We start from the raw sequence: 57,467 nt of genomic DNA, 5'->3' as shown, positions 1-57,467 counted from the left end.
CCGGCAAGATTGCCGATCTGGAGCGCTGATAGCGCACGCAAGTTAAGCCTATAAGGCACATTGGGGCTGCTGTGCAGCCCATCGCAGGCAAGCCAGCTCCCACAGGTACCGCGCAGATCTCAGGCTTTGCGCAGTCCCTGTGGGAGCTGGCTTGCCTGCGATGGGCCGCACAGCGGCCTCAAATGGCTTAACTGACTGGCATTACCCCACGGGCCTTTTTTGTTTTTCTGCAGGCAAAAAAAAGGGGCGGTTTGACCCGCCCACATTTTTTCCGTAGTCCCTGCTTGTCCCAAACATCATCCTGATGAAATCGCTTCTTGCGATGTCCCTGGCCTTCGTCCTGAAAGCCTGTGCATGTCCCTGTGCACAGTTCGAATACTAGCGGCTCGAGCCGGGCGGGCAACCAGCAAATCTCTCAAGGTGTTACGGGGGACACATTTCCTCACAGCCAAATAAGCCATGATTTTCAATGAGTTGAGAAAACTCAGGATCTGCAAACGACAATGATTTACCAAGACTTACGTAGATAGCTTACAAAACAAGTAAGCAAAGGCTTACACGCGATGTTACTGGGGTAGCGCGGTACATAATTCAACATCTGCTTTGCCTGGCAGATTTCTGGGGCTGCTTTGCACCCCTTTCGCGACACAAGGCCGCTCCCACAGGAGGTATGCGCCCCCCTGTGGGAGCGGCCTTGTGTCGCGAAAGGGGCGCACAGCGCCCCCAGCAATCTCGAATGAAACATACAAAAACGCCCCGAGGTCATCGAGGCGTTTGGCGCTACAGGCCTTCGCTACTGGAACAACGACTCACTGGACAGGCCGTTCTTCTCGAGGATCTCACGCAGGCGCTTGAGCCCCTCCACCTGAATCTGCCGCACCCGCTCACGGGTCAGGCCGATTTCCAGGCCAACATCTTCCAGGGTGCTGCTTTCATGCCCACGCAGGCCAAAGCGACGCACCACCACTTCACGCTGCTTGTCGGTCAACTCACCCAGCCATTGGTCGATGCTCTGCGACAGGTCGTCATCCTGCAACAGTTCGCACGGGTCGGTCGGGCGGTCGTCGGTCAGGGTATCGAGCAGGGTCTTGTCCGAGTCCGGGCCAAGCGACACATCCACCGAAGACACCCGCTCGTTCAGGCCCAGCATGCGCTTGACCTCGGCGACCGGCTTCTCCAGCAATGTGGCGATTTCCTCTGGCGAGGGTTCGTGGTCGAGCTTCTGGGTCAGCTCGCGCGCGGCGCGCAGGTAGACGTTCAGTTCCTTGACCACGTGGATCGGCAGGCGAATGGTGCGGGTCTGGTTCATGATCGCCCGTTCGATGGTCTGGCGAATCCACCAGGTCGCATAGGTCGAAAAACGGAAACCACGCTCCGGGTCGAACTTCTCGACCGCACGGATCAGCCCCAGGTTGCCCTCCTCGATCAGGTCGAGCAGCGACAGGCCACGGTTCACGTAACGACGGGCAATTTTTACAACCAGGCGCAGGTTGCTTTCGATCATGCGCTTGCGGCCGGCAGGGTCGCCCTTTTGCGACAGGCGCGCAAAGTGCACTTCCTCTTCCGGCGAAAGCAGCGGCGAGAATCCGATCTCGTTGAGATACAGCTGGGTGGCATCGAGCGCCCGGCTGTAATCGATGTACTTGTGTTGCTTGAGCGAAGAGCCCGACTTGGCCCTCGTCCGAACCGAAGATACAGCAGGTTCGTCTGACACCACATCCGTTTCCAAAACGATACCCGTCTCCATCAGGAGGACGTCATCGTCGATGTCAAACTCCGGCACTTCTTTACTGAGAGCCATTGTTATAGTCCTTTGCTGAGTTCGAACTCAGACTCGAGCGTCACCTTTATCCCTGGCAGCGCTTGAGCCTGTCCCCTCTACATCACAGGAACAGGCCGGGTACAACGGTCAACGACGTGGCAGGAACTGGAGCGGATCGACGGGTTTACCCTGGCGGCGAATCTCGAAATGCAGCTTCACCCGATCTGTGCCCGTGGACCCCATTTCAGCAATCGACTGCCCTGCCTTGACCTGCTGCCCCTCCCGAACCAACAGCCTGCGGTTGTGGCCGTAGGCACTGACGTAGGTATCGCTGTGCTTGATGATGATCAGCTCGCCGTAGCCCCTCAAGCCACTCCCGGCGTAGACCACTGCACCATCAGACGCAGCAAAAACAGGCTGTCCCAAATCACCGGCGATATCAATGCCTTTATTCAAACTACCGTTTGAAGCGAATTTTCCAATCAACACGCCGTTGGCAGGCCAGGTCCAGCCGCCTGCCGCGCGCTCCGCGGCGGGCACGGTGGCGGCTACCGGGGCCTTGGTGGAGGGCGCCGGCGTGGCCGGTTTGCTGGTGCTGGCAGGCACTGGAGGGGGGCTGCCCACAGGGCGCCGGGTGACCGTGGTGCGGCTCGACGAGGACGGGCTGGACACCACCGTGGTACTCCCCGTGGCGCCGCTGCTGAAACGAATCGCTTGCCCCGGGCGGATGGTATAGGGCGGCACGATGCCGTTGCGTGCGGCCAGCTCCTTGTAGTCCCAACCGTAGCGGAAGGCGATGGAGAACAGCGTGTCTCCCGGCTTGACGATGTATTGCCCGGCGGTCACCGTCGGGCGCTTGGGCACGGCGTTGTTGCGGTCGACCACCCGCGCGCCGGTGCTGGTGCTACTGCTCGAGCAACCCATCAGTAGCGTGCCCATGGCCAGTGCAATCACCAGAAGCTTGAAACCCGACCCGTCCTTGCGCTGCCGAATGACTGTGTGACCCACCCGCGCTCCCCTCATGGTGCCGAAAAACGATATGAAGACAAGAAATGCAATATTGTTGCAATTATAACCAAGCCCGCCCGCATTGGCAGGGCCGATGCAAAGGCCTGGCGCGAAGCCCAGACGCACTGTGCGCGGCTGCGTCATCTCGCCAGATAGACAGGGCGATGCTGCAAGAATTCGCCACTGGCGCAAAAATACCCGTGGGGCTCAGGCCAGCGGGCCATTGAGCAGCGGCACGAAGCGCACGGCCCCCAGCACACGGCGAGAGAACCCATGCTCCTCGCGCACGATCAGCATCAGTTGCTGCACTTCGCCGGCCGGCCCTACCGGAATCACCATGCGGCCACCGGGTGCCAGCTGGTCGAGCAGTGCCTGCGGCACCTCCGGCGCCACGGCAGTGACGATGATGCCGTTGTACGGCGCCAGCGCCGGCCAGCCCTCGCAACCGTCGCCCCAGCGGAACACCACGTTGCGCAGGTTCAGCTCCACCAGGCGCTCCTTGGCCCGGTCCTGCAGCACCTTGATGCGCTCCACCGAGAATACCCGCTCCACCAATTGGGCCAGGATCGCCGTCTGGTAACCTGAGCCGGTGCCGATTTCCAGCACCTTGTCCAGTGGCCCGGCCTCGAGCAGCAGCTCGCTCATGTGGGCAACCATGAACGGTTGCGAAATGGTCTGGTTGTGGCCGATCGGCAGGGCGGTGTCTTCGTAGGCACGATGTGCCAGCGCCTCGTCGACGAACAGGTGGCGCGGCGTACGGCGAATCACGTCGAGCACCTTGGTGTTGGAAACACCCTCTTCGCACAGGCGCTGGATCAGCCGCTCCCGGGTACGCTGGGAGGTCATGCCGATGCCGCGCCGCAGCATATCGTCCTCGCGCATCAGAACAGGCCCTCCAGCCAACCGTCGAGCTGCTCGAAGGCATCACTGAAGGTGCGGTCGAGTTGCAGCGGGGTAATCGATACGTAGCCTTGCATCACCGCGTGGAAGTCGGTGCCCGGGCCGCCGTCCTCGGCATCCCCGGCCACGGCGATCCAGTAGCCTTCCTTGCCGCGCGGGTTGACCACCTTGGTCGGCGCCGCCGCCCGCGCCCGGTGACCGAGGCGGGTGAGCTGGATGCCGCGGATGTGCTCCAGCGGCAGGTTGGGGATGTTGACGTTGAGTACGGTACGTGGCGGCAGTGCCAGGCGCGATTGTGCCTCGACCAGGCGGCGGGCGATATGGGCCGCGGTCGGCAGGTTGTCCGGCTGGCGCGACAACAGCGAAAACGCCAGCGAGGTACCGCCGAGGAACCGGCCTTCCAGCGCCGCGGCGACCGTGCCCGAATACAGCACGTCGTCGCCCAGGTTGGCCCCCAGGTTGATCCCCGACACGACCATGTCCGGCGTGTGCGGCAACAGCCCATTGAGCCCCAGGTGCACGCAGTCGGTCGGCGTGCCGTTGAGGCTGATGAAGCCGTTGGCCAGGGTCTGCGGGTGCAGTGGCCGGTCCAGCGTCAGCGAACTGCTGGCGCCGCTCTTGTCTTGCTCCGGGGCGATCACCACGCACTCGGCGTAATCCACCAGCGCAGCGTGCAGCGCGGCGATGCCGGGTGCGGTAACACCGTCGTCGTTAGAAATCAGAATACGCATGGGCTGTCCGTCTGCCCTGCCGACACCAGATCCACGACTTCACGCACCACCACGGTGGCGAAGCATCCAGCCGGCAGGACGAATTCCAGTTGCAGGATATCAGGCTCGGGATAATGCCACGTCAGGCCGCCAATAGGGAGCCGCAGAATGCGCCGTTCGTGATCCATTCTCGCCTGGGCCAACCACTGGCAAAGTGCCGGCTGCCGTGCGCCGACAGCGTTCTCCAGGTGCGCGGTGGCAGCTGCGGCAGGCGAATCGCCCTCCCCCCACAGCGGGCCGGTCGGGTGCAGGTCGAGAATCGCCAGGCGCGGATCGCCGCATTCCGCCTCACCCGCAGGAAAGAAGCTGCGGCTGTCGGTGAAGGCCAGCAGGTCGCCCACCTGGGCACGTGCCCAACTGCCCTCGGCAACCCGGGCGGCCAACACCTGGTTGAACAGGTAGCTACGCCCGGCCGAGAGCAGCCGCGAACGCACGTTGCGCTGTTCGGGCAGGGCCTTGCGCGCGGCCCAGTCGAGGGCGTCGTGGACGTTGCCGCCAGCGTGGCCGAAGCGCTGGGTGCCGAAATAGTTGGGCACACCTTGTTGCTTGAGCTGTTCCAGGCGCGCATCCACCGCCTGATGATCAGCGGCCAGGGCGGTCAGGCGCAGGGTGAAGCCGTTGGCCGAATGCGCACCGCGCTGCAGCTTGCGCTGGTGGCGCACCTGCTTGAGCACGCGCAGGCTGGCATCTTCGGCACGCGACAGGTCCGGGTCGGCCTTGCCCGGCAGGTGCAGGCTGAACCACTGGCGGGTCAGCGCCTGGCGGTCCTTGAGCCCGGCGTAGCTGATGCTGCGTACCGGCACGCCGGCGGCGCGGGCCAGGCGGCGGGCAGCTTCTTCGGTGTTCAGGTCGCGCTTCTCGACCCATAGCCACAAGTGCTCGCCCTGGCCGGACAGCGGGATATCCAGCACTTCGTCGACCTGGAAGTCTTCGGCCACCGCCTTGAGTACGGCGGTGCCCAGTGGTTCACCCGCTGCGCGCGGGCCCAGCAATTCCAGTTCGGTCATGCTGGCAGCAGCAGGGCCACCGAATGCACGGCGATACCCTCCTCGCGGCCGGTGAAGCCCAGCTTCTCGGTGGTGGTGGCCTTGACGTTGACCTGGTCGAGCGCGACTTGCAGGTCTTCGGCGATCAGCTGGCGCATGGTCTCGATGTGCGGGGCCATCTTCGGCGCCTGGGCGACGATGGTGGCGTCGACGTTGCCGACCTTCCAACCCTTGGCCTGGACGATACCGAGCACATGGCGCAGCAGCACGCGGCTGTCGGCGCCCTTGAACTGCGGGTCGGTATCGGGGAAGTGCTTGCCGATGTCGCCCAGCGCTGCCGCGCCAAGCAAGGCATCGCTCAAGGCGTGCAGCAGCACGTCGCCGTCGGAATGGGCCAGCAGGCCGTACTTGTGGGGGATACGCACCCCGCCCAGGGTAATGAAATCACCGTCGCAGAAACGGTGCACATCGTAGCCGTGGCCAATACGCATAAGAAAACGCCCTGAATGAGTCAGGGCGTGATTCTACCTGCTTTAGACGCCATTGGGGCTGCTTCGCAGCCCATCGCCGGCAAGCCAGCTCCCACAGGATCACCACAGCCCATCAGGCCTGTGCAGTACCTGTGGGAGCTGGCTTGCCGGCGATGAGGCAAACACCGCAGCTATGCCTTACACCCGCCCCAGCGCCACCGCATGGTGGCGCAGGTGCTCTTCGATGAAGCTGGCGATGAAGTAATAGCTGTGGTCATACCCCGGCTGCAGACGCAGGGTCAGTTCATGCCCCCCTTTGCGCGCAGCCTGCTCCAGCGCCTCGGGCTTGAGCTGCTTCTCGAGGAAGTCGTCACGGTCGCCCTGGTCCACCAGCAACGGCGGGCACTCGCCGCTCGGGGTCTCGGCCAGCAGTACGCTGGCATCCCACTCCCGCCAACGCGCACGGTCTTCACCCAGGTAGCGGCCGAAGGCCTTCTCGCCCCACGGGCAGTCCATCGGGTTGCTGATCGGCGAGAACGCCGACACCGAGCGGTAGCGCCCCGGGTTGCGCAAGGCGCACACCAGCGCGCCATGGCCACCCATGGAATGGCCGCTGATGCTGCGCTCGGCCGACGCCGGGAAGTGCGCCTCGATCAGCGCCGGCAACTCCTCCACCACATAATCGTGCATGCGGTAGTGCTGGGCCCAGGGCTGCTGGGTGGCGTTGAGGTAGAAGCCGGCTCCCAGGCCGAAGTCCCAGGCGCCGTCAGGGTCGCCCGGCACCTGCTCGCCACGCGGGCTGGTGTCCGGGGCGACGATGATCAACCCAAGCTCCGCGGCCAGGCGCTGGGCGCCGGCCTTCTGCATGAAGTTCTCGTCGGTGCAGGTGAGGCCGCTTAGCCAGTACAGCACCGGCAGCTTCTCGCCCTGTTCGGCCTGCGGCGGCAGGTAGACGGCGAACACCATGTCGCAGCCCAGCACCTTGGAGTGATGCCGGTAACGCTTGTGCCAGCCGCCGAAGCTCTTCTGGCAGGAGATGTTATCCAGGCTCATGGCTGACCTCAGAAGTGGATCACGCTGCGGATGCTCTTGCCTTCATGCATCAGGTCGAAGGCCTTGTTGATGTCCTCCAGGCCCATGGTGTGGGTGATGAAGGTATCCAGCGGGATCTCGCCCTTCTCGGACATTTCCACGTAGCTTGGCAGCTCGCTGCGGCCGCGCACGCCGCCGAACGCCGAACCACGCCATACCCGGCCGGTGACCAGCTGGAACGGACGGGTGGAGATTTCCTGGCCGGCACCGGCCACGCCGATGATCACCGACTCACCCCAGCCCTTGTGGCAGCATTCCAGGGCCGCACGCATCAGCTGGACGTTGCCGATGCACTCGAAGGAGAAATCCACGCCGCCATCGGTAAGGTCGACGATCACTTCCTGGATCGGGCGGTCGTAGTCTTTCGGGTTGATGCAGTCGGTGGCACCCAGTTGGCGGGCGATTTCGAACTTGGCCGGGTTGATGTCGATGGCGATGATGCGCGAGGCCTTGGCCTTCACTGCACCGATCACTGCCGACAGGCCGATGCCGCCGAGGCCGAAGATGGCCACGGTGTCACCCGCCTTGACCTTGGCGGTGTTGAGCACCGCACCGATACCGGTGGTGACGCCGCAACCCAGCAGGCAGACCTTTTCCAGTGGCGCTTCTTTCTGGATCTTGGCCACGGAAATTTCCGGCAGCACGGTGTACTCGGAGAAGGTCGAGGTGCCCATGTAGTGGAACAGTGGCTGGCCTTTGTAGGAGAAGCGCGTGGTGCCGTCCGGCATCAGGCCCTTGCCCTGGGTGGCGCGGATGGCCTGGCACAGGTTGGTCTTGCCGGAGCGGCAGAATTTGCACTGGCCGCATTCGGGGGTGTACAGCGGGATGACGTGGTCACCGACGGCGACCGAGGTCACGCCCTCGCCTACCGCTTCGACGATCGCGCCGCCTTCGTGGCCGAGGATCGACGGGAAGATACCCTCCGGGTCGGCACCGGACAGGGTGTAGGCGTCGGTGTGGCAGACACCGCTGGCGACCACGCGCAGCAGCACTTCACCCGCCTTGGGCATGGCCACGTCGACTTCGACGATTTCCAACGGTTTCTTGGCTTCGAAGGCTACGGCAGCACGGGACTTGATCATCAAAGGTCTCCAGACAGAGGATCGATTCGGTCTGGCAAGTGTAATTCACTGCCTTTTGATGAATAATCCAGCCAAAGACAAAACATTATTGCCACACAGGGATAATCCATGAGCAGCCGCTGGGAAGGCATCGACGAGTTCGTCGCCGTGGCCGAGTCGGGCCAGTTCACTGCGGCCGCCGAACGCCTGGGCGTGTCCTCATCGCACATCAGCCGGCAAATCGCCCGGCTGGAGGAGCGCCTGCAGACACGCCTGCTATACCGCAGTACCCGCCGGGTAACCCTGAGCGAGGCCGGGCAGACCTTTCTGCAGCACTGCCAGCGCCTGCAGGATGGCCGCGAGGAAGCCTTGCGCGCCATGGGCGACCTGGCCAGCGAACCCAAGGGGTTACTGCGCATGACCTGTGCGGTGGCCTATGGCGAGCGCTTCATCGTGCCGCTGGTGACACGGTTCATGGCGCTGTACCCGCAGTTGCGGGTGGACGTGGAACTGAGCAACCACACCCTGGACCTGCTGCATGAAGGCATGGACCTGGCCATCCGCCTGGGCCGCCTGGCTGACTCCCGCTTGGTGGCCACCCGCCTGGCGCCTCGGCGCATGTACCTGTGCGCCTCGCCGGCTTACCTGGAGCGTTATGGTCGGCCGCATAGCCTGTCGGAGCTGGCCCGCCACAATTGCCTGGTGGGCAGTTCGGATATGTGGGCACTGCTGCAGGACGGCCGCGAGATCAGCCAGCGGGTGCAGGGCAACTGGCGCTGCAACAGTGGCCAGGCAGTGCTGGATGCGGCGTTGCAGGGGATGGGCTTGTGCCAGCTGCCGGACTATTACGTGCTGGAACATCTGCACAGCGGTGCGCTGGTGTCGTTGCTGGAGGCGCACCAGCCGCCGAACACGGCGGTTTGGGCGTTGTATCCGCAGCAACGGCATTTGTCGCCTAAGGTGCGGCGGTTGGTGGATTACCTGAAGGAGGGGTTGGCGGGGTTGCCGGAGTATCGTTTCAACTGAAGGGATGTGTTGTCTGTACCGGCCTCTTCGCGGGCTTGCCCGCTCCCACAGGAACAGCGCAAACCTGAAGAGGTGTGCGGTCCCTGTGGGAGCGGGCAAGCCCGCGAAGAGGCCGGTACAGGAATACGAAATTCAGCGGCGTCCAGCCCAACGCTGGCGCAACCACTCCAGGTCTTCCGGCCGGGTCACCTTGATGTTGTCGCTGCGCCCTTCGACCAGCCGCGGCGCCTGGCCGGACCATTCGATGGCCGAGGCTTCATCGGTCACCACTATATCCGACACCAGGCACTCGGCCAGCGCCCGGTGCAAGGCACCCAGGCGGAACATCTGCGGTGTGTACGCCTGCCAGATGGTACTGCGGTCCACCGTGGCGCTCACCCGGCCATTGCCATCGGCACGCTTGAGGGTATCGCGCGCCGGCACTGCCAGCAGGCCGCCCACCGGGTCGTGCGCCAGCTCCGACAACAACTTGTCCAGGTCGCTGCGCGCCAGGTTCGGCCGCGCGGCATCGTGCACCAGCACCCAATCGCCGTCCGCTGCCCCTTGGGCATGCAGCAGCAGCAAGGCATTGAGCACCGAATCAGCGCGCTCACGCCCGCCCGCCGCGCGCTGGATGCGCGGGTCGCTGGCGCAGCGCAGGCCAGGCCAGTACGGGTCGTCTTCGGCGATACTGACCACCACGCCCTTGAGCGCCGGGTGGCCAAGAAAACAGTCGAGGCTGTGCTCGAGAAGGGTCTGCCCGGCCAGTTCCAGGTATTGCTTGGGACGGTCGGCAGCCATGCGGGCACCAACGCCCGCAGCAGGAATCACGGCCCAGAAGGCCGGCAAGGTATCGATCATTTCTGTGGCAACTGGAAGAGGGTTTCGCCCTCTTTGACCATCCCCAATTCATGGCGAGCCCGCTCTTCAACGGTCTCCATGCCTTTTTTCAGCTCCAGCACTTCGGCATCGAGCACGCGGTTACGCTCGAGCAAGCGCTCGTTCTCGGCATGCTGTTCGGCTATCTGCTGCTTGAGCTCGGTCACTTGCGCCAGGCTGCCGCTGCCCACCCACAGGCGGTACTGCAGGCCACCCAACAGCAGGAGCAGAACGAGGAACACCCAATAGGGACTGCGCATCACGTTATCCAGGTTAAAAAGGCTGCCGCGTACTTGTTACTTCGGGGCCTCGAATAGCACGAAGCCTGGCCGAGGCCAGGCTTCGTCGACAGAAACCCGTTGGAACACAGGAACATTCAGTACGAACGTCCCTGCAGCTCCGGCTGCTGTCTTTTTACCATCTCTTGCTTAGCCGCGAAACTCGGCACGACCACGGTAAACCGCTTTGGCGCCCAGTTGCTCTTCGATGCGCAGCAGCTGGTTGTACTTGGAAACGCGGTCGGAGCGGCACAGCGAACCGGTCTTGATCTGGCCCGCGGCAGTACCCACGGCCAGGTCGGCAATGGTCGAGTCTTCGGTTTCACCGGAACGGTGCGAGATCACCGCGGTGTAGCCGGCAGCCTTGGCCATCTGGATGGCTTCCAGGGTTTCGGTCAGCGAGCCGATCTGGTTGAACTTGATCAGGATCGAGTTACCGATGCCCTTCTCGATGCCTTCCTTGAGGATCTTGGTGTTGGTCACGAACAGGTCGTCACCCACCAACTGGACTTTTTCACCAATCTTGTCGGTGAGGATTTTCCAGCCAGCCCAGTCGGACTCGTCCAGGCCGTCTTCGATCGAGATGATCGGGAAGCGCTCGGTCAGGCCCTTCAGGTAGTCGGCGAAGCCTTCGGCGTCGAACGACTTGCCTTCGCCGGACAGGTTGTACTTGCCGTCTTCGTAGAATTCGGAAGCAGCGCAGTCCAGGGCCAGGGTCACGTCGGTACCCAGCTTGTAGCCGGCTTTCTCGACCGCTTCGGCGATGGCACCCAGGGCGTCTTCGTTGGAAGCCAGGTTAGGGGCGAAGCCACCTTCGTCACCTACGGCAGTGTTCAGGCCACGGGCCTTCAGCACGGCTTTGAGGTGGTGGAAGATTTCGGTGCCCATGCGCAGGCCGTCAGAGAAGGTCTTGGCGCCAACCGGCTGAACCATGAACTCCTGGATGTCGACGTTGTTGTCGGCGTGCTCGCCACCGTTGATGATGTTCATCATCGGTACCGGCATCGAGTACTGGCCCGGGGTGCCGTTCAGGTTGGCGATGTGCGCGTACAGCGGCAGGTCCTGGTCCTGGGCAGCGGCCTTGGCGGCAGCCAGGGAAACGGCCAGGATGGCGTTGGCGCCCAGCTTGGCCTTGTTCTCGGTACCGTCCAGTTCGATCATGGCGCGGTCCAGAGCCTTCTGGTCGGCAGGGTCCTTGCCCAGCAGCAGGTCACGGATAGGGCCGTTGATGTTGCCGACGGCCTTCAGCACGCCCTTGCCCAGGTAACGGCTCTTGTCGCCATCACGCAGCTCCAGCGCTTCGCGCGAGCCGGTGGAAGCACCGGACGGCGCGCAAGCGCTGCCGATGATGCCGTTGTCCAGCAGCACATCGGCTTCCACGGTGGGGTTGCCACGCGAATCGAGAACTTCACGACCTTTGATGTCGACGATCTTTGCCATTGTTGTAAGCACTCCAGAATTGACGAAAACAACGCAGCTTTGGGAATTCTTGCCGTTCACCAGGCGACATGGCACGGGCAGGCCTGGCGAAGGGAGCCCCTGACCGATAGGTCAGGGGGTGGAACGGGCGGTACTTTACCCGAGAAATGAGCTTTACGCGGTTTCTACCGTCGGAAAACTTTTCACCAGGTCGTCCAGTTGCTTGAGCTGGGCCAGGAACGGCTCCAGCTTGTCCAGGCGCAGGGCGCATGGGCCATCGCACTTGGCGTTGTCCGGATCAGGGTGTGCTTCGAGGAACAGGCCAGCCAGGCCCTGACTCATGCCAGCCTTGGCCAGGTCGGTGACCTGGGCGCGGCGGCCACCGGCAGAGTCCGAGCGGCCACCCGGCATCTGCAAGGCGTGGGTCACGTCGAAGAACACCGGGTACTCGAACTGCTTCATGATGCCGAAGCCGAGCATGTCCACCACCAGGTTGTTGTAGCCGAAGCTCGAACCACGCTCGCAGAGGATCAACTGGTCGTTACCGGCCTCCTCGCACTTGGTCAGGATGTGTTTCATTTCCTGGGGCGCGAGGAACTGGGCCTTCTTGATGTTGATCACCGCGCCGGTCTTGGCCATGGCCACCACCAGGTCGGTCTGCCGCGACAGGAAGGCCGGCAGCTGGATGATGTCGCAGACCTTGGCCACCGGCTCGGCCTGGTAAGGCTCGTGCACGTCGGTGATCACCGGCACGTTGAAGGTGCGCTTGATCTCCTCGAAGATCTTCAGGCCTTCTTCCATGCCAGGGCCACGGTAGGACGTCACCGACGAACGGTTGGCCTTGTCGAAGCTGGCTTTGAACACGTACGGAATACCGAGCTTCTCGGTCACCCGCACGTACTCTTCGCAGACCTTCAGGGCCAGGTCACGGGACTCCAGGACGTTCATGCCGCCAAACAGGACGAACGGCTTGTCGTTGGCGATCTCGATGTTACCGACGCGAATGATCTTCTGGGTCATTGATCAGGCCTTGTTCTTCTGAGCCAGGGCTGCCTTGACGAAACCGCTGAACAGCGGGTGGCCGTCACGCGGGGTCGAGGTGAATTCCGGGTGGAACTGGCAGGCGACGAACCATGGGTGGTCCTTGGACTCGACCACCTCTACCAGCGCGCCGTCTTCGGAACGGCCGGAAACCACCAGGCCGGCATCGACCAGTTGCGGCAGCAGGTTGTTGTTCACTTCGTAGCGGTGACGGTGACGCTCGGTGATCACGTCCTTGCCGTAGCAGTCATGCACCTTGGAACCGGCGGCCAGCTGGCAGTCCTGTGCGCCCAGGCGCATGGTGCCGCCCAGGTCGGAAGCTTCGCTGCGGGTCTCGACGGCACCGGTGGCATCGGCCCACTCGGTGATCAGGCCGACCACCGGGTGGCCGCTGTTGCGGTCGAACTCGGTGGAGTTGGCATCCTTCCAGCCCATCACGTTACGGGCGAATTCGATCACGGCTACCTGCATGCCCAGGCAGATACCCAGGTACGGCACCTTGTTCTCACGGGCGTATTGCACCGCGGTGATCTTGCCTTCCACGCCGCGCAGGCCGAAACCGCCCGGGACCAGGATGGCATCGGCGCCTTCCAGCAGGCTGGTGCCCTGGTTCTCGATGTCTTCCGAATCGATGTAGCGCAGGTTTACCTTGGTGCGGTTGGTGATGCCGGCGTGGCTCATCGCTTCGATCAGCGACTTGTACGCGTCCAGCAGCTCCATGTACTTGCCGACCATGGCGATGGTCACTTCTTGCTCAGGGTTGAGCTTGGCATCGACTACCTTGTCCCACTCGGACAGGTCGGCGCTGTTGCATTGCAGGCCGAAGCGCTCGACGACGAAGTCGTCCAGGCCCTGTGCATGCAGCACGCCCGGGATCTTGTAGATGGTGTCGACGTCTTCCAGCGAAATCACCGCACGCTCTTCGACGTTGGTGAACAGCGCGATCTTGCGACGCGACGAAGCATCGACCGGGTGGTCGGAGCGGCAGATCAGCACGTCCGGCTGCAGGCCGATGGAGCGCAGCTCCTTGACCGAGTGCTGGGTCGGCTTGGTCTTGGTCTCGCCAGCGGTGGCGATGTACGGGACCAGGGTCAGGTGCATCAGCATGGCGCGCTTGGAGCCCACTTCGACGCGCAGCTGGCGGATGGCCTCGAGGAACGGCTGCGACTCGATGTCGCCGACGGTACCGCCGATTTCCACCAGGGCCACGTCGGCATCGCCGGCACCCTTGATGATACGACGCTTGATTTCGTCGGTGATGTGCGGGATGACCTGGATGGTCGCGCCCAGGTAGTCACCACGACGCTCTTTACGCAGCACGTGCTCGTAGATGCGACCGGTGGTGAAGTTGTTGTTCTGGGTCATGGTGGTGCGGATGAACCGCTCGTAGTGGCCCAGGTCGAGGTCGGTCTCGGCGCCATCGTGGGTGACGAACACTTCACCGTGCTGGAACGGGCTCATGGTGCCCGGATCGACGTTGATGTACGGATCCAGCTTGAGCATGGTGACCTTCAGGCCCCGCGCTTCCAGGATGGCCGCCAGGGAAGCCGAGGCAATGCCTTTCCCCAATGAAGAAACAACACCGCCCGTGACGAATATGTAGCGCGTCATGAAAAACCCTAGAAGTCTGCGTTAAGGCGGCCAGCGCCGCCGGAGAAAGCGAAGGAAGGCCGAAGCCCCCGATCACCTGCGTCAATCACAGTGCATCTCGAAAAACTGTCGCGTCTGTACAGACCAGGGGTATCCCCGGCATGGAGCTCGCTCGTCATTTTCAGAATCAGCCCAGCAAAAAACTGCTTGGTAATCGGCAACTCCTGTGTTTTCGCGGAACCCACAGAAGCTGTATCAAGAAGGGAGGGTAGTCTACCCGAATGTACCCTTCAGCTCAAACCTTGCGCGTTCGTCGGCAACTGCCAGTGCAACTGGCAATCCGCCCTCTCCAGCCCGGGCAAGTTGGCCACTGCCAGCAGGTGCTCGCCGTGGTACAGCAACGGCAGGCGCGAGCGCAGGAAATACGGCACCTGCTGCTCGTTGAGCAGGCGCTTGAGGTCACGCCGACCACGGCCAGGGACTTCCAGCCTTTCGCCGCCCTGGCGGTAGGCAATGTGCAGCCCATCCAGCGCTGCTGCGCCAACAAGACGCACACTGCCGTTAGCCGGCAACAGCAAAGGCACGGCAGGATCGGGCCAGGCCAGCCGGCCAGCGGGCTGCTGCAGCCAATCGCCGCTCAGCCACCAGATGCGCCCATGGCTACGCAGCAGTTGCCCATCGGCAAGCCGCCAGACCGGTTGGGCATCGCCGGCGGCATCGCGCAAGTCCATCCAGCCGGCCCAATGCCGGGTATCGGGCAAGCGGGTACGTTGGCTCAGCCAGTATTGCAAGGCATTGCGCTGACGGGCTGGCGACAGCGCCATCAGGACAGCCAGGTCGAGGGAGTCCAGCCCCGGCCAGGCAATGGGCGCCCCCTCCCCCGCAAGCGCCAAATCTTCCCGGGCCAGTTCGTCCAGCAAGCCCAGCGCCTCGCCCAGGTGCTCGGCGGCGCGGGCGAGATTCTGGCTGGCCTGCGGCCAACGTTGCTGTAACTGCGGGAACACTTCGCCGCGCAAGTAGTTGCGGGCGAAGTGCGTATCGGCGTTTGACGGGTCTTCGATCCAGACCAGCTCGTGGGCCTTGGCATAGTCCTGCAACTGCTGCCGGGAGCACCCCAGCAACGGCCTGACCAGGCAGCCCAGCCCTAGCGCCCGCTGCCCCGGCATCGCCGCCAGGCCACGCAGGCCGGCGCCGCGCAACAGGCGAAAGAGCAGGGTCTCGGCCTGGTCGTCGCGGTGCTGGCCGGTGAACAGGATGTCGCCTGGGCCGAGAGCATTCTTGAAGGCGGTATAGCGGGCATCGCGGGCGGCCTGTTCGAGACTGGCACCCGAAGAGACCTGGACGTGGATGACCTGGAGTTCGATGCCGAGGTTGTCGCAGATGGCTTGGCAGTGGGCGGGCCAGGCGTCGGCGGCGGGTTGCAGGCCGTGGTGGATGTGAATGGCGCGCAGTGGGGGCGAAGCATGCTTGCGGGCGTGTTCGGCCAACAGGTGCAGGAGGACGGTGGAGTCGAGGCCGCCGGAGAAGGCGATGTACCAGTTGGGGGCGTTGAGCCAGGGGGTGAGGTTGATCATGAAGGCCTCACATGGCTTGAGATCGCCGGGGGTGCTGTGCACCCCTTTCGCCGGCAAGCCAGGCTCCCACAAGGATCAGCGTCAACGCGGACAATGTGGGAGCTGGCTTGCCGGCGAATGGGCCGCAAAGCGGCCCCCCGGGCAAATCAAAATCAGAGACCGTAGCTCATCAGCCGCTCGTAACGACGGGCCAGCAGTGCGTCGTTGTCGAACTTGCCGAGCATGTCCAGCTGCTGCACCAGGTCGGCACGGATGCTTTCGGACATTTTCGCCGGGTCACGGTGGGCGCCGCCCAGCGGCTCCTGGATGACCTTGTCGACGATGTTCAGGCTCTTCAGGCGCTCGGCGGTGATGCCCATGGCCTCGGCCGCATCAGCCGCCTTGTCGGCAGTCTTCCACAGGATCGAGGCGCAACCTTCCGGCGAGATCACCGAGTAGGTGGAGTACTGCAGCATATTCAGTTGGTCGCACACGCCAATGGCCAGTGCACCGCCGGAACCGCCCTCGCCAATCACGGTGGCGATGATCGGGGTCTTCAGGCGCGCCATCACGCGCAGGTTCCAGGCGATGGCTTCGCTCTGGTTACGCTCTTCGGCGTCGATGCCCGGGTAGGCGCCCGGGGTGTCGATGAAGGTCAGGATCGGCATCTTGAAGCGCTCGGCCATTTCCATCAGGCGGCAGGCCTTGCGGTAGCCTTCCGGGCGTGGCATGCCGAAGTTGCGGCGTACCTTCTCGCGCACTTCGCGGCCCTTCTGGTGGCCGATGACCATGACCGGTTTGCCGTCCAGGCGCGCGGTACCGCCGACGATGGCGGCGTCGTCGGCGAAGTGGCGGTCGCCGTGCAGTTCTTCGAACTCGGTGAAGATGTGCTCCAGGTAGTCCAGGGTGTAGGGACGACGTGGGTGACGGGCCAGACGGGCGATCTGCCAGCTGGTCAGGTTGCCGAAGATGCTTTCGGTCAGGGTGCTGCTCTTGTCTTGCAGACGGGCAATTTCATCGCTGATGTTCAGCGAGTTGTCGTTGCCTACCAGGCGCAGGCCTTCGATCTTGGCTTGCAGGTCGGCAATCGGCTGTTCGAAATCGAGAAAATTCGGGTTCATAGTCATCCGTCTTGGGTCTACGGCCAGGCGGCCGGCCGGTTGATCCGTTTGGCGCCCTACCTTAAGGGATCAGGCGCATTCAGGTCGAGATTAAATTTTTGTCGGTTCAACGATATTGCAGGAAGACGTTCTCACGCCCGAACTGGTCACGCAGCGCCTGAATCAGCCCATCGGCCGGGTCAATCGCCCATTGCTCGCCGAACTGCAGCATCGCCTTGGCGTCGCTGCCGGTGTACTCCAGGGTGATCGGGCAAGCGCCACGATGACGGGTGATCAACTCGCCCAGCCACTTCAGCCGGTCGCCCTTGAGCGCTTCGTGCGCCACCTTCAGGCGCAGGCTTTCGGCCAGCTTGGTGCGCGCGTCCTCCATGGTCATCACCTGCTTCACCCGCAGGCGCAGGCCACCGGAGAAGTCGTCGTTGCTGACCTCGCCCTCGACCACCACCATGGCATCGTTCTGCAGCAAGGACTGTGCCGCGATGTAGGCATCAGCGAACAGCGATGCCTCGATGCGCCCGGAGCGGTCATCCAGGGTGACAAAGCCCATCTTGTCGCCCTTCTTGTTCTTCATCACCCGCAGGGCAATGATCATGCCGGCGATGGTCTGGGTTTCGCGCGACGGCTTGAGGTCGATGATGCGCTGGCGGGCAAAACGGCGTATCTCGGTCTCGTACTCGTCGATCGGGTGCCCGGTGAGGTACAGGCCGAGGGTGTCCTTCTCGCCCTTCAGCCGCTCCTTGAGGGTCAGTTCGCGTACCTTGCGGTGGTTGGCGTACACGTCGACATCTACCGAGTCGAACATGCCACCGAACAGGTCGACATGACCACTGTCAGCGGTATGCGCGGCCTGCTCGGCAGCCTTGACGGCCTCACCCAGTGCCGATAGCAAGGTGGCACGGTTGAGGTCGATGTTGGCGTGATAGGCCTTGATCTCGTCATGGAAGTGCGGGCCCAGGCGGTCCAGCGCGCCGCTGCGGATCAGCGCATCGAGGGTGCGTTTGTTGACCCGCTTGAGGTCGATGCGTTCACAGAAATCGAACAGGTCCTTGAAGGGACCACCCTGGGCGCGGGCCTCGACGATCGCTTCCACCGGGCCTTCGCCGACGCCCTTGATGGCGCCCAGGCCGTAGACGATACGGCCGTCATTATTGACGGTGAACTTGAAGTCGGAGAAGTTCACGTCCGGCGCGTCGAGGCGCAGCTTCATGCTGCGCACTTCCTCGACCAGCACCACCACCTTGTCGGTGTTGTGCATATCCGCCGACAGCACCGCCGCCATGAACGGCGCCGGGTGATGGGTTTTCAACCAGGCGGTCTGGTAGGACACCAGGCCATAGGCGGCGGAGTGGGATTTGTTGAAGCCATAGCCGGCGAACTTCTCTACCAGGTCGAAGATGTTACCCGCCAGATCGGCATCGATATTGTTGGCGACGCAACCTTCGATGAAACCACCACGCTGCTTGGCCATTTCCTCGGGCTTTTTCTTACCCATCGCCCGGCGCAGCATGTCTGCGCCGCCGAGGGTATAGCCAGCCATGACCTGGGCAATCTGCATCACCTGTTCCTGGTACAGGATGATGCCGTAGGTCGGTGCCAGTACCGGCTTGAGGCCTTCGTACTGGTAGTCGGAGTGTGGGTAGGCCAGCTCGGCACGGCCGTGCTTGCGGTTGATGAAGTCGTCCACCATGCCCGACTGCAGCGGGCCGGGGCGGAACAGCGCTACCAGTGCGATGAGGTCTTCCAGGCAGTCGGGCTTGAGCTTTTTGATCAGCTCCTTCATGCCTCGCGATTCAAGCTGGAACACCGCCGTGGTTTCGGCCTTCTGCAGCAGCTCGTAGGTCTTGCGGTCGTCCAGCGGGATGAAGTCGATGTTGACGTCGGGCAGGTTCTTCTTGGCCTGCTCGCGATTGATGATCTCCATCGCCCACTTGATGATGGTCAGGGTCCGCAGGCCGAGGAAGTCGAACTTCACCAGGCCCGCGGCCTCGACGTCATCCTTGTCGAACTGGGTTACCAGGCCGCCGCCCTCTTCGTCACAGGCGATCGGCGAGAAGTCGGTGAGCTTGGTCGGCGCGATCACCACGCCACCGGCGTGCTTGCCGGTACCCCGGGTGACGCCTTCGAGCTTCAGGGCCATGTCCCAGATCTCGCGGGCGTCTTCGTCGCCCTTGAGGAAGTCGCGCAGGATCTCTTCCTGCTCGTAGGCCTTCTCCAGGGTCATGCCCACTTCGAACGGGATCATCTTCGACAGGCGGTCGGCCAGGCCGTAGGACTTGCCCTGCACCCGCGCCACGTCACGCACCACCGCCTTGGCGGCCATGGTACCGAAGGTGATGATCTGGCTGACCGCGTTGCGACCATAGGCTTCGGCCACGTAGTCGATCACCCGGTCACGGCCGTCCATGCAGAAGTCGACGTCGAAGTCGGGCATGGAAATACGTTCAGGGTTGAGGAAGCGCTCGAACAGCAGGTCGTAGGCCAGCGGGTCGAGGTCGGTGATCTTCAGTACGTAGGCCACCAGCGAACCGGCACCCGAACCACGGCCCGGTCCGACCGGCACGTCGTTGTTCTTGGCCCACTTGATGAAGTCCATAACGATCAGGAAGTAACCGGGGAAGCCCATCTGGATGATGATATCCAGCTCGAACTTCAAGCGGTCCAGGTAAACCTGGCGCTTCTCTTCGTAATTGGGCGTGGTCTCTTTCGGCCACAGTACCGCCAGGCGCTCTTCCAAGCCTTCGTGGGACACATGGCGCAGGTAATCGTCGATGCCCATGCCGTTGGGCGTGGGGAAGTCGGGCAGGAAGTACTTGCCCAGCTGTACCTGGATGTTGCAGCGCTTGGCGATTTCGACGGTGTTGGCAATGGCATCGGGCAGGTCACTGAACAGCTCGGCCATTTCCTCGGCCGACTTCAGGTACTGCTGGTCGCTGTAGCCACGCGGGCGGCGTGGGTCGTCGAGGGTCCAGCCCTCGCCGATGCAAACACGGGTTTCGTGGGCGTCGAAATCGGTCTGCTTGATGAAACGCACGTCGTTGGTGGCCACCAACGGCGCGCCAAGGCTGTCGGCCAGGGCCACTGCAGCGTGCACGTATTCTTCGTCGCGGGCGCGGTTGGTACGCTGCACTTCGACGTAGAAACGCTCGGGGAACATGCCCATCCAGTCTTGCAACAGGGCCTGTGCTTCGTCGTTCCTGCCGGCCAGCAAGGCCATGCCGATGTCGCCCTCCTTGCCTGCGGACAAGGCAATCAGGCCCTCGCTGGCGGGGGCGATCCATTCACGCTGGAGGATGACCAGACCGTTGCGCTGGCCGTCGGTCCAGCCGCGCGAGATCAGCTCGGTGAGGTTGCGGTAACCCTGGGGGTTCATGGCCAGGAAGCAGATGCGCGACAGCGGCGCTTCCGGGTCGGCACCGGCCAGCCACAGGTCGGCGCCGCAGATCGGCTTGATGCCGGCGCCCATGGCGGTCTTGTAGAACTTGACCAGCGAGCACATGTTGCTCTGGTCGGTGATCGCCACCGCCGGCATGTTCATCCCCGCCAGCGCCTTGGCCAGCGGCTTGATCCGCACCAGGCCGTCGACCAGCGAGAATTCGGAGTGGACGCGCAGGTGAACGAAGGGAACCGACATGGAAGATCCTGTAGCTGTGCTGAACGACAAGGGCGGGATTGTAGCTTAAATGAGGGGGATTTCGGGGCTGCTTGTAGGAGCGGGTTTACCCGCGAACCAGGCGACGCGGTGGCTGGCACCGGCTGCGCCGGTGTTCGCGGGTAAAGCCGCTCCCACAGGAAACGCAGTACGGCATCCGAGTTCAGATCAGGGAATCGGTGATGCCTTCACGCGCTTCCCAGGCCGCCCGCACCGGGGCAAAGGAGCGCCGATGAATGGGCGTTGGCCCAAGCCGCGCCAGGGCCTCAAGGTGTACCGGCGTCGGATAACCCTTGTGCCCGCCAATACCATACCCAGGATAGATCAGCTCGAACGCGCTCATCTCCCGGTCACGAGTGACCTTGGCCAGGATCGAAGCAGCTGCAATGGCAGGCACCTGGCTGTCGCCCTTGACCACCGGTGATGCCGGCACGGCCAGCTTCGGGCAGCGGTTGCCGTCGATCAGGGCCAGCTTCGGGGTAATGTGCAGGCCTTCCACCGCGCGCTGCATGGCCAACATGGTGGCGTGCAGGATGTTGAGGCGGTCAATTTCCTCGACCTCGGCGCGGGCGATGCAAAAGCTCAGGGCCTTTTCGCAGATCTCGTCGAACAGCGCCTCGCGCCTGGCTTCGGTGAGCTTCTTCGAATCATTCAAACCCAGGATCGGGCGCGCCGGGTCGAGGATCACCGCCGCCGTCACCACAGCGCCGCACAACGGGCCACGGCCGACTTCGTCGACACCGGCGACCAGGTCCTCGACCAGGTTGAAATCCAGTCCAATTTGCATGTCAGCGGTCCTTGAGCAAGGCCAGTACCGCCTCGGCCGCCTGGTTGGAGGCGTCACGGCGCAGGGTGCGGTGAATTTCGTCGAAACGTTCGGTTTGCTGGCTGCCATCGGCTACCAGCGGCGCCAGGGTATTGGCCAAGGCTTCGCTGGTGGCCTGGTCCTGCAGCAATTCGGGCACCAGCTCGCGCTGGGCCAGCAGGTTTGGCAACGACACGTAGGGGCTCTTCACCAGGCGCTTGAGGATCCAGTAGGTCAAGGGCGCCAGGCGGTACGCCACCACCATTGGCCGCTTGTACAGCAGCGCTTCGAGGGTGGCGGTACCCGAGGCGATCAGCACTGCATCACAAGCCGCCAGGGCCTGGTGCGACTGGCCATCGAGCAGGGTCAGCGGCAACTGCCGCCCTTCGAGCATCTGCTCGACCTGGGCGCGCCGAGCGGCGTTGGCGCAGGGCAACACGAAACGCACGCCCGGCACCTGCTCACGCAAGCGCTCGGCCGCATCGAGGAACAACGCCCCCAGGCGCCCTACTTCACCACCCCGGCTGCCCGGCATCAGTGCCACCACCGGCCCCTCGCCCAGGCCCAGCGCGGCACGCGCCGCCGGGCGATCGGCTTCGAGCGGGATGGTGTCGGCCAACGGGTGGCCGACAAAGCGCACCGGCACGCCCTGCTCCTCGTAGAACCGCGCCTCGAACGGCAGCAGCGTCAGCATCAGGTCGCAGCCTTGGCGAATCTTCAGCACGCGCTTCTGCCGCCAGGCCCAGACCGACGGGCTGACGTAATGCACGGTCTTGATCCCGGCCTGGCGCAACTTCAGTTCGATATTGAGGGTGAAGTCCGGGGCGTCGATGCCGATGAACACATCGGGCTTTTCGGCGATCAGGGTCTGGATCAGCAGCTTGCGGCGCTTGAGCAGCTCGCGCAGGCGCCCCAGCACTTCGACCAGGCCCATGACGGCCAGGCGTTCCATGGGGAAATAGGATTGCAGGCCTTCGGCCTCCATCAAGGGGCCGCCAACGCCGATGAAACGTACATCGGGGTGGCGCACCTTGAGGGCACGCATCAAACCCGAACCGAGAATGTCGCCGCTGGCCTCACCTGCGACCAAGGCTACGCAAAGCCGGGCCATGTCAGCGGGTGATGCCGCGGGCGGAGTTCACGATCGACTGACGGAACAAGTCGACCTCAGGATACTTCGCGGCCGGTTCGTCCAGCTCCCTGAGCGCATCTTCGACGGTCAGGCCCTGGCGATAGACAATCTTGTAGCAACGACGCAGCACGTGGATCACCTCGTCGCTGAAACCCCGGCGGCGCATGCCCTCGAAGTTCATGCTGCGGGCTTCGGCCGGGCTGCCGAACACGGTGACGAAGGCCGGGACGTCCTTGCCGATCGCCGTGCCCATGCCGGAAAACGCGTGGGCACCGATATGGCAATACTGGTGCACCAGGGTGTAGCCGGACAGGATCGCCCAGTCCCCCACATGCACATGCCCGGCGAGGGCCGTGTTGTTGACCAGGATGCAGTGGTTGCCGATGACGCTGTCGTGGCCGATGTGGGCATAGGCCATGATCAGGTTGTGGTCGCCCACGGTGGTTTCCGCGCGGTCCTGCACGGTGCCACGGTGAATGGTCACCCCTTCGCGGAACACATTGTGGTCGCCGATCACCAGGCGCGTCGGCTCACCCTTGTACTTGAGGTCCGGGGTGTCTTCGCCGATCGAGGAAAACTGAAAGATACGGTTGTGCTTGCCGATGCGGGTCGGCCCTTTGAGCACAACATGCGGGCCGATGACGGTGCCCTCCCCGATTTCCACATCGGGGCCAACGATCGACCAAGGGCCGACCTCGACGCCATCGGCCAGCTTGGCCGATGGATCGATAATGGCCCGAGGATCAATCGAATTCATAGGGAGCGTTCCGCGCAGGTGATCTCTGCCGAGCAAACCGGCTTGCCGTCGACCAGCGCACGGCACTCGAATTTCCAGATCATGCTCTTGCGGCTGAGGAACCTGGCCTCCAGTACAAGCTGGTCACCCGGCAGTACTGGCTGACGGAAACGCAGCTTGTCGGAACCGACGAAGTAGTACAGGGTGCCATCGGCCGGCTTGGCGTCGAGCATCTTGAAACCGAGGATGCCGGCCGCCTGGGCCATGGCCTCGATGATCAGGACGCCCGGCATGATCGGGTGCGCCGGGAAATGGCCATTGAAGAACGGCTCGTTGATGCTGACATTCTTGTAGGCACGAATGCTCTGGGCCTCGAAGTCCAGATCCGTCACGCGGTCCACCAACAGGAACGGGTAACGGTGAGGCAGGTATTCGCGAATCTCGTTGATGTCCATCATTTCGGGGGGGAAGCCTGTAATAAGAATAGGGAGCGCAGGTGCTGACCACACGCTCCTTTTGCAATCCAAAGAGGAGCCAGCTAGCGACTGTTCACTCTTGCTCAGGGAATGGTATCAGCCTTCTGATGTCGGCAGGCCACCTGAGGTCACGGTATCGACGCGTTTTTCCAGCTGCTGGAGACGCTTGGCCATGTCGTCCAGGTGGCGGATACGCGCGGCGCTCTTGCGCCATTCAGCCAGTGGCTGCATGGCTGTGCCGGAAGAATAGGCACCCGCTTCGGTGATCGAACGGGTCACCATGGTCATCCCGGACACGAAAACGTTATCACAGACATCGATATGACCCACCATGCCGACACCGCCAGCGATGGTGCAATGCTTGCCGATGCGCGTGCTGCCGGAAATCCCGACGCAGGCAGCCATGGCCGTGTGCTCACCGATCTGCACGTTATGGGCGATCTGGATCTGGTTGTCGAGCTTGACCCCGTCAGCGATCCGCGTGTCCGACAGCGCACCCCGGTCGACCGCGGTGTTGACGCCGATTTCCACGTCATCGCCGATGGTCACGCCACCGATCTGGGCGATCTTGCGCCACACGCCCTTCTCGTTGGCAAAGCCGAAGCCTTCGCCGCCGATCACGGCACCCGACTGGATGACCACGCGCTTGCCGATGGTCACGTCATGGTACAGGGTGACCCGCGGGGCCAGCCAACCGCCTTCACCGATCACGCAACGAGCGCCGACCACGCAGTGTGCACCCACGGTGACATTCGCTGCGATGCGCGCGCCGCTTTCGATGACCGCGAACGGCCCGATGCTGGCACTGGCATCCACCTGCGCGTCCTCAGCCACCACGGCGCTGGGATGAATGCCCGCCACAGCCTTGGGTTTGGGGTCGAACAGGTGGGAAATGCGCGCGTAGGCCAGGTACGGATCGGCGACGATCAGTGCATTGCCAGCAAAGCCTTCGGCATCCGCCGCCTTCAGCAGCACCGCGGCCGCCTGGCTGTTATCCAGGAATTTGCGGTACTGCGGGTTGGCGAGGAAGCTCAATTGACCAGGGCCAGCCTCCTGCAAGGTGGCCAGCCCGGTAATCTGCAGCGCCTCGGGCCCCTTGAGGGTAGCCCCGAGGGCCTCGGCCAGCTGGCCTAGCGTCATGGTCACGGTCATATCAACGGGCTTGGTTCATGCGCTCGATGACCTGGCGGGTGATGTCGTACTGAGGTTTGACATCGATGACCGCGCCACGCTCGAGGACCAGGTCGTAACCACCCTTCTTGATCACTTCTTCGACAGCGCCATCCAGCTTCGGCTTGAGCTGCTTGAGCATGTCGCGGTCGGCAACGGCCTTGGCTTCGTTCAGCTCCTTGGACTGGAACTGGAAGTCACGGGCCTTTTGCTTGAACTCGAGCTCCAGGCGCTCACGCTCCTGCTGCTGCATCTTGTCGCCACCCTTGATCAGGCGGTCCTGGATACCCTTGGCGCTGCTTTCCAGGCTCTTGAGCTTGGTCAGTTGCGGGCCGAACTTCTTCTCGGCATCCACTGCGTATCTTTTGGCGGCATCCGATTCGAGCAGGGCCATCTGATAGTTCAGGACGGCAACCTTCATTTCGGCGAAAGCCGGGGTGGCGACCAGCGCCGCGGCCACTACGGCCAGTTGGGTCAACTTACGCACGATGCACTCCTGGATAAACCGTTGTCGTTAAGCAGGGGCCGACCTTAGAAGGTCTGGCCCAGAGAGAATTGGAACACCTGGGTATCGGCGTCGTCCGGCTTCTTGACCGGCATCGCCAGGCTGAAGCTCAGCGGGCCCAGTGCGGTAATCCAGGTCACACCCAGGCCAACGGAGCTGGCCATGTCCGAAAAACCAACCTTCGCGCAATCAGGCTTGCTGCCGCAGTTGGTGTCGAACACGTTACCCACATCCCAGAATACCGAGGTCCGCAGCGAACGCTGGTCCTTGACGAACGGCAGCGGGAACAGCAGCTCGACGCCACCTTGCACCAGCACGTTACCACCGAACGGCAACGGGTCCTGATCCGGGTCGGCAACGGTACCGGCGTTGCCGGTCACACTCGCACCACGGCTAGGCGTACTGCGTGGGCCCAGGCTGCTGTCCTTGAAGCCACGCACGGAGTTGAAGCCACCGGCATAGTAGTTCTCGTAGAACGGCAGGCCCGAAGTACCACCGAATCCATCACCATAGCCCAGCTCGGTGTGCAGGCGCAGGGTGTAGTCGCTGGTGATTGGCTTGAACAGCTGACCACGGTAGTCGAGCTTGTAGAACGACAGGTCGCTGCCCGGGATGGTGGTTTCCAGGGTCAGGCTCTGGGAGTGACCACGGGTTGCCAGCACGCCCTTGTTCAGGGTGGACTCGGACCAGCCGATAGAAGCCTTGAAGTTCAGGAAGTTATCGCCTTCCTTCTCAACGAAATCGAAGATCTCGTCCACGGTGTAGCGGCCAGTCTTGAGTTTGTCCTGCTGCACGCTCAAGCCGTAGGTCAGGCGCGAAGTTTCGCTGATTGGGTAGCCGAGGCTGACACCGGCACCGAGGCTGTCCACCGCATAGCTGGCCACGTCGACGTCAAGGTCATCGTAGTCAGTGCTGCGGTAGAAGGCGTTGTAACCCAGGCTCACGCCGTCGGCAGTGAAGTAGGGGTCGACGAAGCCGAAGTTGTAGCGGGTCTGGTATTCCGAACGGGTCAGGCCGATGGAGACCTTGTTACCGGTACCGAGGAAGTTGCTCTGGCTGATCGAGCCACCGAGGATCAGGCCGGCGCTCTGGGCGAAACCGACGCTGGCGGTGATCGAGCCGGAGGCTTGCTCCTCGACGCTGTAGTTGACGTCGACCTGGTCGTCGGTGCCTGGCACCGCCGGGGTCTCGACGTTGACCTCCTTGAAGAAGCCCAAACGTTCCAGGCGGGTCTTGGACTGGTCGATCAGGTAGGTCGAGGCCCAGCCGCCTTCCATCTGGCGCATCTCGCGACGCAGCACTTCGTCTTCGGTCTTGGTGTTGCCGCGGTAGTTGATACGGTTGACGTAGGCACGCTTGCCCGGGTCGACCACGAACATGATGTCGACCGTGTGGTCCTGGTCGTTCGGCTGCGGCACGCCGTTGACGTTGGCGAAGGTGTAGCCTTCGTTACCCAGGCGGCGGGTGATCAGGTCGGAGGTGGTGGTCATCACCTTGCGCGAAAACACCTGGCCCGGCTGCACCAGCAGCAGCGACTTGACCTGGTCTTCCGGCACCTTCAGGTCACCGGACAGCTTCACGTCGCGGACGGTGTACTTCTCGCCCTCGTTGATGTTGACGGTGATGTAGACGTGCTTCTTGTCCGGGGTGATGGACACCTGGGTAGAGGCGATGTCCATGTTGATGTAGCCGCGGTCCAGGTAGTAGGAACGCAGGCGCTCCAGGTCACCGGAGAGTTTCTCACGGGCGTACTTGTCGTCGTTCTTGAAGAACGACAGCCAGTTGGTGGTCTTCAGCTCGAACAGCTGCGACAGGGTCTCGTCGTCGAACACGTTGTTGCCGACGACGTTGATGTGCTGGATGGCGGCGACGGTGCCTTCGTTGATCTTGATCTTCAAGGCCACACGGTTGCGCGGCTGCGGCACCACTTCGGCGTCGACCTCGGCCGAATAGCGGCCCTGGGCCACGTACTGGCGTTGCAGCTCGTTACGCACGCCTTCGAGGGTGGCACGCTGGAAGATCTCGCCTTCGGCCAGGCCCGACTGTTTCAGGCCCTTCATCAGGTCTTCGGTGCTGATCGCCTTGTTGCCTTCGATCTCGATGCTCGATACCGACGGGCGCTCGACCACGTTGATGATCAGGACATTGCCATCGCGGTTCAGCTGGATGTCCTGGAAGAAGCCGGTCTTGAACAGGGAGCGGGTCGATTCCACCAGGCGGCGGTCATCGGCCTGGTCGCCGACGTTCAGCGGCAGGGCACCGAAGACACTGCCGGCGGAAACCCGCTGCAGGCCATTGACGCGGATATCGGAGATGGTGAAGGACTCGGCGTGAACTTCAGCGATCATCAGTGCGGACATGACCGCAGTTAGCAGCAGACGTTTCATGAAGTCCTTTTATTCCAACTGGCAATAAACAACCCGCCGCGAGAAAACGGCAGGTTCGCAATTGAGCGAAGCTTTTATAGTCGACCCAGATCGTTGATCAGGGCGAGCAACATCACCCCTATGACCAAACTGATACCGATCTGGACCCCCCAACCTTGCACCCGATCCGACAGCGGACGACCGCGCGCCCACTCGACCAGGTAAAACAGCAAATGCCCCCCATCCAGTACCGGGATGGGCAGCAGGTTAAGAACCCCCAGGCTTATGCTCAGGTAGGCCAGGAAATTCAGGAAATCCCCCACGCCGGACTGGGCTGAAGCGCCCGCCACTTTAGCAATGGTTATCGGTCCGCTCAAGTTTTTTACCGAGAGCTCCCCGAACAGCATTTTCTTCAGCGATTCAAGGGTCAGGACACTCATGTTCCAGGTGCGCGACAAGCCCTCGCCCACCGCATCCAGCGGGCCGTAGCTGACTTCACGCAGCATGTTGGCAGGCCATTCGCCACCCTTCACCCCCGCGCCGAGATAGCCGCCGGCAGCCTTGCCCTCGCCCTTGCGGGCCAGGGTGACCGGCAGCTCCAGGGCAGCCCCGTCGCGCTCTACACGCACCACTACCTGGGCTTGTGGACGGGCACGTACGGCATCGACCACCTGCTGCCATTCGGTCACAGCCACGCCATCGAGGGCCAGCAGCTTGTCACCGCTCTTCAGGCCTGCAGCGGCAGCCGGCCCTTTCGGATCGATCTCGGCCAACACCGGCACGATCGCCGGGCGCCAGGGGTGCAGCCCCAGGGACTGAATCGGGTCCGGCTCATCGGCGCCCTTGAGCCAGCTGTCCAGCTTCAACGACAACTGGCGCTCGGCGCTGGCGCCCTCATCCCGCACACCAACCTGCAAGGTGCCGCTTTCGCCCAGGCGACGAACCAGCTGCAGGTTGACCGCTGACCAACCGCTGGTCGGCTTGCCATCGATGGAGACGATTTCCTGACCTGCGGTCAAGCCGGCCGATGCTGCCAGGCTGCCAGCATCGACCGCACCGATCACCGGTCGGATCTGCTGGGTACCGAGCATGGCCAGCACCCAGAAGAACAGTATGGCCAGCAGGAAGTTGGCGACCGGGCCGGCCGCGACGATAGCGATACGCTGGCGCACCGACTTGCGGTTGAACGACTGGCCGGCCAGCGCTGGCGGTACGTCTCCCTCGCGCTCGTCGAGCATCTTGACGTAGCCACCCAGCGGGATCGCCGCGACCACGAACTCGGTACCCTGGCGGTCGTGCCAGCGCAGCAGCGGCGTGCCGAAGCCCACCGAGAAACGCAGCACCTTGACGCCGCAGCGACGTGCCACCCAGAAGTGGCCGAACTCATGGAAAGTGACCAGCACACCCAAGGCCACGAGGGTGCCGATAATCATGTAGAGCGCAGTCATGTCCATCTCCGAATGATGTTCAGCGGGCCGGCGTTCACGCCCAGCCCCTCACGAACCGTGGTGGGCCTGCATCAGCGACCGTGACGCCTCAGCCACTCACGGGAAAGCTCCCGGGCACGCTGGTCGGCGGCGAACACCGCGTCCAGCGACGGCAGCGGCACGATGGGCTCCTGGTCGAGCACCTGTTCGATCATACCCGCGATCTCCGGGAAGCGGATACGCCGCTGGAGAAATGCCTCGACCGCGACCTCGTTGGCCGCATTGAGCACGGCGGGCGCACTGTTGCCGGCCTCGGCAGCCTGCCGCGCCAGGCGCAAGCAGGGGAAGCGCTGTTCGTCGGGCGCCTGGAAATCCAGACGAGCGATGGCGAACAGGTCCAGAGGGGCAACCCCGGAATCGATCCGCTCGGGCCAGGCCAGGGCGTTGGCGATCGGCGTGCGCATGTCGGGGTTGCCCAACTGCGCCAGCACCGAACCGTCCACGTAGTCCACCAGGGAGTGGATCACGCTCTGCGGGTGCACCACCACCTCGACCTTGGCCGGCGCGGCATCGAACAGCCAGCACGCTTCGATGAGCTCGAGGCCCTTGTTCATCATGCTGGCCGAATCCACGGAAATCTTGCGCCCCATGGACCAGTTGGGGTGCGCGCAGGCCTGCTCTGGCGTGACATCGGCAAGCGCTGCCTGTGGCGTTTCGCGGAACGGGCCGCCCGACGCGGTCAGCAGGATGCGCCGCACCCCGACCTGGCTCAGGCCGCGAGCGTAATCACCCGGCAAGCACTGGAAGATCGCGTTGTGCTCGCTGTCGATCGGCAGCAGCACGGCGCCACTGCGCCGCACGGCCTCGATGAACAGCGCGCCGGACATCACCAGCGCCTCCTTGTTGGCCAGCAGCACCTTCTTGCCCGCCTCGACGGCAGCCAAGGTCGGGCGCAGGCCCGCGGCACCGACGATGGCCGCCATCACCGCGTCCACTTCCGGCGCGGCAGCCACCTGGCACAGCCCCGCCTCGCCTTCCAGCACCTGCGTGGAGCTACCGGCAGCCGCCAGGCCGTCGCGCAGGCGCGTGGCCGCTTCGCCGTTGGGCACCACGGCATAGGCCGGGCAGTGGCGCACGCACAGGGTCAGCAGCTCTTCGACACGCGAATAGCCGCTGAGGGCGAACACCGAGTAACGCTCGGGGTGGCGCGCGATCACATCCAGCGTGCTCAGGCCGATGGAGCCGGTGGCACCGAGTACGGTGATACGCTGCGGCGCACTCACATCACACCCCATTCGGCAGCCCACAGCAGCACGGCGAAAATCGGGATCGCCGCGGTCAGGCTGTCGATGCGATCGAGCACGCCACCGTGGCCGGGCAGCAGGTTGCTGCTGTCCTTGATGCCGGAACGGCGCTTGAACATGCTCTCGGTCAGGTCACCGACCACCGAAGACATGACCACCAGCGCCGCGCCCAGCAGGCCCAGCAGAATCTGGCCAATGCCCCAGTCGCGGCTGATACCGACCGCCAGGGTAATCACCAGGCTGACCACCAGGCCGCCATACACGCCTTCCCAGCTTTTGCCCGGGCTGACCTGCGGGGCCAGCTTGCGCTTGCCGAAAGCACGACCAGAGAAGTACGCGCCGATATCGGCGGCCCACACCAGCACCATCACCGACAGGATCAGCCAGTTGCCCAGCGGCCAGTGCTTGAGCAGCACCAGCCCCTGCCAGGCCGGCAGCAGCACCAGCAGGCCGATCAGCAGCCGGCAAGCGGCGCTAGCCCACAGCTCGCCGCTGCGCGGGTAGGTGAGCACCAGCCAGGTGGCCAGCGCCCACCAGATCACCGCAGCGCCCAGCACCCAGGGTGCCAGCTCCGGCAGGAGGTACAGCAGCATCAGCGCTCCGGCGACGACCGCGGCATAGGCGATGCGCTGCGGCTGGGCCATCAGCCCGGCCAGGCGCGCCCACTCCCAGGCGCCAAGGGTCACCACGAAGCCGATGAACAGGGCGAAATCCCCACCATTGAGCAGGAAGAAGCCACCCACCGCGATCGGCAGCAGGATCAGCGCGGTAATGATGCGTTGTTTAAGCATTAAGCACGAGCTCCAGCCTCGACCTGCTCGCTGGTCTTACCGAAGCGGCGCTGGCGCGAAGCGAAATCGGCCAGGGCGTTGCGCATGGCCTCGTGTTTGAAGTCCGGCCAGTACAGGTCGGAGAAGTACAACTCGGCGTAGGCCAGCTGCCACAACAGGAAGTTGCTGATGCGGTGCTCGCCACCGGTGCGGATGCACAGGTCCGGCAGCGGCAGCTCGCCGGTTGCCAGGCAGGTCTGCAGCAGGCCCGGGGTGATGTCTTCCGGGCGCAGATGCCCGGCTTGCACTTCCCGCGCCAGCCGTTGGGCTGCCTGGGCGATATCCCACTGGCCGCCGTAGTTGGCCGCGATCTGCAGGATGAAGCGATTATTGCCGGCGGTCAGCGCCTCGGCCTCGCGCATGGCAGCCTGCAGCTCGGGATGGAACCGCGAACGGTCGCCGATGATGCGCAGGCTGATGTTGTTCTCGTTGAGGCGCCTGGCCTCGCGGCGCAAGGCCGAGAAGAACAGCTCCATCAGCGCACCGACCTCTTCGGCGGGGCGCTGCCAGTTTTCGCTGGAGAAGGCGAACAGGGTCAGCACCTCGACCCCCGACTCGGCACAGACTTCGATGACCGCGCGAACGGCATCGACACCCGCCTTGTGCCCGGCAACGCCGGGCAGCAGGCGTCTTTTTGCCCAGCGGTTGTTGCCATCCATGATGATCGCGACATGACGCGGCACCGAGGACGGCACCGCTGGCTTGGTCTTTTCCATTAAAAAACCCCGGCCTTAGACGGCCATCAGGTCCTTTTCCTTGGCTTTGAAGGCAGCATCGACTTCAGCGACGTACTTGTCGGTCAGCTTCTGGATCTCGTCAGCGGCACGACGTTCTTCGTCTTCGCTGATTTCCTTGTCCTTGGTCAGCTTCTTCAGGTCGGCCAGGGCGTCGCGACGCACGTTGCGCACGGCCACCTTGGCATCCTCGGCAACGCCGCTGGCCTGCTTGGTGTAGCCCTTGCGGGTTTCCTCGGTCAGGGCCGGCATCGGTACACGGATGGTAGTACCGGCGCTGGACGGGTTCAGGCCCAGGTCGGAGGTGAGAATGGCCTTCTCGATGGCTGCGCTGAGGTTCTTGTCGTGAGCGACGATCTTCAGGGTGCGGGCATCTTCGACGGTGATCGCGGCCACCTGGTTCAGCGGCATTTCGCTACCCCAGGCCGGAACCTTGACGCTGTCCAGGATGCTTGGGTGGGCGCGACCGGTACGAATTGCCGCCAGGTTGCGGGCCAGGGCTTCGATGGACTTGCCCATGCGCTCCTGCGCGTCTTTCTTGATGTCGTTGATCATGCTTGGCCTTCCTCGATCAGAGTACCTTCAGCGCCACCCACCACGATGTTCAGCAGGGCGCCAGGCTTGTTCATGTTGAATACCCGCAATGGCATCTTGTGGTCACGGCACAGGCAGATTGCGGTCAGGTCCATCACACCCAGCTTGCGATCCAGGACCTCATCGTAGGTCAGGTGATCGAATTTCTCGGCGTGCGGGTCCTTGAATGGATCGGCAGTGTACACACCATCGACCTTGGTCGCCTTCAGCACCACGTCGGCATCGATTTCGATGCTGCGCAGGCAGGCCGCGGAGTCGGTGGTGAAGAACGGGTTGCCGGTACCGGCGGAGAAAATTACCACATCCCCGGAGTTGAGGTGGCGAATAGCTTTGCGACGATCGTAATGATCGGTGACACCGACCATGGAAATGGCCGACATGACCAGGGCCGGGATGTTCGAGCGCTCCAGTGCATCGCGCATGGCCAGGCCGTTCATCACGGTGGCCAGCATGCCCATGTGGTCACCGGTGACGCGGTCCATGCCAGCGGCACTGAGCGCGGCGCCGCGGAACAGGTTGCCCCCACCGATCACCAGGCCTACCTGGACCCCGATCCCTACCAACTGGCCAACTTCAAGGGCCATGCGATCCAGCACCTTCGGGTCGATCCCGAAGTCTTCCGAGCCCATCAGGGCCTCGCCGCTAAGTTTGAGCAAAATGCGTTTATAGCGAGGTTGGCGACCACTCACCTGCTGAGCCATTGCGAGTCTCTCCTGCGGCGTACTTTTAGAAAATTCGTGCGGGCTGTTTACAGCCTGCTAACTGTAGCGTGGCACCGTTTCGGCGCCAGCGAAGAAGCGGTCGGATAAACCCCTCTCCGTTTTGACAAAGAGGCTGCGCGCGTGAGCGGGCAGCCTCTTCGGGGCGACAGACGGGGCTGTCTTACTGCTTGGCAGCAGCTACCTGAGCGGCAACTTCTTCAGCGAAGTTGTCGACTGGCTTCTCGATGCCTTCGCCGACCTTGAAGTAGGTGAAGGAAACGATTTCAGCACCGGCTTTCTTGGCCAGCTCGCCAACCTTGACTTCCGGGTTCATGACGAAAGCTTGCTCTTTCAGCGAAGCCTCGGCCTTGAACTTGGTGATACGGCCGTTGATCATGTTCTCGACGATGTTTTCCGGCTTGCCGGCGATCTTGTCGGCGTTCAGCTGCAGGAAGACACCCTTCTCGCGCTCGATGGCCTCGGCGGAGATTTCCGACGAATCCAGGAATTCCGGGTTCGAAGCTGCAACGTGCATGGCGATGTTCTTGGCCAGCTCGACGTCGCCGCCTTTCAGGACAACGGCTGCGCCGATCTTGTTGCCGTGCAGGTAGGCACCGACAACGTCACCTTCAACGCGCACCAGGCGACGGATGTTGACGTTCTCGCCGCACTTGGCGACCAGGGCTTCACGAGCCGCTTCACGCGAGGCGATCAGCGGAGCAGCGTCGGTCAGCTTCTGGGCGAAGGCTTCTTCGAGGCTTTCAGCAACGAAGTTCTTGAAGTCGTCTTGCAGGGCCAGGAAGTCGGTCTGCGAGTTCACTTCCAGCAGGACGGCGGATTTACCGTCGGTCTTGACCGCGATAGCGCCTTCAGCAGCGACGTTGCCAGCCTTTTTGGCGGCCTTGATGGCGCCCGAGGCACGCATGTCGTCAATGGCTTTCTCGATGTCGCCGCCGGCCTTTTCCAGGGCCTTCTTGCAATCCATCATGCCTTCGCCGGTACGCTCGCGCAGTTCTTTGACCAGCGCTGCAGTAATTGCTGCCATTTCAAAATCCTCTTGGAAAGTTTTTCAACCATTCCACCCGTTGCTCACGGGCGTTCAATTCTGCAAATCCGCCGCTTTCATTTCAGCGGGCCCATGATGCGGGGCCAATGCTGACAGCAGGATTTCAAGGTGGCAAAAAGGGGGCAGAGCCCCCTTTTTGCGTGCCAAGTCGACGCTAGCGTCTAATTACTCGGCAGCAGGTGCAGCCGCTTCTTCAGCGTAAACTTCGGTGCCGCCGGCAACGTTGTTGCGGCCGCGGATGACTGCGTCAGCCATCGAAGTCATGTACAGCTCGATAGCGCGGATGGCGTCATCGTTACCTGGGATGATGTAGTCAACACCTTCCGGGCTGCTGTTGGTATCGACAACGCCGATAACCGGGATGCCCAGCTTGTTGGCTTCGGTGATCGCGATGCGCTCGTGATCAACGTCGATGACGAACAGAGCGTCAGGCAGACCGCCCATGTCCTTGATACCGCCCAGGCTGCGATCCAGTTTTTCCAGGTCGCGGGAGCGCATCAGGGCTTCTTTCTTGGTCAGCTTGGCGAAAGTGCCGTCTTCGGCCTGGGTTTCCAGGTCGCGCAGACGCTTGATCGAAGCGCGGATGGTCTTGTAGTTGGTCAGCATGCCGCCCAACCAACGGTGGTCAACGTACGGCGAACCGCAACGAGCAGCTTGCTCGGCGACGATCTTGCCGGCGGAACGCTTGGTGCCGACGAACAGGATCTTGTTCTTGCCCTGGGCCAGGCGCTCTACGAACGACAGAGCGTCGTTGAACATCGGCAGGGTTTTTTCCAGGTTGACGATGTGAATCTTGTTACGCGCACCGAAAATGTACTTGCCCATTTTCGGGTTCCAGTAACGGGTCTGGTGGCCGAAGTGCACACCGGCCTTCAGCATATCGCGCATGTTGACTTGGGACATGATAGTTCCTTGATAAGTCGGGTTGGGCCTCCACGTATCCCAATGACCAACCCGCGAATTCTGCAACTCGGGGCACCCAGGTCATCGTGTCGACACGTGTGTGGGTTAAGTGCTGACGGGGTAGTCCCCGAAAGCGGCGCATTTTATACCACAGACCGCGGCCGAACGGAACCCGGATACTGTTGCGTCCGTCAGCGGTTTTTGCAGCACCCCGCCAAACAGGCCAGAATGCCCCTGTAGAAAGCAGCATTCAGGGTAACTGGGGCCGCTGCGCGCCCCATCGCAGGCAAGCCAGCTCCCACAAGGGTAACGCGATTCCTGTGGGAGCTGGCTTGCCTGCGATGGGCTGCACAGCAGCCCCAATTCTCCATCGGTATCCCGACCGATCGGCGCCCTGCTCTGCTAGAATCCGGCCTTTCCCGTTTGTTCGCGCCGTGTACGGCGCCGTAGAGAGCCTGTAATGACCGTCACCATCAAGACCGCAGAAGACATCGAAAAGATGCGCATCGCTGGCCGCCTGGCCGCCGACGTGCTGGAAATGATCGAAGAATACGTCAAGCCCGGCGTCACCACCGAAGAGCTCGACCGCCTGTGCCACGACTATATCGTCAACGTCCAGCAGGCCATCCCGGCGCCGCTCAACTACAAGGGCTACCCGAAGTCGATCTGCACCTCGATCAACCATGTCGTCTGCCACGGCATCCCCAACGACAAGCCGCTCAAGGATGGTGACACGCTGAACATCGACATCACCGTGATCAAGGATGGCTACCACGGCGACACCAGCCGCATGTTCCACGTTGGCACGGTGCCGGTGTGGGCCGAGCGCCTGTCCAGGGTCACCCAGGAGTGCATGTACAAGGCCATCGAGCTGGTCAAGCCGGGCTGCCGCCTGGGCGACATCGGCGAAGTGATCCAGAAGCACGCGGAAAAGAACGGCTTCTCGGTGGTGCGCGAGTTCTGCGGCCATGGCATCGGCAAGGTGTTCCACGAAGAACCGCAGATCCTCCACTACGGCCGTGCCGGCACCGGCATGGAGCTGAAGGAAGGCATGACCTTCACCATCGAGCCGATGATCAACCAGGGCAAGGCCGACACCAAGGTGCTGGGCGACGGCTGGACCGCCATCACCAAGGACCGCAAGCTCTCGGCCCAGTGGGAACACACCCTGGTGGTGACCGCGACCGGCTACGAGATCTTCACCCTGCGCAAGGACGACACCATCCCGCGCACCTCGGCCTGACCGCACTCCGATAGGCCACCCCTCGACAGGAACGTGACGCGATGCCCCAGGTGGACCCCGAGCTGTTCGACCGCGGCCAGTTCCAGGCGGAACTGGCCCTCAAGGCGAGCCCCATCGCCGCCTTCAAGAAAGCCATCCGCCAGGCCGGCGAGGTGCTCGACAAGCGTTTCCGCGCGGGTGGCGAAATCCGCCCGCTGATCGAAGCCCGCGCCTGGCTCGTCGACAACATCCTGCAGCAGGCCTGGAACCAGTTCAGCTGGGGCGACCACAGCGGCATCGCCCTGGTCGCGGTGGGCGGTTACGGGCGCGGCGAACTGCACCCGCACTCGGACATCGACCTGCTGATCCTGCTGGGCGCCGCCGAGCACGAGCAGTACCGCGACGCCATCGAGCGCTTCCTCACCCTGCTGTGGGACATTGGCCTGGAAGTGGGCCAGAGCGTGCGTACCGTCGACGAGTGCGCCGAACAGGCCCGCGCCGACCTGACGGTGATCACCAACCTGATGGAAAGCCGCACCATTGCCGGCCCCGAGCCCCTGCGCCAGCGCATGCTGGAGGTGACCAGCACCGCGCACATGTGGCCGAGCAAGGAGTTCTTCCTGGCCAAGCGCGCCGAGCTCAAGGCCCGCCACCACAAGTACAACGACACCGAGTACAACCTCGAACCCAACGTCAAGGGCTCGCCCGGTGGCCTGCGTGACATCCAGACGGTACTGTGGGTGGCCCGCCGCCAGTACGGCACCCTCAACCTGCACGCGCTGGCCGGCGAGGGCTTCTTGCTGGAGAGCGAGAACGAGCTGCTGGCCTCGTCCCAGGACTTCCTGTGGAAGGTACGCTACGCCCTGCACATGCTGGCCGGGCGCGCCGAGGACCGCCTGCTGTTCGACCACCAGCGCAGTATCGCCGCGCTACTGGGCTACAGCGACGATAACCCCAAGCGGGCGATCGAGCAGTTCATGCAGCAGTACTACCGGGTGGTGATGAGCATCAGCCAGTTGTGCGACCTGATCATCCAGCATTTCGAGGAGGTCATCCTCGCCGACGATGACAGCGGTACCACCCAACCGCTGAATGCGCGCTTCCGCCTGCATGACGGCTATATAGAAGCCGCCAACCCGAACGTGTTCAAGCGCACGCCGTTCGCCATGCTGGAAATCTTCGTGCTGATGGCCCAGCACCCCGAGATCAAGGGTGTGCGCGCCGACACCGTGCGCCTGCTGCGCGAGCATCGGCACCTGATCGACGACACCTTCCGCACCGATATCCGTAATACCAGCCTGTTCATCGAGCTGTTCAAGTGCGAAATCGGCATCCACCGCAACCTGCGGCGGATGAACCGCTACGGCATCCTTGGCCGCTACCTGCCGGAGTTCGGCCTGATCGTCGGGCAGATGCAGCACGACCTGTTCCACATCTATACGGTCGACGCGCACACCCTCAACCTCATCAAGCACCTGCGCAAGCTGCAGTACACGCCGGTGTCGGAGAAATTCCCGCTGGCCAGCAAGCTCATGGGGCGCCTGCCCAAGCCCGAGCTGATCTACCTGGCCGGCCTGTACCACGATATCGGCAAGGGCCGCCAGGGCGACCATTCCGAGCTGGGCGCGGTGGATGCGCAGAAGTTCTGCGAACGCCACCAACTGCCGGCCTGGGACAGCCGGCTGATTGTCTGGCTGGTGCAGAACCACTTGGTGATGTCGACCACCGCCCAGCGCAAGGACCTGTCCGACCCGCAGGTGATCAACGATTTTGCCCTGCACGTAGGCGACGAAACGCGCCTGGACTACCTGTACGTGCTGACCGTGGCCGACATCAACGCCACCAACCCCAGCCTGTGGAACTCGTGGCGGGCCAGCCTGCTGCGCCAGCTGTACAGCGAGACCAAGCGTGCCCTGCGCCGGGGCCTGGAAAACCCGCTGGACCGCGAAGAGCAGATTCGCCAGACCCAGTCCGCGGCGCTGGACATCCTCGTGCGCGAGGGCACCGACCCGGACGACGTCGAGCAGTTGTGGTCGCAGTTGGGCGATGACTATTTCCTCAAGCACACCGCCGCCGACGTGGCCTGGCACAGTGACGCGATCCTGCAGCAGCCTGCCGATGGCGGGCCACTGGTGCTGATCAAGGAAACCACCCAGCGCGAGTTCGAGGGTGGCACGCAGATCTTCATCTACGCCCCCGACCAGCATGACTTCTTCGCCGTGACGGTGGCGGCCATGTCGCAGCTGAACCTGAATATCCATGATGCCCGGATCATCACCTCGAGCAGCCAGTTCACCCTCGACACCTACATCGTGCTGGACAACGACGGCGGCTCGATCGGCGACAACCCGCAGCGGGTCAAGCAGATTCGCGACGGCCTGACCGAGGCCCTGCGCAACCCAGAGGATTACCCGACCATCATCCAGCGCCGGGTGCCGCGCCAGCTCAAGCACTTCGACTTCCCGCCGCAGGTGACCATCCTCAACGATGCCCAGCGGCCGGTGACCATCCTCGAAATCACCGCGCCCGACCGCCCCGGCCTGCTGGCCCGGCTGGGGCGGATCTTCCTGGAGTTCGACCTGTCGCTGCAGAACGCCAAGATCGCCACCCTCGGCGAGCGGGTCGAGGACGTGTTCTTCATCACCGATGCCGACAACCAGCCGCTGTCCGACCCGCAGCTGTGCAGCCGCCTGCAGGAGGCCATCATCCAGCAGCTGCAAGCCGGCCAGGCCAGCGATGCCAGCCCTACCCGCGTGACCTTTTAACGACTAGACGATTGACGAGACTTGCGCCGATGAACCATGCCTTGACCCAGCTTCAGCCCTACCCGTTCGAGAAACTCCGCGCCCTGCTGGGCAGCGTTGCGCCTGCGGCGGACAAGCGCGCCATCGCCCTGTCGATCGGTGAGCCGAAGCACGCATCGCCGGCGTTCGTCGCCCAGGCCATGGCTGACAACCTCGACAAGCTGGCGGTGTACCCCAGCACCATCGGCCTGCCGGCCCTGCGCCAGGCCATCGGCCAGTGGTGTGAGCGGCGTTTCGGTGTGCCGGCCGGCTGGCTGGACGCCGAGCGGCACATCCTGCCGGTCAACGGCACCCGTGAAGCGCTGTTCGCCTTCACCCAGGCCGTGGTCAACCGCGCCGATGACGGCCTGGTGGTCAGCCCCAACCCGTTCTACCAGATCTATGAAGGCGCAGCCCTGCTGGCCGGTGCTACCCCGCACTACCTGCCGTGCCTGGAAAGCAACGGCTTCAACCCCGACTTCGACGCCGTGCCGGCCGAAGTGTGGCAGCGTTGCCAGATTTTGTTCCTGTGCTCGCCGGGCAACCCCACCGGTGCCCTGGTGCCGATGGACACCCTGAAGAAGCTGATTGCCCTGGCTGACGAGCATGACTTCGTGATCGCTGCCGACGAGTGCTACAGCGAGCTGTACTTCGACGAAGACGCGCCGCCATCGGGCCTGCTGAGCGCCTGCGCCGAACTGGGCCGCAGCGATTTCGCGCGCTGCGTGGTGTTCCACAGCCTGTCCAAACGTTCCAACCTGCCGGGCCTGCGTTCGGGCTTCGTGGCTGGTGACGCGGCGATCATCAAGCCGTTCCTGCTGTACCGCACCTACCACGGCTGCGCCATGCCGGTACAAACCCAGCTGGCCAGCATCGCTGCCTGGCAAGACGAGGCGCATGTGCGCGAGAACCGTGACCAGTACCGCGCCAAGTACGATGCCGTGCTGGACATCCTGCAGCCAGTGCTGGACGTGCAACGCCCGGACGGCAGCTTCTACCTGTGGGCCAAAGTACCGGGTGACGATGCCGAATTCACCCGTGACCTGTTCGAGGCCCAACATGTGACGGTGGTACCGGGCTCGTACCTGTCGCGGGAGGTGGATGGAGTCAACCCTGGTGCCGGGCGCGTGCGCATGGCACTGGTTGCACCGCTGGCCGAGTGCATCGAGGCGGCGGAGCGGATTCGCGCATTCCTGCAGAACCGCTGACTGGATCTGGGGGCGCTTTGCGCCCCTTTCGCCGGCAAGCCAGCTCCCACAGGGACCGCGAAAAGCTTGAGGTCTGCACTGCTCCTGTGGGAGCCCGGCTTGCCGGCGATGGGCCGCAAAGCGGCCCCAATCGTTGAGCAAGACAGTTGCTTCCACCTCGACCACATAGGTCTCAAGCCCTGATGCGATCCCTGTGGGAGCTGGCTTGCCGGCGAAAGGGCTGCAAAGCAGCCCCCTGCAATCTACTTGACTTGCCCCAGGTTCGCCTCACTCATATCCAGCTCCCCCAGCACCTGCCGCACCACCTCATCCCCCACCAGGTGCTGGCGATGCAGGCTGTACAGCTCCAGCCGCTGGGCCTTTAGCGCACGCACGCGCAAACGCCGCTCCAGCAAGTCCATCTGCTCGGCCAGGGCCTTGGCTTCGGCAGTGTCGTTATAGCTGTCCAGCTCATCCCGGTATTCCGCCATCAAGCGCGCCTTCAGTTCGGTCGCCATGGCCGCCTGCGCGGCATCCTGCGGGGCATTGCTGTCGACCACTTCCTCTGCCTCCAGGGCATGGATCGCCGCCTCTGCCGTGCGCCGCCAGGCTTCCTGCACCTCCTGCTGCAAACGCTCGTCCGGGCTTTTGGTCACCCCACGCAATAACAGCGGCAAGGCGATACAGGCACCGATCAACGACAACAGGATCACCCCGGCCGCGATGAAAATCAGCAGGTCACGCTCCGGGAAGGCATTGCCCGCCCCCAGCAGCAAGGGCACCGACATCACACCGGCCAGGGTCACCGCACCGCGCACCCCGCCCAGGGTCAGCAGCCAGCAGGAACGCGCCGTGGGCATCAGCACCAGCGCCGGCTTGCCGCGCCAGCGGCGTACCATAGCGCTCGAGCGCCAGATGCTCTGCACCCAGATGAACCGCAGCAAGATCAGCACGGCAAAGATCGCCAGCACATCCAGGCAGCGCCAGGCCAGGGTCGGCCAGACCGTGGCTTCGTGGCTGACCACCGCTTTGATGATGTCGGGCAGTTGCAGCCCCAGCAGCAGGAAGATCAGGCCATTGAAGGCAAATTCCAGCAGCGACCAGACGCTGCGGTTGAGCAAGCGGGTACTGGTCTGCCGTGGCAACAGGTCGAGCCAGCTCTGCATCATGCCGGCCGCCACCGCCGAGAGAATGCCCGAAACGCCCAGGCGCTCGGCCAGCACATAAGCCGCAAACGGCAGCAGCAACATGAACACCACATGGGTGGCTGGATCGTCCCAGCCCCGGGTGATCATCCACATGCGCAGGCGACCGATCAACCAGCTCAGGGCCACGCCCACCGCGAGGCCGCCGAGGGCGACCAGGACGAAGCTCAAGCTTGCGTCGGTCAGCGAGAACACGCCGGTGATCGCTGCTGCCAGGGCGAACTTGAAGGTCACCAGGCCTGACGCGTCGTTCATCAGGGCCTCGCCCTGCAGTATGTGCATCAGCGGGGTGGGCAGGCGGTCCTGGGTAATGGCCGAAACGGCTACGGCGTCCGTCGGCGACAATACCGCGGCCAGGGCGAAAGCCACCGGCAGCGGGATGCTCGGCAGCAGCCAGTGAATGAAGTAACCAGCACCGACCACGGTGAACAGCACCAGGCCCACGGCCAGTGCCACCACCGGCCCACGGATGCGCCACAGCTCACGCTTGGGGATACGCCAGCCATCGGCGAACAGCAAAGGTGGCAGGAACAGGAACAGGAACAACTCGGGGTCCAGGGCCACATGCAGGCCCAGCGTCGGCCACGCCAGCAAGGCGCCAGCGGCAATCTGCACCAGCGGCAAGGGTAGCGGAATCATGCGGCCGACCAGCTTCGACACGCTGACCAGTGTCAGCAGGATGAGGACGGTATAGGCGGACTGCATCCGGTAAGGCTTCCTTTGTGAACCAGAAACGACAACAGGGCGAAACATCGCCATTGAAACAATATGTTAGCGGCGATCGGCGAACCGGGGCCGCTGCACGATAGTCGCAGGTGACGGATGAATATGTAACATGATGATACTTCGATTTTGGTGGTGGGGCAGGATGGGCCATGTATTGCCCAGGGTGCATGCCTTGAGGTTTGCAGTGTGTCGGAGATCGAGCGCCGCCCGCGCGGCGCATCGCCGGCAAGCCAGCTCCCACATCTGTTTCGGGCCAATCCCTCCTGTGAGGTCATCGCTGCCCGCCTTGCATGTCCCCTTCGATATCGAAGATTTCGCTGCTGCTTTTCACCTATCCCCAGCCATGCACCTAGGGGTTCGCGCGCCAAAGGCACAGGAGAGACTGGCCCGAAACAGATGTGGGAGCTGGCTTGCCGGCGATGCGCCGCGCGGGCGGCGCTCGATCTCACAGGCACAAAAAGACTCAAGGCATGCACACCCGTGGCGCTCAAACCATGGTTCCCGCATAATCCCGCGACTGACATCGGAAAACGGAGAGATTGGGGCAACCTGTGATCCCAATGCACACAATGACCTACACGCTCTACGGCATCAAAGCCTGTGACACCATGAAAAAGGCACGTACCTGGCTCGAAGACCAGACCATCGCCTACGAATTCCACGATTACAAAACCCAAGGCATCGACCGTGACAGCCTGAACCGCTGGTGCGACGAACACGGCTGGGAAGTCATCCTCAACCGTGCCGGTACCACCTTCCGCAAGCTGGACGACGCCAGCAAGGCCGATCTCGACCAGGCCAAGGCCGTCGAACTGATGCTGGCCCAGCCGTCGATGATCAAGCGTCCGGTGCTCGACCTTGGCGCGCGTACCCTGGTCGGCTTCAAGCCCGACTTGTATGCCGCTGCCCTGGCCTGAGCCCCTACCCTATTTCGCACGAGGTAATCACATGTCCAATACCCTGTTCAGCCTGGCCTTCGGTGTCGGCTCCCAGAACCGCCAGGGCGCCTGGCTGGAAGTGTTCTACGCACAACCGCTGCTAAACCCGAGCGCCGAACTGGTTGCCGCGGTAGCCCCGGTTCTCGGTTACGAAGGTGGCAACCAGGCCATCGCCTTCAGCAACGCCCAGGCCGCGCAACTGGCCGAAGCCCTGAAAGGTGTGGATGCCGCCCAGGCCGCGCTGTTGACCCGCCTGGCCGAGAGCCACAAGCCGCTGGTCGCCACCGTGCTGGCCGAAGACGCGGCGCTGACCTCGACCCCAGAGGCCTACCTCAAGCTGCACCTGCTGTCGCACCGCCTGGTCAAACCGCATGGCGTGAGCCTGGCCGGCATCTTCCCGCTGCTGCCGAACGTGGCCTGGACCAACCAGGGCGCGGTCGACCTGGCCGAACTGGCCGAACTGCAACTGGAAGCGCGCCTGAAGGGCGAGCTGCTGGAAGTGTTCTCGGTGGACAAGTTCCCGAAAATGACCGACTACGTGGTCCCGGCTGGCGTGCGTATCGCCGACACCGCCCGTGTGCGCCTGGGCGCCTACATCGGCGAAGGCACCACCATCATGCACGAAGGCTTCGTCAACTTTAACGCTGGCACCGAAGGCCCGGGCATGATCGAAGGCCGCGTTTCCGCTGGCGTGTTCGTCGGCAAGGGCTCGGACCTGGGCGGCGGCTGCTCGACCATGGGCACCCTGTCCGGTGGCGGCAACATCGTCATCAAGGTCGGCGAAGGCTGCCTGATCGGCGCCAACGCCGGTATCGGCATTCCGCTGGGTGACCGCAACACCGTCGAAGCCGGTCTGTACATCACCGCCGGTACCAAGGTGAACCTGCTGGACGAGAACAACGAGCTGGTGAAAGTGGTCAAGGCCCGCGACCTGGCTGGCCAGACCGACCTGCTGTTCCGTCGCAACTCGCTGAACGGCGCGGTGGAGTGCAAGACCCACAAGTCGGCCATCGAGCTGAACGAGGCGCTGCACGCCCACAACTGAGAATCCTTCAGCCCTGTAGGAGCGAGCTTGCTCGCGAACAGCGTACGCACAGCGCGTGAAATGTTAAGATCGGGTCTGGCACCACGCCAGACCCGATTTTCATTCCAGGCCCCGCGAACATGTTCCAGCCCTCCCCCTGGCGTGCCGATTTCCCCGCCATCGCCGCCCTGCAACGGCAGCACCAGACCTACCTGGACAGCGCCGCCACCACCCAGAAGCCGCAAGCCCTGCTCGATGCCCTGAGCCATTACTACGGCCATGGCGCGGCCAACGTGCACCGTGCCCAGCACTTGCCCGGCGCACTGGCGACCCAGGCCTTCGAAACCAGCCGCGACAAGGTCGCCGCCTGGCTCAATGCGGCAGACTCAAGGCAGATCATCTTCACCCACGGCGCCACTTCGGCGCTGAACCTGCTGGCCTATGGCCTGGAACACCGCTTCGAGGCCGGTGACGAAATTGCCATCAGCGCCCTGGAGCACCATGCCAACCTGCTGCCCTGGCAACAGCTGGCGCGCCGGCGCGACCTGCGCCTGGTGGTACTGCCGCTGGATGCCCACGGCCGCATCGATCTGGACCAGGCACTGCAACTGATCGGCCCGCGCACCCGGGTGCTGGCGGTCAGCCAGCTGTCCAACGTGCTGGGCACCTGGCAACCGCTGCCGGCGCTGCTGGCCCATGCCCGTGCACAAGGCGCATTGACCGTGGTCGATGGTGCCCAGGGCGTGGTGCATGGCCGCCATGATGTGCAGCAACTGGGCTGCGATTTCTATGTATTCTCCAGCCACAAGCTGTACGGCCCGGAAGGCGTCGGCGTGCTGTACGGTCGCAGCCAGGCGCTGGGGCTGCTGCACCACTGGCAGTTCGGTGGCGAGATGGTGCAACTGGCCGAGTACCAGGGCGCCAGCTTCCGCCCGGCACCGCTGGGGTTCGAGGCGGGGACCCCGCCGATTGCCGGGGTGATTGGCCTGGGCGCGACCCTGGACTACCTGGCCAGCCTCGATACCCAGGCTGTCGAAGCCCATGAAGCCAGCCTGCACCAGCACCTGCTACGAGGCCTGGCCGACCGCGACGGCGTGCGCCTGCTCGGTACGCCACAGGCGGCCTTGGCCAGCTTCGTCATCGACGGGGTGCACAATGCCGATATCGCCCACCTGCTCACCGAACAGGGCATTGCCGTGCGGGCAGGGCATCACTGCGCCATGCCCTTGCTGAAGGGGCTGGGGCTGGAGGGCGCGATCCGTGTGTCGCTGGGGCTGTACAACGACAGCGATGACCTGCAGCGTTTCTTCGCTGCACTGGATCAAGGCCTGGAGTTGTTGCGATGAGCCTGCCGGAACAGGCGCGCCTGGCGCTGGAGGCTTTTGAACAGGGCAAGGGCTGGGAGCAGCGCGCGCGGCTGCTGATGCAGTGGGGCGACCGCCTGGAGCCGCTGGCGGACACCGAAAAGACCGAGGCCAACCGGGTGCACGGCTGCGAAAGCCTGGTGTGGTTGGTGGCCGAGCAGGTTGAGGGATTGTGGCGGTTCAAGGCCAGTAGCGATGCCCGCTTGTTGCGCGGGCTGCTGGCGTTGCTGCTGGTGCGGGTGCAGGGGTTGGCCAGTGACGAGTTGGTCGAGCTCGATCTGCGTGAGTGGTTCACTCAGCTGGGGTTGGAACGCCAATTGTCGCCGTCGCGCAGCAACGGGCTGCATGCGGTGCTGCAGCGGATGGCGGAGCTGGCGTCCAGCCGCTGAGTCGGCACTGGCTTCTTCGCGGGCTTGCCCGCTCCCACAGGTACTGCATCTCTCTCAAGAAGTATGAGTACCCTGTGGGAGCGGGCGAGCCCGCGAAGAAACCCACGCAGTCTATTCCGCCTTGGCCCGTTCCGACGGCCGCCGCGCGCCCGCCACCAGCTTTTCTATCGCCTTGCTCCCCGCCACCATGCCAAAGCTCGCGGTCACCATCATCACCGCGCCAAAGCCACCGGAGCAGTCCAGCCGCACGCCTTCGCCGACGAAACTTTTCTGCAGGCAAACGCTGCCATCACCTTTGGGATAACGCAGCTGTTCGCTGGAAAACACGCACGGCACGCCATAGTTGCGGCTGACATTGCGCGAGAAGTTGTAGTCGCGGCGCAGGGTGGAGCGCACCCGCGAGGCCAGCGGGTCGTTGAAGGTCTTGTTCAGGTCGGCGATCTGGATCTGCGTCGGGTCGATCTGGCCACCGGCGCCGCCGGTGGTGACGATGGCGATCTTGCGCCGCCGGCACCAGGCAATCAGCGCGGCCTTGGCCATGACGCTGTCGATGCAGTCGATCACGCAGTCCAGGTTCTCGGTGATGTACTCGACCATAGTGTCGCGGGTGACGAAGTCGGCCACCGCATGCACCGTGCACGCGGGGTTGATCGCCCGCAGGCGCTCGGCCATGACCTCGACCTTGGGCCGCCCCACCTGCCCTTCCAGGGCGTGGGCCTGGCGGTTGGTGTTGCTGACGCAGACATCGTCCAGGTCGAACAGGGTGATCTCACCCACGCCGCTACGGGCCAGTGCTTCGGCCGCCCACGAACCCACCCCGCCAATACCGACCACGGCCACGTGGGCCTGGCCCAGGCGTTGCAGCCCGTGGTCACCGTACAGCCGGGCAACGCCAGCGAAGCGAGGATCTTCTGTGCTCATGTTCATACCCCAAAAAACCGGCGCGCATTATATGCCAGCGAGCCCATGGCCTGCATCGTTAGGAAAGAAACTACCAACCCTGTTTTAATGTCCCATCACTTCGACACAAATGGACGACAATGTCTTCACGTAAATTCGGCCTGAACCTGGTCGTGGTCCTGGCCATCGCCGCGTTGTTCACCGGGTTCTGGGCACTGATCAACCGCCCGGTTTCCGCCCCTGCCTGGCCAGAGCAGATCTCTGGTTTCTCGTATTCACCGTTCCGCCTGGGCCAAAGCCCGCAGAAGGGCCAGTACCCCAGCGACGAGCAAATGCGCCAGGACCTGGAGCAGTTGAGCAAACTGACCGACAGCATCCGTATCTACACCGTGGAGGGCACCCAGGCAGATATCCCGCGCCTGGCCGAGGAACTCGGCCTGCGGGTGACGCTGGGGATCTGGATCAGCCCGGACCTGGAGCGCAACGAGCGCGAAATCGCCACGGCCATCCAGCTGGCCAACACGTCGCGCAGCGTGGTACGGGTAGTGGTCGGCAACGAAGCGCTGTTCCGTGAAGAAGTCACGCCGGAAAACCTGATCAACTACCTGGACCGGGTACGTGCAGCGGTGAAGGTGCCGGTGACCACCAGTGAGCAATGGCACATCTGGAAGGAAAACCCCGAGCTTGCCAAGCACGTCGACCTGATTGCCGCGCACATCCTGCCCTACTGGGAGTTCGTGCCGATGGACGATGCGGTCGAGTTCGTGCTCGACCGGGCTCGGGAACTGAAGCAGCAGTTCCCACGTAAACCCCTGCTGCTCTCGGAGGTCGGCTGGCCGAGCAACGGCCGCATGCGCGGGGGTGCCGATGCCACCCAGGCCGACCAGGCCATCTACCTGCGGACCTTGGTCAACACCCTCAACCGCCGCGGCTACAACTATTTCGTCATCGAAGCCTATGACCAGCCGTGGAAGGCCAGCGACGAAGGCTCGGTAGGCGCCTACTGGGGCGTATACAACGCCGAACGCCAGCAGAAGTTCAACTTCGAGGGGCCGGTGGTGGCGATTCCGCAGTGGCGTGCCCTGGCGGTGGCCTCGGTGGTGCTGGCAATGATTGCCCTGATGGTGCTGTTCATCGATGGCTCGGCCTTGCGCCAGCGTGGCCGCACCTTCCTCACCTTCATCACCTTCCTGTGTGGGTCGGTACTGGTGTGGATCGCCTACGACTACAGCCAGCAATACAGCACCTGGTTCAGCCTGACCGTGGGCGTACTGCTGGCCCTGGGCGCGCTGGGCGTGTTCATCGTCCTGCTCACCGAGGCCCACGAACTGGCCGAGGCGGTATGGATACACAAGCGCCGCCGCGAGTTCCTGCCGGTGCAGGCCGACAGCGCCTACCGGCCCAAGGTGTCGGTGCATGTGCCGTGCTACAACGAGCCGCCGGAGATGGTGAAGCAGACCCTCGATGCCCTGGCCGCGCTGGACTACCCCGACTACGAAGTGCTGGTGATCGACAACAACACCAAGGACCCGGCCGTGTGGGAGCCGCTCAAGGCCCACTGCGAAAAGCTCGGCGAGCGCTTCAAGTTCTTCCACGTCGCGCCCCTGGCCGGCTTCAAGGGCGGCGCGCTGAACTACCTGATCCCGCACACCGCCAAGGACGCCGAAGTGATCGCGGTGATCGACTCGGACTACTGCGTCGACCGCAACTGGCTCAAGCACATGGTGCCGCACTTCGCCGACCCGAAAATTGCCGTGGTGCAGTCGCCGCAGGACTACCGCGACCAGCACGAAAGCGCCTTCAAGAAGCTGTGCTACAGCGAGTACAAGGGCTTCTTCCATATCGGCATGGTCACCCGCAACGACCGTGACGCGATCATCCAGCACGGCACCATGACCATGACCCGGCGTAGCGTGCTGCAAGAACTGGGCTGGGCCGAGTGGTGCATCTGCGAGGACGCCGAACTGGGCCTGCGCGTGTTCGAGAAGGGCCTGTCGGCCGCCTACGCCCACAACAGCTACGGCAAGGGTTTGATGCCCGACACTTTCATCGACTTCAAGAAGCAGCGCTTCCGCTGGGCCTACGGCGCCATCCAGATCATCAAGCACCACGCCAGAGCCCTGTTGCGCGGCAAGGGCAGCGAGCTGACCCGTGGCCAGCGTTACCATTTCCTGGCCGGCTGGCTGCCGTGGATCGCCGATGGCATGAACATCTTCTTCACCATCGGCGCGTTGCTGTGGTCGGCGGCGATGATCATTGTGCCGCACCGGGTCGACCCGCCGTTGATGATCTTCGCCATCCCTCCGCTGGCGCTGTTCTTCTTCAAGGTCGGCAAGATCATCTTCCTTTACCGCCGAGCGGTGGGGGTCAACCTCAAGGACGCCTTCGCCGCGGCGCTGGCCGGGCTGGCGCTGTCGCACACCATCGCCAAGGCGGTGCTGTATGGCTTCTTCACCAGCAGCATGCCGTTCATCCGCACGCCGAAGCATGCCGACAGCCATGGCTTGCTGGTGGCGATTTCCGAGGCGCGAGAGGAGCTGTTCATCATGTTGCTGCTGTGGGGCGCGGCACTGGGTATCTACCTGGTGCAAGGGCTGCCGAGCTCGGACATGCGCTTCTGGGTGGCGATGTTGCTGGTGCAGTCGTTGCCTTATGTGGCGGCGTTGGTGATGGCCTTGCTGTCGTCGCTGCCCAAGCCGGTAGAGAAGGTTGCCGAGACACAACAGGCCTGAGATTGCCGGGGCTGCCTTGCAGCCCATTCGCGGGCACGCCCGCTCCCACAGGTCCGTCACAGACATTCAGAGCGGTGCAGTACCTGTGGGAGCGGGCGTGCCCGCGAATGGGCCGTGCCGCCTGAAACCATTTGATATAAGATAACGCCCCTCAGATTTCCCCGCCTTGCCTTGCCCCGGAGTCCCCCATGACGGCCCCTGCCGAGCTCTCGCCTACCCTACGACTGGCCTGCGACCTGATCCGTCGCCCGTCGGTCACCCCCGTCGACGCCGACTGCCAGGCGCAGATGATGAACCGCCTGGGCGCCGTCGGTTTCCAGCTCGAACCGATGCGCATCGAGGACGTCGACAACTTCTGGGCCACCCATGGCACCCAGGACGGCCCGGTACTGTGCTTCGCCGGCCACACCGACGTGGTTCCCACCGGCCCGGTGCAGCAGTGGCAGCATGAGCCGTTCGAAGCGTTGATCGACGCCGACGGCATGCTCTGCGGCCGTGGCGCTGCCGACATGAAAGGCAGCCTGGCCGCCATGGTGGTCGCCAGCGAGCGCTTCGTGCACGACTACCCCGACCACCGCGGCAAGGTCGCCTTCCTGATCACCAGCGACGAGGAAGGCCCGGCCCACCACGGCACCAAGGCCGTGGTCGAGCGCCTGAAAGCGCGCAACGAACGCCTGGACTGGTGCATCGTCGGCGAGCCGTCCAGCACCACCCTGCTGGGCGACGTGGTCAAGAACGGCCGCCGTGGCTCGCTCGGCGCCAAGCTGACCGTGCGTGGCAAGCAGGGCCATGTGGCCTACCCACACCTGGCGCGCAACCCGATCCACCTGGCCGCACCGGCCCTGGCGGAACTGGCGGCCGAACACTGGGACGAAGGCAATGCGTTCTTCCCGCCGACCAGCTTCCAGATTTCCAACCTCAATTCCGGTACCGGCGCCACCAACGTGGTTCCGGGCGAGCTGACCGCGCTGTTCAACTTCCGCTTCTCTACCGAGTCGACCGTCGAAGGCCTGCAGGCGCGGGTATCGGCGATCCTCGACAAGCATGAACTGGACTGGTCGATCGACTGGGCGCTGTCGGGCCTGCCGTTCCTCACCGAACCTGGCGAACTGCTCGACGCCGTCTCGGCCAGCATCAAGGGCGTCACCGGCCGCGATACCCAGCCGTCCACCAGCGGCGGCACCTCCGATGGCCGCTTCATCGCCACCATGGGCACCCAGGTGGTCGAACTTGGCCCGGTCAATGCCACCATCCACCAGGTCGACGAGCGGATCCTGGCCAGCGACCTCGACCTGCTGACTGAAATCTACTACCAGACCCTGGTCCGGTTGCTCGCCTGATGCTCGCCTGCCCTCTTTGCCAGGCGCCCCTGAGCCGGCTCGACAACGGTGTGGTGTGCCCGGCCGGCCACCGCTTCGACCGCGCCCGCCAGGGTTACCTGAACCTGCTGCCGGTGCAGCACAAGAACAGCCGCGACCCGGGTGACAACCAGGCCATGGTCGAGGCCCGCCGCGACTTCCTCGACGCTGGCCACTACGCGCCGGTGGCCCGACGCCTGGCCGAGCTTGCCGCCGAGCGCCAGCCTGGCGCCTGGCTGGACATCGGCTGCGGCGAGGGTTACTACACCGCGCAGCTCGCCCAGGCCCTGCCGGCCGCCGACGGTTATGCCCTGGACATCTCTCGCGAGGCAGTCAAGCGCGCCTGTCGCCGTGCGCCGCAGGTGACCTGGATGGTCGCCAGCATGGCCCGCGTGCCCCTGGCCGACGCTAGCTGCCAGTTCATCGCCAGCGTGTTCAGCCCGCTGGACTGGGCCGAGGCCAAGCGCCTGCTCAGCCCCGGCGGTGGCCTGATGCGGGTCGGCCCGACCAGCGGCCACCTGATGGAGCTGCGCGAAGAGCTCTACGATGAAGTACGCCCTTACGCCGACGACAAGCACCTGGCCCTGGTCCCCCAAGGCATGGCCCACGCCCACAGCGAAACCCTGGAGTTCCGCCTGAGCCTGGCTGCGCCCAAGGCCCGCGCCGACCTGCTGGCCATGACCCCGCACGGCTGGCGCGCCAGTGCCGAAAAACGTGCCCGGGTGATCGACCAGCCCGAACCGTTCGAAGTCACGGTTTCCATGCGTTATGACTATTTCGTGCGCCAAGACTGAGCACACCGGAGCCCTTATGCGCCAACCTGATATCGAGATCTACCTGAAGGATGCCGACGTCGACCACAAGCAGATTGCCGAGTGGCTCGCCCAGGCGATCGGCCCCTGCAGCGAGTGGAAGCAGAAAGGCCAGACCTTCAAATGCCAGGCCGGTAACATTCCGGTCACCTGGTTACCCAAAGCTGTAGGGAAATGGAACAGCCTGTACCTGGAAAGCGACCAGACGCCGTGGGCCGATGACGTCGCCTGCGCCCGCGCCGCGTTCGCCGCACTGGGTGTGGAAGTGCGCTGCGCGCCGGGTGGCTGGGTGGAGGAAGACGGCGAAGAAGATGCCGATCGCTGGGTGCGCATCAGCGCCGACGGTGAAGAGGAAATCACTTGGCGTACATCGTGAAACCAAAGCCTTGCTCGTTTCTGTAGGAGCGGGCTTGCCCGCGAACACGGGCTATGCCCGTGCCAGCCACCGTGGTGGCTGATTCGCGGGCAAGCCCGCTCCTACGGCTTGAAACCAGAGGCTCAGAGGCCCACTACGTCCTCGGCTTGCAGGCCTTTCTGGCCCTGCACGCAGGCGTACTCCACCCGCTGCCCTTCGACCAGGGTACGATGCCCCTCACCGCGGATCGCCCGATAGTGGACGAATACATCCGCACCACCTTCGCGCTGAATGAAGCCATAACCCTTGGCATCGTTGAACCACTTTACATTCCCAGTCTCACGAGACGACATCTGAACTACTCCGGATTTTTATTGTGAAGATCGCCTTGTAGACACGAGACCACCGCCCCGTGCCGACGCCGCTTGCGCAAATATCCTGCAAGTGGCAGGCCGAGTATATGACACAGAACAAAAAAATTTGATGACGGTCCTGCCGTTTGCCGTTTTTTGCTGCAAGCTTCAACCTTTCAAATCACACCCAGGGCACACACCCCATGACCCGTTCCCCCCTGCGCCGCCTGATCTTCGGCGCCCTGCGTCGCCTGTTGTACCTGTGGGTGCGCTCCGAGACCATCAACCAGTCTTCCATGTCGTTGAACCTGGACCGTAGCCGGCCAGTGTTCTATGCCTTGCCTTCACCGGCGCTCACCGACCTGGCCGTGCTCGACCACGAGTGCACCAAGGCAGGGCTGCCGCGCCCGGTGCTACCGGTGGCGGTCGGCCCGCTGCAGGAGCCGGCCGCGTTCTTCTACCTGACCCCAGAGCCGGATTGGCTGGGCCGCCACGACAAGCGCGGTGCCCCACCCACCCTGGAACGCCTGGTCGCCGCGGTCAGCCAGCACGCCGAGGAAGATGCGCAGATCATTCCGGTCAGCGTGTTCTGGGGCCAGACGCCAGCCAGCGAATCCAGCCCGTGGAAGCTGTTGTTCGCCGACAGCTGGGCCGTTACCGGGCGCCTGCGCCGGCTGCTGACCGTGCTGGCCTTGGGGCGCAAGACCCGCGTGCAGTTCTCCGCCCCCATCCACCTGCGCGAACTGGTGCAGCACAACAAGGGCCACGAGCGTACCGTGCGCATGGCCCAGCGCCTGATGCGCGTGCATTTTCGCAACCTCAAGACTGCCGTCATCGGCCCGGACATCTCGCACCGGCGCAACCTGGTCAAGGGCCTGGTCCACGCACCACAGGTGCGCCAGGCCATTGCCGACGAAGCGCAACGCCAGAACCTGCCGTTGGCCAAGGCCGAAGCCCAGGCACTGCGCTACGGCAACGAGATCGCCTCGGACTACACCTATACCGCCATCCGCTTCCTCGAAGTGGTGCTCAGCTGGTTTTGGAACAAGATCTACGATGGCATCAAGGTCAACCACATCGAGCAGGTGCAAGGTATCGCCCCCGGCCACGAAGTGATCTACGTGCCGTGCCACCGCAGCCACATCGACTACCTGCTGCTGTCCTACCTGCTGTTCCGCAACGGCCTCACCCCGCCGCACGTGGCCGCGGGCATCAACCTCAACATGCCGGTGGTAGGCAACCTGCTGCGCCGGGGCGGCGCATTCTTCATGCGCCGCACGTTCAAGGGCAACCCGCTGTACACCGCCGTGTTCAACGAGTACCTGCACACCCTGTACACCAAGGGTTTCCCGGTCGAGTACTTCGTCGAAGGCGGCCGTTCGCGTACCGGGCGCATGCTGCAGCCGCGCACCGGGATGCTGGCCATCACCCTGCGCAGCTTCCTGCGCTCGTCGCGCACGCCAGTCGTGTTCGTGCCGGTCTACATCGGCTACGAGCGCGTGCTCGAAGGCCGAACCTACCTCGGCGAGCTGCGCGGCGCCAGCAAGAAGAAAGAGTCGGTATTCGACATCTTCAAGGTATTCGGCGCGCTCAAGCAGCGCTTTGGCCAGGTCTACGTCAACTTCGGCGAACCGATCCGCCTGGCCGGCTTCCTCGACCAGCAGCAACCCGGCTGGCGTGAACAGGACCACGGCCCGCAGTACCGCCCGGATTGGCTCAACGCCACCACCACCCGCCTGGGCGAGACCGTGGCCCGCCACCTCAACGAGGCGGCAGCGATCAACCCGGTCAACCTGGTGGCCCTGGCGCTGCTGTCCACCAGTCGCCTGGCCCTGGACGAACGCGCCCTGACCCGCGTGCTCGACCTGTACCTGGCCCTGCTGCGCCAGGTGCCCTATTCGCCGCACATCACCCTGCCCGAGGGTGACGGCCAGGCGCTGATCGAACACGTGCGCAGCATGAACCTGGTAGCCGAGCAAAAGGATGCCCTGGGCCGCATCCTGTACCTGGACGAAGGCAACGCGGTACTGATGACCTACTACCGCAACAACGTGCTGCACATCTTCGCCCTGCCGGCGCTGCTGGCCAGCTTCTTCCTCAGCAGCTCGCGCATGAGCCGCGAACTGCTGGGCCAGTACGTGCATGCGCTGTACCCGTACTTGCAGGCCGAACTGTTCCTGCGCTGGTCGCAGCAGCAGTTGGACGAGGTGATCGACCAATGGCTGGCCGCACTGGTCGAACAGGGGCTGTTGCGCCAGGACAACGATGTGTACGTGCGCCCGCCACCCAGCTCGCGGCAGTTCGTGCTGCTGACCCTGCTCGCCCGCACCATCACCCAGACCCTGCAGCGCTTCTACATGGCCACCTCGCTGCTGCTCAACAGCGGGCAGAACAGCCTCAGCGCCGAAGAGCTGGAAGATTTGTGCGTGATGATGGCCCAGCGCCTGTCGATCCTGCATGGTTTGAACGCCCCTGAGTTCTTCGACAAGACGCTGTTCCGCCACTTCATCCAGACCTTGGTCGAACAAGGCGTGCTACGCCCGGATGGTAACGGCAAGCTGGGTTATCACGACAAGCTTGGCGAACTGGCCGAAGGCGTGGCCAAGCGGGTGCTGTCGGCCGAGCTGCGCCTGTCGATCCGCCAGGTGGCCCTGCACCGTGATGAACCAGCGGATGTCACGCAAGGGTAGGTTTCCAGCTACACCAGGATGCCTCAGGGGGCCAGGATCGTACGCTGCAAGCGATCCCATCCCCCGCACCTGGAGCGACAATATGCGCGATACCCTGGAAATCACCGGTACCCTCACTGCCCCCTTCGTCCCCGAGTTCGCCGAAAGCTCGACACGCCTTAGCGTGACCGTGACAGGCCTGCTGGAAGGCCACGAGCAGTTGCTCGCCACATGCAGTGCACTGGCCACTGGATCACCGCTCCCCTTTCGCCTGCACCTTGACCGCCTGAACTTGGGTGACATGGCCGAAGTCACCCTGGAAGCTAACTGCACGGCAGGCATAGGTGCGGATGCCATGCTAGCCCGCACGACGCAGACCGTATCCATTGCCGATGCCGTGCAAGGTATCTCTCTGGAACTGGACCTGGAGGCGGTGGACAGCGCCTCCCAGGTTCCGGGAAAACACCCCATGCAACCGAATGTCATCGAGCTGAGCGGACGAGTGAGTGTTCCACCTGAGTTGTGCCAGCAGGCGGCCTACCTGGATGCCACATTGCTGGTCGTTCAGGAAGATGGCCATAGCAACCGTTACACCAGCAACCTTGCCGAACACTCCTTGTATCTGAAAGGCGACGGTGCACCGTTCTCGTTGTTCATTGACGCCGCTACAGTGCCGGAAGGCCTCCACACCAAGCTGCATCTGGGGTTGTACGACCTGGAGCGCAAGGTGATCTTCGCAGGCAACGTGCTCAAGAACCTGGACCTTTCCAACCCACCCAACCTGTCCATGATTGTGTTGCGCAGGCCACGCCGCTGATTGATCGAGGAAAATCCGCTAAAGTCCCTGGGGTTGGCCACAAGCCAACGCCAAGGACACCGGAGATTCCATGAAAAAGCTCTTTATGCTGTGTTGCGCATCTTTGCTCGCAGCCTGTTCCAGCCAAACGCCGTCCAACCAGGCCAGCCTGGAGGGTGAAGTCTACTACCTGCAGCGCATTGCTCTGCCACCGGCCGCCACCCTGAGTGTGGAGTTGCAGGACGTCTCGCTGATGGACGCCCCAGCCGTGACCCTGGCCCGCCAGGCCGGCCCGGTCAAAGGCAACGTACCGCTGCCGTTCCATCTCACCTATGACCCAACCCAGGTCAAGCCTGGCCACCGCTATGCGCTGAGCGCGCGCATCGAGCTGGACGGCAAGCTGCTGTTCATCAACACCGAACACCACGGCGTCATGCTCGACGGTAGTGACCCGCAGCCCGTGCGCGTCAAAGTCGACCAGGTTCGCTGATATCCGTATTCACCTGTTTACAAGGAAAGCTCCATGATCCGCACCTCCCTGCGCTTCACTACCCTGTGCGCCGGCCTGCTGCTGTCGGCCAGTGCCCTGGCCCTGTCGCTGGGCGACCTGACCCAGAAAGACGCCACCGGCGGCCTGAAAGATGCCCTGACCCAAGGCGCGCAACTGGCCGTCAAGCAACTGAGCACCCCGGGCGGTTTCAGCAACAACCCGGACGTGCGCATCGAACTGCCGGGCAACCTGGGCAAGGCCGCCAAGGCAATGAAGATGTTCGGCAAGGGCGAACAGGTCGAAGCCCTGGAAACCAGCATGAACAAGGCCGCCGAGGCGGCCGTGCCGCAGGCCCAGGCGATTCTGCTGGATGCCGTGAAGAACATGAGCGTGACCGATGCCAAGGGTATTCTCAGCGGCGGCGACGACTCGGCTACCCAGTACCTGAACAAGAGCAGCCGCGAGCAGATCCGCGCCAAGTTCCTGCCTATCGTCAAGCAGGCCACCGACAAGGTCGGCGTGGCCCAGCAGTACAATGCCTTCGCTGCCCAGGCCAAAGGCCTGGGGCTGGTCAAGGATGACGCCAATATCGAGAACTACGTGACCGAGAAGGCGCTGGATGGTCTGTTCGAGATGATTGCCAAGCAGGAGCAGAGCATTCGCCAGAACCCGGCTGAAGCGGCTACCAGCCTGGCCAAGAAGGTCTTCGGCGCACTGTGATGGCCTTGGGGGCTGCTTTGCAGCCCATCGCGACACAAGGCCGCTCCCACAAAGGTCTTGTATTGCCTGGACTGGCCTCATCGCCGGCAAGCCAGCTCCCACAGGGACTGC

Annotated in this window: 51 protein-coding genes (1 of these 51 running past the window's edge); 17 read left to right on the top strand and 34 right to left on the bottom strand. The window is 63.6% G+C overall.

All coding sequences use genetic code 11. The features are described from left to right. On the top strand, positions 1-29 hold the final stretch of the coding sequence (fdxA, locus tag TZ03_RS10020; RefSeq protein ID WP_051097441.1) for a ferredoxin FdxA. Its footprint begins 295 nt before the window's first position; 29 of the gene's 324 nt are visible here — the last part of the coding sequence; its start codon lies off the left edge, out of view; the stop codon is at positions 27-29. Between the two features lie 764 nt (positions 30-793). Here fdxA and rpoS read toward each other — a convergent pair. The 8 genes from rpoS to TZ03_RS09980 all read right to left on the bottom strand — a co-directional run bounded on the left by rpoS (position 794) and on the right by TZ03_RS09980 (position 8,070). Next, on the bottom strand, positions 794-1,801 hold the full coding sequence (gene rpoS / locus TZ03_RS10015) for an RNA polymerase sigma factor RpoS (RefSeq protein ID WP_003252351.1): 1,008 nt from the start codon (positions 1,799-1,801) through the stop codon (positions 794-796). 108 nt (positions 1,802-1,909) lie between these two features. Further along, a complete protein-coding gene (locus tag TZ03_RS10010) occupies positions 1,910-2,770 on the bottom strand; it encodes a peptidoglycan DD-metalloendopeptidase family protein (RefSeq protein WP_051097440.1) in 861 nt (286 codons plus the stop codon). Between the two features lie 207 nt (positions 2,771-2,977). Then, positions 2,978-3,616, bottom strand: a complete 639-nt coding sequence (locus tag TZ03_RS10005) for a protein-L-isoaspartate(D-aspartate) O-methyltransferase (protein WP_162470270.1) — start codon at positions 3,614-3,616, stop codon at positions 2,978-2,980. Positions 3,617-3,651: 35 nt separating this feature from the next. Further along, entirely contained in the window at positions 3,652-4,401 is a 750-nt protein-coding gene (surE, locus tag TZ03_RS10000; protein WP_051097439.1) for a 5'/3'-nucleotidase SurE, read from the bottom strand. Continuing rightward, entirely contained in the window at positions 4,389-5,447 is a 1,059-nt protein-coding gene (gene truD, locus TZ03_RS09995) for a tRNA pseudouridine(13) synthase TruD (RefSeq protein WP_051097438.1), read from the bottom strand. Before truD ends, surE begins: the two co-directional genes overlap by 13 nt. Beyond that, positions 5,444-5,917, bottom strand: coding sequence for a 2-C-methyl-D-erythritol 2,4-cyclodiphosphate synthase (ispF, locus tag TZ03_RS09990; protein ID WP_051097437.1), 474 nt, complete (start codon positions 5,915-5,917; stop codon positions 5,444-5,446). The genes truD and ispF overlap by 4 nt, the downstream gene beginning before the upstream one ends. Positions 5,918-6,094: 177 nt before the next feature. Further along, on the bottom strand, positions 6,095-6,949 hold the full coding sequence (gene fghA, locus TZ03_RS09985) for an S-formylglutathione hydrolase (protein ID WP_051097436.1): 855 nt from the start codon (positions 6,947-6,949) through the stop codon (positions 6,095-6,097). 8 nt (positions 6,950-6,957) lie between these two features. Then, positions 6,958-8,070 carry an S-(hydroxymethyl)glutathione dehydrogenase/class III alcohol dehydrogenase gene (locus tag TZ03_RS09980; RefSeq protein WP_051097435.1) on the bottom strand — a complete coding sequence of 371 codons (1,113 nt, stop codon included), beginning with the start codon at positions 8,068-8,070 and terminating at the stop codon, positions 6,958-6,960. A gap of 108 nt (positions 8,071-8,178) precedes the next feature. Here TZ03_RS09980 and TZ03_RS09975 point away from each other — a divergent pair, with 108 nt between their 5' ends. Further along, positions 8,179-9,075 carry a LysR substrate-binding domain-containing protein gene (locus tag TZ03_RS09975; RefSeq protein ID WP_051097434.1) on the top strand — a complete coding sequence of 299 codons (897 nt, stop codon included), beginning with the start codon at positions 8,179-8,181 and terminating at the stop codon, positions 9,073-9,075. Between the two features lie 132 nt (positions 9,076-9,207). Here TZ03_RS09975 and ispD read toward each other — a convergent pair whose 3' ends face one another. The 23 genes from ispD to rpsB form a co-directional block, all read right to left on the bottom strand. Beyond that, positions 9,208-9,915 carry a 2-C-methyl-D-erythritol 4-phosphate cytidylyltransferase gene (gene ispD / locus TZ03_RS09970; RefSeq protein ID WP_051097433.1) on the bottom strand — a complete coding sequence of 236 codons (708 nt, stop codon included), beginning with the start codon at positions 9,913-9,915 and terminating at the stop codon, positions 9,208-9,210. Then, entirely contained in the window at positions 9,912-10,193 is a 282-nt protein-coding gene (ftsB, locus tag TZ03_RS09965; protein ID WP_051097432.1) for a cell division protein FtsB, read from the bottom strand. Before ftsB ends, ispD begins: the two co-directional genes overlap by 4 nt. Before the next feature lie 168 nt (positions 10,194-10,361). Beyond that, complete coding sequence (gene eno / locus TZ03_RS09960) at positions 10,362-11,651, bottom strand: phosphopyruvate hydratase (protein ID WP_051097431.1); 1,290 nt, start codon at positions 11,649-11,651, stop codon at positions 10,362-10,364. 153 nt (positions 11,652-11,804) lie between these two features. Continuing rightward, positions 11,805-12,650, bottom strand: a complete 846-nt coding sequence (gene kdsA, locus TZ03_RS09955) for a 3-deoxy-8-phosphooctulonate synthase (RefSeq protein WP_051097430.1) — start codon at positions 12,648-12,650, stop codon at positions 11,805-11,807. A 3-nt stretch (positions 12,651-12,653) separates the two neighbouring features. Then, positions 12,654-14,282 (bottom strand): CTP synthase, encoded by a 1,629-nt coding sequence (locus TZ03_RS09950; RefSeq protein WP_051097429.1) that lies wholly within the window; start codon positions 14,280-14,282, stop codon positions 12,654-12,656. A gap of 269 nt (positions 14,283-14,551) precedes the next feature. Continuing rightward, entirely contained in the window at positions 14,552-15,835 is a 1,284-nt protein-coding gene (gene tilS / locus TZ03_RS09945; RefSeq protein WP_051097428.1) for a tRNA lysidine(34) synthetase TilS, read from the bottom strand. A gap of 152 nt (positions 15,836-15,987) precedes the next feature. After that, positions 15,988-16,935: an acetyl-CoA carboxylase carboxyltransferase subunit alpha gene (locus TZ03_RS09940; protein ID WP_051097427.1), complete on the bottom strand. Its 948-nt coding sequence runs from the start codon at positions 16,933-16,935 to the stop codon at positions 15,988-15,990. Between the two features lie 106 nt (positions 16,936-17,041). Next, positions 17,042-20,566 carry a DNA polymerase III subunit alpha gene (dnaE, locus tag TZ03_RS09935; protein ID WP_051097426.1) on the bottom strand — a complete coding sequence of 1,175 codons (3,525 nt, stop codon included), beginning with the start codon at positions 20,564-20,566 and terminating at the stop codon, positions 17,042-17,044. A 181-nt stretch (positions 20,567-20,747) separates the two neighbouring features. Continuing rightward, positions 20,748-21,371 carry a ribonuclease HII gene (gene rnhB / locus TZ03_RS09930; protein WP_051097425.1) on the bottom strand — a complete coding sequence of 208 codons (624 nt, stop codon included), beginning with the start codon at positions 21,369-21,371 and terminating at the stop codon, positions 20,748-20,750. A 1-nt stretch (position 21,372) separates the two neighbouring features. Next, positions 21,373-22,500 (bottom strand): lipid-A-disaccharide synthase, encoded by a 1,128-nt coding sequence (gene lpxB, locus TZ03_RS09925; RefSeq protein WP_051097424.1) that lies wholly within the window; start codon positions 22,498-22,500, stop codon positions 21,373-21,375. Position 22,501: 1 nt separating this feature from the next. Then, complete coding sequence (lpxA, locus tag TZ03_RS09920) at positions 22,502-23,278, bottom strand: acyl-ACP--UDP-N-acetylglucosamine O-acyltransferase (protein ID WP_051097423.1); 777 nt, start codon at positions 23,276-23,278, stop codon at positions 22,502-22,504. Next, positions 23,275-23,715, bottom strand: a complete 441-nt coding sequence (fabZ, locus tag TZ03_RS09915) for a 3-hydroxyacyl-ACP dehydratase FabZ (RefSeq protein WP_051097422.1) — start codon at positions 23,713-23,715, stop codon at positions 23,275-23,277. Before fabZ ends, lpxA begins: the two co-directional genes overlap by 4 nt. 114 nt (positions 23,716-23,829) lie before the next feature. Further along, the gene (gene lpxD, locus TZ03_RS09910; protein WP_051097421.1) at positions 23,830-24,885 is read right to left on the bottom strand and encodes a UDP-3-O-(3-hydroxymyristoyl)glucosamine N-acyltransferase; all 1,056 of its coding nucleotides are present in this window, start codon (positions 24,883-24,885) and stop codon (positions 23,830-23,832) included. A 1-nt stretch (position 24,886) separates the two neighbouring features. Then, positions 24,887-25,390: an OmpH family outer membrane protein gene (locus TZ03_RS09905; protein ID WP_051097420.1), complete on the bottom strand. Its 504-nt coding sequence runs from the start codon at positions 25,388-25,390 to the stop codon at positions 24,887-24,889. Between the two features lie 44 nt (positions 25,391-25,434). Next, positions 25,435-27,795, bottom strand: a complete 2,361-nt coding sequence (gene bamA, locus TZ03_RS09900; protein WP_051097419.1) for an outer membrane protein assembly factor BamA — start codon at positions 27,793-27,795, stop codon at positions 25,435-25,437. 74 nt (positions 27,796-27,869) lie between these two features. Further along, positions 27,870-29,222, bottom strand: a complete 1,353-nt coding sequence (rseP, locus tag TZ03_RS09895; protein ID WP_051097473.1) for an RIP metalloprotease RseP — start codon at positions 29,220-29,222, stop codon at positions 27,870-27,872. Between the two features lie 71 nt (positions 29,223-29,293). Beyond that, entirely contained in the window at positions 29,294-30,484 is a 1,191-nt protein-coding gene (gene ispC / locus TZ03_RS09890; RefSeq protein ID WP_051097417.1) for a 1-deoxy-D-xylulose-5-phosphate reductoisomerase, read from the bottom strand. Next, entirely contained in the window at positions 30,481-31,296 is an 816-nt protein-coding gene (locus tag TZ03_RS09885) for a phosphatidate cytidylyltransferase (protein ID WP_051097415.1), read from the bottom strand. The genes ispC and TZ03_RS09885 overlap by 4 nt, the downstream gene beginning before the upstream one ends. Next, complete coding sequence (gene uppS / locus TZ03_RS09880) at positions 31,296-32,051, bottom strand: polyprenyl diphosphate synthase (protein WP_051097414.1); 756 nt, start codon at positions 32,049-32,051, stop codon at positions 31,296-31,298. The genes TZ03_RS09885 and uppS overlap by 1 nt, the downstream gene beginning before the upstream one ends. Positions 32,052-32,066: 15 nt before the next feature. Then, positions 32,067-32,624: a ribosome recycling factor gene (gene frr, locus TZ03_RS09875; protein WP_051097412.1), complete on the bottom strand. Its 558-nt coding sequence runs from the start codon at positions 32,622-32,624 to the stop codon at positions 32,067-32,069. After that, positions 32,621-33,364, bottom strand: coding sequence for a UMP kinase (gene pyrH / locus TZ03_RS09870; protein ID WP_051097408.1), 744 nt, complete (start codon positions 33,362-33,364; stop codon positions 32,621-32,623). The genes frr and pyrH overlap by 4 nt, the downstream gene beginning before the upstream one ends. 181 nt (positions 33,365-33,545) lie before the next feature. Further along, positions 33,546-34,409, bottom strand: a complete 864-nt coding sequence (gene tsf / locus TZ03_RS09865; protein WP_051097406.1) for a translation elongation factor Ts — start codon at positions 34,407-34,409, stop codon at positions 33,546-33,548. A gap of 186 nt (positions 34,410-34,595) precedes the next feature. Continuing rightward, a complete protein-coding gene (gene rpsB, locus TZ03_RS09860) occupies positions 34,596-35,333 on the bottom strand; it encodes a 30S ribosomal protein S2 (protein ID WP_003252287.1) in 738 nt (245 codons plus the stop codon). A 460-nt stretch (positions 35,334-35,793) separates the two neighbouring features. Here rpsB and map point away from each other — a divergent pair, with 460 nt between their 5' ends. Genes map through dapC form a run of 3 tightly spaced genes read left to right on the top strand, consistent with a single transcriptional unit; the run spans position 35,794 to position 40,546 of the window. Continuing rightward, on the top strand, positions 35,794-36,576 hold the full coding sequence (gene map, locus TZ03_RS09855) for a type I methionyl aminopeptidase (protein ID WP_051097404.1): 783 nt from the start codon (positions 35,794-35,796) through the stop codon (positions 36,574-36,576). 41 nt (positions 36,577-36,617) lie between these two features. After that, positions 36,618-39,320 (top strand): [protein-PII] uridylyltransferase, encoded by a 2,703-nt coding sequence (locus TZ03_RS09850; RefSeq protein ID WP_051097403.1) that lies wholly within the window; start codon positions 36,618-36,620, stop codon positions 39,318-39,320. Positions 39,321-39,349: 29 nt separating this feature from the next. Continuing rightward, on the top strand, positions 39,350-40,546 hold the full coding sequence (dapC, locus tag TZ03_RS09845) for a succinyldiaminopimelate transaminase (protein ID WP_051097402.1): 1,197 nt from the start codon (positions 39,350-39,352) through the stop codon (positions 40,544-40,546). Between the two features lie 242 nt (positions 40,547-40,788). Here dapC and TZ03_RS09840 read toward each other — a convergent pair whose 3' ends face one another. Next, positions 40,789-42,435 (bottom strand): Na+/H+ antiporter, encoded by a 1,647-nt coding sequence (locus TZ03_RS09840; RefSeq protein ID WP_051097401.1) that lies wholly within the window; start codon positions 42,433-42,435, stop codon positions 40,789-40,791. A gap of 590 nt (positions 42,436-43,025) precedes the next feature. On the opposite strand from TZ03_RS09840, the gene TZ03_RS09835 reads away from it, so the two are divergent. The 4 genes from TZ03_RS09835 to TZ03_RS09820 all read left to right on the top strand — a co-directional run bounded on the left by TZ03_RS09835 (position 43,026) and on the right by TZ03_RS09820 (position 46,171). Further along, complete coding sequence (locus TZ03_RS09835; protein WP_177328452.1) at positions 43,026-43,373, top strand: ArsC family reductase; 348 nt, start codon at positions 43,026-43,028, stop codon at positions 43,371-43,373. A gap of 31 nt (positions 43,374-43,404) precedes the next feature. Beyond that, on the top strand, positions 43,405-44,439 hold the full coding sequence (gene dapD / locus TZ03_RS09830; protein ID WP_051097399.1) for a 2,3,4,5-tetrahydropyridine-2,6-dicarboxylate N-succinyltransferase: 1,035 nt from the start codon (positions 43,405-43,407) through the stop codon (positions 44,437-44,439). A 119-nt stretch (positions 44,440-44,558) separates the two neighbouring features. Then, positions 44,559-45,764, top strand: a complete 1,206-nt coding sequence (locus tag TZ03_RS09825) for a cysteine desulfurase (RefSeq protein WP_051097398.1) — start codon at positions 44,559-44,561, stop codon at positions 45,762-45,764. Next, positions 45,761-46,171 carry a SufE family protein gene (locus tag TZ03_RS09820; RefSeq protein ID WP_051097396.1) on the top strand — a complete coding sequence of 137 codons (411 nt, stop codon included), beginning with the start codon at positions 45,761-45,763 and terminating at the stop codon, positions 46,169-46,171. The genes TZ03_RS09825 and TZ03_RS09820 overlap by 4 nt, the downstream gene beginning before the upstream one ends. Before the next feature lie 111 nt (positions 46,172-46,282). Here TZ03_RS09820 and tcdA read toward each other — a convergent pair whose 3' ends face one another. Continuing rightward, a complete protein-coding gene (gene tcdA, locus TZ03_RS09815; RefSeq protein ID WP_177328451.1) occupies positions 46,283-47,092 on the bottom strand; it encodes a tRNA cyclic N6-threonylcarbamoyladenosine(37) synthase TcdA in 810 nt (269 codons plus the stop codon). A gap of 119 nt (positions 47,093-47,211) precedes the next feature. Here tcdA and TZ03_RS09810 point away from each other — a divergent pair, with 119 nt between their 5' ends. From TZ03_RS09810 to TZ03_RS09795, 4 genes are all read left to right on the top strand, one after another. After that, positions 47,212-49,803, top strand: a complete 2,592-nt coding sequence (locus TZ03_RS09810) for a glycosyltransferase (RefSeq protein ID WP_051097393.1) — start codon at positions 47,212-47,214, stop codon at positions 49,801-49,803. Positions 49,804-49,991: 188 nt separating this feature from the next. Further along, entirely contained in the window at positions 49,992-51,143 is a 1,152-nt protein-coding gene (dapE, locus tag TZ03_RS09805; protein WP_051097391.1) for a succinyl-diaminopimelate desuccinylase, read from the top strand. Then, positions 51,143-51,955 (top strand): putative RNA methyltransferase, encoded by an 813-nt coding sequence (locus TZ03_RS09800; protein ID WP_051097388.1) that lies wholly within the window; start codon positions 51,143-51,145, stop codon positions 51,953-51,955. Before dapE ends, TZ03_RS09800 begins: the two co-directional genes overlap by 1 nt. 16 nt (positions 51,956-51,971) lie before the next feature. Continuing rightward, positions 51,972-52,349 (top strand): hypothetical protein, encoded by a 378-nt coding sequence (locus TZ03_RS09795; RefSeq protein ID WP_051097386.1) that lies wholly within the window; start codon positions 51,972-51,974, stop codon positions 52,347-52,349. A 122-nt stretch (positions 52,350-52,471) separates the two neighbouring features. Here TZ03_RS09795 and TZ03_RS09790 read toward each other — a convergent pair whose 3' ends face one another. After that, complete coding sequence (locus TZ03_RS09790) at positions 52,472-52,681, bottom strand: cold-shock protein (protein ID WP_003252255.1); 210 nt, start codon at positions 52,679-52,681, stop codon at positions 52,472-52,474. A 203-nt stretch (positions 52,682-52,884) separates the two neighbouring features. On the opposite strand from TZ03_RS09790, the gene plsB reads away from it, so the two are divergent. The 4 genes from plsB (at position 52,885) to TZ03_RS09770 (ending at position 57,356) form a co-directional block, all read left to right on the top strand. Then, positions 52,885-55,371, top strand: coding sequence for a glycerol-3-phosphate 1-O-acyltransferase PlsB (gene plsB, locus TZ03_RS09785; protein ID WP_051097384.1), 2,487 nt, complete (start codon positions 52,885-52,887; stop codon positions 55,369-55,371). An 82-nt stretch (positions 55,372-55,453) separates the two neighbouring features. Then, positions 55,454-56,167, top strand: coding sequence for a hypothetical protein (locus TZ03_RS09780; protein ID WP_051097382.1), 714 nt, complete (start codon positions 55,454-55,456; stop codon positions 56,165-56,167). A 70-nt stretch (positions 56,168-56,237) separates the two neighbouring features. Next, on the top strand, positions 56,238-56,636 hold the full coding sequence (locus TZ03_RS09775) for a YbaY family lipoprotein (RefSeq protein ID WP_051097380.1): 399 nt from the start codon (positions 56,238-56,240) through the stop codon (positions 56,634-56,636). Positions 56,637-56,669: 33 nt separating this feature from the next. Next, complete coding sequence (locus TZ03_RS09770) at positions 56,670-57,356, top strand: DUF4197 domain-containing protein (RefSeq protein WP_051097378.1); 687 nt, start codon at positions 56,670-56,672, stop codon at positions 57,354-57,356. Positions 57,357-57,467 lie beyond the last annotated feature (111 nt).

Origin of the sequence: Pseudomonas sp. 10-1B (assembly GCF_000935045.1) — a bacterium.
In the GTDB taxonomy this organism is placed as follows: Bacteria; Pseudomonadota; Gammaproteobacteria; order Pseudomonadales; family Pseudomonadaceae; genus Aquipseudomonas.
Note: the sequence above shows the minus strand (reverse complement) of the source record. Positions and strands in the feature narration are given on the sequence as shown.

Coding starts and splice junctions, on each gene's coding strand:
- rpoS (WP_003252351.1), bottom strand. CDS start 1,801: ATGGCTCTCAGTAAAGAAGTGCCGGAGTTTGACATCGACGATGACGTC.
- TZ03_RS10005 (WP_162470270.1), bottom strand. CDS start 3,616: ATGACCTCCCAGCGTACCCGGGAGCGGCTGATCCAGCGCCTGTGCGAA.
- surE (WP_051097439.1), bottom strand. CDS start 4,401: ATGCGTATTCTGATTTCTAACGACGACGGTGTTACCGCACCCGGCATC.
- truD (WP_051097438.1), bottom strand. CDS start 5,447: ATGACCGAACTGGAATTGCTGGGCCCGCGCGCAGCGGGTGAACCACTG.
- ispF (WP_051097437.1), bottom strand. CDS start 5,917: ATGCGTATTGGCCACGGCTACGATGTGCACCGTTTCTGCGACGGTGAT.
- fghA (WP_051097436.1), bottom strand. CDS start 6,949: ATGAGCCTGGATAACATCTCCTGCCAGAAGAGCTTCGGCGGCTGGCAC.
- TZ03_RS09980 (WP_051097435.1), bottom strand. CDS start 8,070: ATGATCAAGTCCCGTGCTGCCGTAGCCTTCGAAGCCAAGAAACCGTTG.
- TZ03_RS09975 (WP_051097434.1), top strand. CDS start 8,179: ATGAGCAGCCGCTGGGAAGGCATCGACGAGTTCGTCGCCGTGGCCGAG.
- ispD (WP_051097433.1), bottom strand. CDS start 9,915: ATGATCGATACCTTGCCGGCCTTCTGGGCCGTGATTCCTGCTGCGGGC.
- ftsB (WP_051097432.1), bottom strand. CDS start 10,193: ATGCGCAGTCCCTATTGGGTGTTCCTCGTTCTGCTCCTGCTGTTGGGT.
- eno (WP_051097431.1), bottom strand. CDS start 11,651: ATGGCAAAGATCGTCGACATCAAAGGTCGTGAAGTTCTCGATTCGCGT.
- kdsA (WP_051097430.1), bottom strand. CDS start 12,650: ATGACCCAGAAGATCATTCGCGTCGGTAACATCGAGATCGCCAACGAC.
- TZ03_RS09950 (WP_051097429.1), bottom strand. CDS start 14,282: ATGACGCGCTACATATTCGTCACGGGCGGTGTTGTTTCTTCATTGGGG.
- tilS (WP_051097428.1), bottom strand. CDS start 15,835: ATGATCAACCTCACCCCCTGGCTCAACGCCCCCAACTGGTACATCGCC.
- TZ03_RS09940 (WP_051097427.1), bottom strand. CDS start 16,935: ATGAACCCGAATTTTCTCGATTTCGAACAGCCGATTGCCGACCTGCAA.
- dnaE (WP_051097426.1), bottom strand. CDS start 20,566: ATGTCGGTTCCCTTCGTTCACCTGCGCGTCCACTCCGAATTCTCGCTG.
- rnhB (WP_051097425.1), bottom strand. CDS start 21,371: ATGCAAATTGGACTGGATTTCAACCTGGTCGAGGACCTGGTCGCCGGT.
- lpxB (WP_051097424.1), bottom strand. CDS start 22,500: ATGGCCCGGCTTTGCGTAGCCTTGGTCGCAGGTGAGGCCAGCGGCGAC.
- lpxA (WP_051097423.1), bottom strand. CDS start 23,278: ATGAATTCGATTGATCCTCGGGCCATTATCGATCCATCGGCCAAGCTG.
- fabZ (WP_051097422.1), bottom strand. CDS start 23,715: ATGATGGACATCAACGAGATTCGCGAATACCTGCCTCACCGTTACCCG.
- lpxD (WP_051097421.1), bottom strand. CDS start 24,885: ATGACCGTGACCATGACGCTAGGCCAGCTGGCCGAGGCCCTCGGGGCT.
- bamA (WP_051097419.1), bottom strand. CDS start 27,795: ATGAAACGTCTGCTGCTAACTGCGGTCATGTCCGCACTGATGATCGCT.
- rseP (WP_051097473.1), bottom strand. CDS start 29,222: ATGACTGCGCTCTACATGATTATCGGCACCCTCGTGGCCTTGGGTGTG.
- TZ03_RS09885 (WP_051097415.1), bottom strand. CDS start 31,296: ATGCTTAAACAACGCATCATTACCGCGCTGATCCTGCTGCCGATCGCG.
- uppS (WP_051097414.1), bottom strand. CDS start 32,051: ATGGAAAAGACCAAGCCAGCGGTGCCGTCCTCGGTGCCGCGTCATGTC.
- frr (WP_051097412.1), bottom strand. CDS start 32,624: ATGATCAACGACATCAAGAAAGACGCGCAGGAGCGCATGGGCAAGTCC.
- pyrH (WP_051097408.1), bottom strand. CDS start 33,364: ATGGCTCAGCAGGTGAGTGGTCGCCAACCTCGCTATAAACGCATTTTG.
- tsf (WP_051097406.1), bottom strand. CDS start 34,409: ATGGCAGCAATTACTGCAGCGCTGGTCAAAGAACTGCGCGAGCGTACC.
- rpsB (WP_003252287.1), bottom strand. CDS start 35,333: ATGTCCCAAGTCAACATGCGCGATATGCTGAAGGCCGGTGTGCACTTC.
- map (WP_051097404.1), top strand. CDS start 35,794: ATGACCGTCACCATCAAGACCGCAGAAGACATCGAAAAGATGCGCATC.
- TZ03_RS09850 (WP_051097403.1), top strand. CDS start 36,618: ATGCCCCAGGTGGACCCCGAGCTGTTCGACCGCGGCCAGTTCCAGGCG.
- dapC (WP_051097402.1), top strand. CDS start 39,350: ATGAACCATGCCTTGACCCAGCTTCAGCCCTACCCGTTCGAGAAACTC.
- TZ03_RS09840 (WP_051097401.1), bottom strand. CDS start 42,435: ATGCAGTCCGCCTATACCGTCCTCATCCTGCTGACACTGGTCAGCGTG.
- TZ03_RS09835 (WP_177328452.1), top strand. CDS start 43,026: ATGACCTACACGCTCTACGGCATCAAAGCCTGTGACACCATGAAAAAG.
- dapD (WP_051097399.1), top strand. CDS start 43,405: ATGTCCAATACCCTGTTCAGCCTGGCCTTCGGTGTCGGCTCCCAGAAC.
- TZ03_RS09825 (WP_051097398.1), top strand. CDS start 44,559: ATGTTCCAGCCCTCCCCCTGGCGTGCCGATTTCCCCGCCATCGCCGCC.
- TZ03_RS09820 (WP_051097396.1), top strand. CDS start 45,761: ATGAGCCTGCCGGAACAGGCGCGCCTGGCGCTGGAGGCTTTTGAACAG.
- tcdA (WP_177328451.1), bottom strand. CDS start 47,092: ATGAGCACAGAAGATCCTCGCTTCGCTGGCGTTGCCCGGCTGTACGGT.
- TZ03_RS09810 (WP_051097393.1), top strand. CDS start 47,212: ATGTCTTCACGTAAATTCGGCCTGAACCTGGTCGTGGTCCTGGCCATC.
- dapE (WP_051097391.1), top strand. CDS start 49,992: ATGACGGCCCCTGCCGAGCTCTCGCCTACCCTACGACTGGCCTGCGAC.
- TZ03_RS09800 (WP_051097388.1), top strand. CDS start 51,143: ATGCTCGCCTGCCCTCTTTGCCAGGCGCCCCTGAGCCGGCTCGACAAC.
- TZ03_RS09795 (WP_051097386.1), top strand. CDS start 51,972: ATGCGCCAACCTGATATCGAGATCTACCTGAAGGATGCCGACGTCGAC.
- TZ03_RS09790 (WP_003252255.1), bottom strand. CDS start 52,681: ATGTCGTCTCGTGAGACTGGGAATGTAAAGTGGTTCAACGATGCCAAG.
- plsB (WP_051097384.1), top strand. CDS start 52,885: ATGACCCGTTCCCCCCTGCGCCGCCTGATCTTCGGCGCCCTGCGTCGC.
- TZ03_RS09780 (WP_051097382.1), top strand. CDS start 55,454: ATGCGCGATACCCTGGAAATCACCGGTACCCTCACTGCCCCCTTCGTC.
- TZ03_RS09775 (WP_051097380.1), top strand. CDS start 56,238: ATGAAAAAGCTCTTTATGCTGTGTTGCGCATCTTTGCTCGCAGCCTGT.
- TZ03_RS09770 (WP_051097378.1), top strand. CDS start 56,670: ATGATCCGCACCTCCCTGCGCTTCACTACCCTGTGCGCCGGCCTGCTG.